48 protein-coding genes, 1 tRNA gene and 1 pseudogene (2 of these 50 cut by a window edge) are annotated in these 57,671 nt (G+C 69.4%); 22 read left to right on the forward strand and 28 right to left on the reverse strand.

The features are described from left to right. Together JOD54_RS33435 and JOD54_RS33440 are read right to left on the reverse strand one after the other, a co-directional pair. Positions 1-371 carry the 5' portion of an L-threonylcarbamoyladenylate synthase gene (locus JOD54_RS33435; RefSeq protein ID WP_204455910.1) on the reverse strand. Its footprint begins 277 nt before the window's first position, so the window shows 371 of its 648 coding nt (coding positions 1-371); its start codon is at positions 369-371; its stop codon lies beyond the left edge, outside the window. 67 nt (positions 372-438) lie between these two features. Beyond that, positions 439-1,260 (reverse strand): tetratricopeptide repeat protein, encoded by an 822-nt coding sequence (locus tag JOD54_RS33440; RefSeq protein ID WP_204455911.1) that lies wholly within the window; start codon positions 1,258-1,260, stop codon positions 439-441. A 157-nt stretch (positions 1,261-1,417) separates the two neighbouring features. Here JOD54_RS33440 and JOD54_RS33445 point away from each other — a divergent pair, with 157 nt between their 5' ends. Together JOD54_RS33445 and JOD54_RS33450 are read left to right on the forward strand one after the other, a co-directional pair. Further along, the gene (locus JOD54_RS33445; RefSeq protein ID WP_204455912.1) at positions 1,418-2,017 is read left to right on the forward strand and encodes a serine/threonine kinase C-terminal domain-containing protein; all 600 of its coding nucleotides are present in this window, start codon (positions 1,418-1,420) and stop codon (positions 2,015-2,017) included. A gap of 107 nt (positions 2,018-2,124) precedes the next feature. Next, positions 2,125-2,553, forward strand: a complete 429-nt coding sequence (locus tag JOD54_RS33450; protein WP_204455913.1) for a hypothetical protein — start codon at positions 2,125-2,127, stop codon at positions 2,551-2,553. Here the strand turns inward: JOD54_RS33450 and prmC are convergent. The 3 genes from prmC to rpmE form a co-directional block, all read right to left on the reverse strand. After that, positions 2,531-3,394 (reverse strand): peptide chain release factor N(5)-glutamine methyltransferase, encoded by an 864-nt coding sequence (gene prmC, locus JOD54_RS33455; protein WP_204455914.1) that lies wholly within the window; start codon positions 3,392-3,394, stop codon positions 2,531-2,533. The two genes, JOD54_RS33450 and prmC, sit on opposite strands and share 23 nt — an antisense overlap. A 1-nt stretch (position 3,395) precedes the next feature. Beyond that, positions 3,396-4,472, reverse strand: coding sequence for a peptide chain release factor 1 (gene prfA, locus JOD54_RS33460; protein ID WP_204455915.1), 1,077 nt, complete (start codon positions 4,470-4,472; stop codon positions 3,396-3,398). Between the two features lie 82 nt (positions 4,473-4,554). Continuing rightward, entirely contained in the window at positions 4,555-4,776 is a 222-nt protein-coding gene (gene rpmE, locus JOD54_RS33465) for a 50S ribosomal protein L31 (protein WP_204455916.1), read from the reverse strand. Positions 4,777-5,002: 226 nt separating this feature from the next. Here rpmE and JOD54_RS33470 point away from each other — a divergent pair, with 226 nt between their 5' ends. Beyond that, entirely contained in the window at positions 5,003-5,377 is a 375-nt protein-coding gene (locus tag JOD54_RS33470) for a hypothetical protein (protein ID WP_204455917.1), read from the forward strand. Between the two features lie 63 nt (positions 5,378-5,440). On the opposite strand, the gene rho is transcribed toward JOD54_RS33470, so the two are convergent. The 6 genes from rho to JOD54_RS33500 all read right to left on the reverse strand — a co-directional run bounded on the left by rho (position 5,441) and on the right by JOD54_RS33500 (position 13,485). Next, positions 5,441-7,462, reverse strand: a complete 2,022-nt coding sequence (gene rho, locus JOD54_RS33475; RefSeq protein WP_204455918.1) for a transcription termination factor Rho — start codon at positions 7,460-7,462, stop codon at positions 5,441-5,443. 438 nt (positions 7,463-7,900) lie between these two features. Beyond that, a complete protein-coding gene (thrB, locus tag JOD54_RS33480; protein ID WP_204455919.1) occupies positions 7,901-8,800 on the reverse strand; it encodes a homoserine kinase in 900 nt (299 codons plus the stop codon). Further along, complete coding sequence (thrC, locus tag JOD54_RS33485) at positions 8,797-9,873, reverse strand: threonine synthase (RefSeq protein ID WP_204455920.1); 1,077 nt, start codon at positions 9,871-9,873, stop codon at positions 8,797-8,799. The genes thrB and thrC overlap by 4 nt, the downstream gene beginning before the upstream one ends. After that, positions 9,870-11,168 carry a homoserine dehydrogenase gene (locus tag JOD54_RS33490; protein ID WP_204455921.1) on the reverse strand — a complete coding sequence of 433 codons (1,299 nt, stop codon included), beginning with the start codon at positions 11,166-11,168 and terminating at the stop codon, positions 9,870-9,872. Before JOD54_RS33490 ends, thrC begins: the two co-directional genes overlap by 4 nt. A gap of 14 nt (positions 11,169-11,182) precedes the next feature. Beyond that, positions 11,183-12,619, reverse strand: coding sequence for a diaminopimelate decarboxylase (lysA, locus tag JOD54_RS33495; RefSeq protein ID WP_204455922.1), 1,437 nt, complete (start codon positions 12,617-12,619; stop codon positions 11,183-11,185). A gap of 5 nt (positions 12,620-12,624) precedes the next feature. Next, entirely contained in the window at positions 12,625-13,485 is an 861-nt protein-coding gene (locus tag JOD54_RS33500; protein WP_204455923.1) for a DALR anticodon-binding domain-containing protein, read from the reverse strand. A gap of 58 nt (positions 13,486-13,543) precedes the next feature. Between JOD54_RS33500 and JOD54_RS33505 the strand changes: the two genes are divergently transcribed. The 5 genes from JOD54_RS33505 (at position 13,544) to JOD54_RS33525 (ending at position 17,470) form a co-directional block, all read left to right on the forward strand. After that, positions 13,544-14,242, forward strand: coding sequence for a thioredoxin-like domain-containing protein (locus tag JOD54_RS33505; RefSeq protein ID WP_204455924.1), 699 nt, complete (start codon positions 13,544-13,546; stop codon positions 14,240-14,242). A 119-nt stretch (positions 14,243-14,361) separates the two neighbouring features. Further along, complete coding sequence (locus JOD54_RS33510) at positions 14,362-15,216, forward strand: thioredoxin-like domain-containing protein (RefSeq protein ID WP_204455925.1); 855 nt, start codon at positions 14,362-14,364, stop codon at positions 15,214-15,216. Positions 15,217-15,278: 62 nt separating this feature from the next. After that, a complete protein-coding gene (locus tag JOD54_RS33515) occupies positions 15,279-15,896 on the forward strand; it encodes a DUF305 domain-containing protein (RefSeq protein ID WP_307860486.1) in 618 nt (205 codons plus the stop codon). A 119-nt stretch (positions 15,897-16,015) separates the two neighbouring features. Continuing rightward, positions 16,016-16,915 (forward strand): endonuclease/exonuclease/phosphatase family protein, encoded by a 900-nt coding sequence (locus JOD54_RS33520; RefSeq protein WP_204455926.1) that lies wholly within the window; start codon positions 16,016-16,018, stop codon positions 16,913-16,915. Positions 16,916-16,927: 12 nt separating this feature from the next. Next, a complete protein-coding gene (locus JOD54_RS33525; RefSeq protein ID WP_204455927.1) occupies positions 16,928-17,470 on the forward strand; it encodes an RICIN domain-containing protein in 543 nt (180 codons plus the stop codon). A 1-nt stretch (position 17,471) separates the two neighbouring features. Here the strand turns inward: JOD54_RS33525 and JOD54_RS33530 are convergent, their stop codons facing one another. After that, complete coding sequence (locus JOD54_RS33530; RefSeq protein WP_204455928.1) at positions 17,472-18,389, reverse strand: cation diffusion facilitator family transporter; 918 nt, start codon at positions 18,387-18,389, stop codon at positions 17,472-17,474. Between the two features lie 154 nt (positions 18,390-18,543). On the opposite strand from JOD54_RS33530, the gene JOD54_RS33535 reads away from it, so the two are divergent. Continuing rightward, positions 18,544-19,683 carry a lytic transglycosylase domain-containing protein gene (locus tag JOD54_RS33535; protein WP_307860487.1) on the forward strand — a complete coding sequence of 380 codons (1,140 nt, stop codon included), beginning with the start codon at positions 18,544-18,546 and terminating at the stop codon, positions 19,681-19,683. A 158-nt stretch (positions 19,684-19,841) separates the two neighbouring features. On the opposite strand, the gene JOD54_RS33540 is transcribed toward JOD54_RS33535, so the two are convergent. Next, the gene (locus JOD54_RS33540; RefSeq protein ID WP_204455929.1) at positions 19,842-20,942 is read right to left on the reverse strand and encodes an ABC transporter ATP-binding protein; all 1,101 of its coding nucleotides are present in this window, start codon (positions 20,940-20,942) and stop codon (positions 19,842-19,844) included. Between the two features lie 166 nt (positions 20,943-21,108). Here JOD54_RS33540 and JOD54_RS33545 point away from each other — a divergent pair. Together JOD54_RS33545 and JOD54_RS33550 are read left to right on the forward strand one after the other, a co-directional pair. Next, a tRNA-Arg gene (locus tag JOD54_RS33545) sits at positions 21,109-21,180 on the forward strand. A gap of 371 nt (positions 21,181-21,551) precedes the next feature. Further along, on the forward strand, positions 21,552-24,743 hold the full coding sequence (locus JOD54_RS33550; protein WP_204455930.1) for a P-loop domain-containing protein: 3,192 nt from the start codon (positions 21,552-21,554) through the stop codon (positions 24,741-24,743). Positions 24,744-24,759: 16 nt separating this feature from the next. Here JOD54_RS33550 and JOD54_RS33555 read toward each other — a convergent pair whose 3' ends face one another. The 3 genes from JOD54_RS33555 to JOD54_RS33565 are packed head-to-tail and all read right to left on the reverse strand — an operon-like array spanning position 24,760 to position 26,961. Next, positions 24,760-25,248: a hypothetical protein gene (locus JOD54_RS33555; protein ID WP_239573593.1), complete on the reverse strand. Its 489-nt coding sequence runs from the start codon at positions 25,246-25,248 to the stop codon at positions 24,760-24,762. Positions 25,249-25,285: 37 nt separating this feature from the next. Continuing rightward, on the reverse strand, positions 25,286-26,677 hold the full coding sequence (locus JOD54_RS33560; protein WP_204455932.1) for a hypothetical protein: 1,392 nt from the start codon (positions 26,675-26,677) through the stop codon (positions 25,286-25,288). Then, positions 26,674-26,961 (reverse strand): hypothetical protein, encoded by a 288-nt coding sequence (locus JOD54_RS33565; RefSeq protein WP_204455933.1) that lies wholly within the window; start codon positions 26,959-26,961, stop codon positions 26,674-26,676. The genes JOD54_RS33560 and JOD54_RS33565 overlap by 4 nt, the downstream gene beginning before the upstream one ends. Positions 26,962-27,105: 144 nt before the next feature. Between JOD54_RS33565 and JOD54_RS33570 the strand changes: the two genes are divergently transcribed. Then, positions 27,106-27,939, forward strand: a complete 834-nt coding sequence (locus JOD54_RS33570; RefSeq protein ID WP_204455934.1) for an alpha/beta fold hydrolase — start codon at positions 27,106-27,108, stop codon at positions 27,937-27,939. Here JOD54_RS33570 and JOD54_RS33575 read toward each other — a convergent pair. Together JOD54_RS33575 and JOD54_RS33580 are read right to left on the reverse strand one after the other, a co-directional pair. Continuing rightward, the gene (locus JOD54_RS33575; protein WP_307860490.1) at positions 27,896-28,888 is read right to left on the reverse strand and encodes a TIGR01777 family oxidoreductase; all 993 of its coding nucleotides are present in this window, start codon (positions 28,886-28,888) and stop codon (positions 27,896-27,898) included. The genes JOD54_RS33570 and JOD54_RS33575 overlap by 44 nt on opposite strands. A gap of 118 nt (positions 28,889-29,006) precedes the next feature. Continuing rightward, positions 29,007-29,819, reverse strand: a complete 813-nt coding sequence (locus JOD54_RS33580) for an NAD(P)H-binding protein (RefSeq protein WP_204455935.1) — start codon at positions 29,817-29,819, stop codon at positions 29,007-29,009. Between the two features lie 89 nt (positions 29,820-29,908). Here JOD54_RS33580 and JOD54_RS33585 point away from each other — a divergent pair, with 89 nt between their 5' ends. Further along, entirely contained in the window at positions 29,909-30,727 is an 819-nt protein-coding gene (locus JOD54_RS33585) for an AraC family transcriptional regulator (RefSeq protein WP_239573594.1), read from the forward strand. A gap of 184 nt (positions 30,728-30,911) precedes the next feature. On the opposite strand, the gene JOD54_RS33590 is transcribed toward JOD54_RS33585, so the two are convergent. Beyond that, the gene (locus tag JOD54_RS33590; RefSeq protein WP_204455937.1) at positions 30,912-31,556 is read right to left on the reverse strand and encodes a TetR/AcrR family transcriptional regulator; all 645 of its coding nucleotides are present in this window, start codon (positions 31,554-31,556) and stop codon (positions 30,912-30,914) included. Between the two features lie 115 nt (positions 31,557-31,671). Here JOD54_RS33590 and JOD54_RS35880 point away from each other — a divergent pair. The 3 genes and pseudogenes from JOD54_RS35880 to JOD54_RS33600 form a co-directional block, all read left to right on the forward strand. Further along, positions 31,672-32,475, forward strand: a pseudogene (locus tag JOD54_RS35880) (ABC transporter permease); the annotation flags it as partial. 157 nt (positions 32,476-32,632) lie between these two features. Then, positions 32,633-33,061: an ATP-binding cassette domain-containing protein gene (locus JOD54_RS35885; RefSeq protein WP_307860491.1), complete on the forward strand. Its 429-nt coding sequence runs from the start codon at positions 32,633-32,635 to the stop codon at positions 33,059-33,061. Between the two features lie 398 nt (positions 33,062-33,459). After that, positions 33,460-34,965, forward strand: coding sequence for an ABC transporter ATP-binding protein (locus JOD54_RS33600; RefSeq protein WP_204455938.1), 1,506 nt, complete (start codon positions 33,460-33,462; stop codon positions 34,963-34,965). 2 nt (positions 34,966-34,967) lie between these two features. Here the strand turns inward: JOD54_RS33600 and JOD54_RS33605 are convergent, their stop codons facing one another. Together JOD54_RS33605 and JOD54_RS33610 are read right to left on the reverse strand one after the other, a co-directional pair. After that, a complete protein-coding gene (locus JOD54_RS33605; protein ID WP_204455939.1) occupies positions 34,968-35,825 on the reverse strand; it encodes a class I SAM-dependent methyltransferase in 858 nt (285 codons plus the stop codon). A gap of 12 nt (positions 35,826-35,837) precedes the next feature. Continuing rightward, positions 35,838-36,857 (reverse strand): tRNA-guanine transglycosylase, encoded by a 1,020-nt coding sequence (locus tag JOD54_RS33610; protein ID WP_204455940.1) that lies wholly within the window; start codon positions 36,855-36,857, stop codon positions 35,838-35,840. A 131-nt stretch (positions 36,858-36,988) separates the two neighbouring features. Here JOD54_RS33610 and queC point away from each other — a divergent pair, with 131 nt between their 5' ends. Genes queC through queD form a run of 3 tightly spaced genes read left to right on the forward strand, consistent with a single transcriptional unit; the run spans position 36,989 to position 38,678 of the window. After that, complete coding sequence (gene queC / locus JOD54_RS33615; RefSeq protein WP_204455941.1) at positions 36,989-37,681, forward strand: 7-cyano-7-deazaguanine synthase QueC; 693 nt, start codon at positions 36,989-36,991, stop codon at positions 37,679-37,681. Then, positions 37,681-38,319: a 7-carboxy-7-deazaguanine synthase gene (queE, locus tag JOD54_RS33620; RefSeq protein ID WP_239573595.1), complete on the forward strand. Its 639-nt coding sequence runs from the start codon at positions 37,681-37,683 to the stop codon at positions 38,317-38,319. Before queC ends, queE begins: the two co-directional genes overlap by 1 nt. After that, positions 38,319-38,678, forward strand: coding sequence for a 6-carboxytetrahydropterin synthase QueD (gene queD, locus JOD54_RS33625; protein ID WP_204455942.1), 360 nt, complete (start codon positions 38,319-38,321; stop codon positions 38,676-38,678). The genes queE and queD overlap by 1 nt, the downstream gene beginning before the upstream one ends. Here the strand turns inward: queD and JOD54_RS33630 are convergent. The 3 genes from JOD54_RS33630 to JOD54_RS33640 all read right to left on the reverse strand — a co-directional run bounded on the left by JOD54_RS33630 (position 38,675) and on the right by JOD54_RS33640 (position 42,897). Then, positions 38,675-40,006: an ATP-grasp domain-containing protein gene (locus JOD54_RS33630; RefSeq protein ID WP_204455943.1), complete on the reverse strand. Its 1,332-nt coding sequence runs from the start codon at positions 40,004-40,006 to the stop codon at positions 38,675-38,677. The genes queD and JOD54_RS33630 overlap by 4 nt on opposite strands. A gap of 84 nt (positions 40,007-40,090) precedes the next feature. Next, positions 40,091-41,431: a GNAT family N-acetyltransferase gene (locus tag JOD54_RS33635; RefSeq protein ID WP_204455944.1), complete on the reverse strand. Its 1,341-nt coding sequence runs from the start codon at positions 41,429-41,431 to the stop codon at positions 40,091-40,093. Beyond that, positions 41,428-42,897 carry a hypothetical protein gene (locus JOD54_RS33640; RefSeq protein WP_204455945.1) on the reverse strand — a complete coding sequence of 490 codons (1,470 nt, stop codon included), beginning with the start codon at positions 42,895-42,897 and terminating at the stop codon, positions 41,428-41,430. Before JOD54_RS33640 ends, JOD54_RS33635 begins: the two co-directional genes overlap by 4 nt. Positions 42,898-43,175: 278 nt before the next feature. Between JOD54_RS33640 and JOD54_RS33645 the strand changes: the two genes are divergently transcribed. Then, complete coding sequence (locus JOD54_RS33645; RefSeq protein ID WP_204455946.1) at positions 43,176-45,086, forward strand: ABC transporter ATP-binding protein; 1,911 nt, start codon at positions 43,176-43,178, stop codon at positions 45,084-45,086. Between the two features lie 517 nt (positions 45,087-45,603). Here the strand turns inward: JOD54_RS33645 and JOD54_RS33650 are convergent. From JOD54_RS33650 to JOD54_RS33665, 4 genes are read right to left on the reverse strand one after another with little or no spacing between them, the layout of a single operon-like run. Next, a complete protein-coding gene (locus tag JOD54_RS33650) occupies positions 45,604-46,737 on the reverse strand; it encodes an acyl-CoA dehydrogenase family protein (RefSeq protein ID WP_204455947.1) in 1,134 nt (377 codons plus the stop codon). Next, positions 46,715-47,920 carry a class-II aminoacyl-tRNA synthetase family protein gene (locus tag JOD54_RS33655; RefSeq protein ID WP_204455948.1) on the reverse strand — a complete coding sequence of 402 codons (1,206 nt, stop codon included), beginning with the start codon at positions 47,918-47,920 and terminating at the stop codon, positions 46,715-46,717. Before JOD54_RS33655 ends, JOD54_RS33650 begins: the two co-directional genes overlap by 23 nt. Next, the gene (locus tag JOD54_RS33660; RefSeq protein ID WP_204455949.1) at positions 47,920-48,165 is read right to left on the reverse strand and encodes an acyl carrier protein; all 246 of its coding nucleotides are present in this window, start codon (positions 48,163-48,165) and stop codon (positions 47,920-47,922) included. The genes JOD54_RS33655 and JOD54_RS33660 overlap by 1 nt, the downstream gene beginning before the upstream one ends. Further along, entirely contained in the window at positions 48,166-49,050 is an 885-nt protein-coding gene (locus JOD54_RS33665) for a 3-hydroxyacyl-CoA dehydrogenase family protein (protein ID WP_307860492.1), read from the reverse strand. It lies immediately after the preceding gene. Between the two features lie 451 nt (positions 49,051-49,501). Here JOD54_RS33665 and JOD54_RS33670 point away from each other — a divergent pair, with 451 nt between their 5' ends. Next, positions 49,502-56,320 (forward strand): type I polyketide synthase, encoded by a 6,819-nt coding sequence (locus JOD54_RS33670; RefSeq protein WP_204455951.1) that lies wholly within the window; start codon positions 49,502-49,504, stop codon positions 56,318-56,320. Beyond that, positions 56,317-57,671, forward strand: the start of a protein-coding gene (locus tag JOD54_RS33675; protein ID WP_204455952.1) for a type I polyketide synthase. It continues 2,767 nt past the right edge of the window; 1,355 of the gene's 4,122 nt are visible here — the first part of the coding sequence; it begins with the start codon at positions 56,317-56,319; its stop codon lies off the right edge, out of view. Before JOD54_RS33670 ends, JOD54_RS33675 begins: the two co-directional genes overlap by 4 nt.

Consider the following 57,671-nt stretch of genomic DNA (forward strand, 5'->3'; position numbering starts at 1 on the left):
AGCGGCATCCGCAGCATCACGGTACCCCCGGTGTTGCCGAGGTCCCAGTTCAGCGACGGCGCGTGCGGCAGCACGATCGACAGGTCACCCGGCCAGAACGCCTCGACCAGGGTGCGCGCGGTGTGCGGCACCGACAGCACCAGGCCGTCGATGGTGGTCCACGAGCCGACGAGCACCCCGACCGGCATGTCCGGGCCGCGGTTCTTGGCCGCGAGCAGACCGGCCACCGCGGTCGAGGAGAAGGCGTCGCACCCGATGCCGTACACGGTGTCGGTCGGGATCACCACGAGCCTGCCGGAGCGGACCGCGCTGGCGGCGGCACCGAGGCCGTCCTCGCGCTGACCGCGTTCACCACAGTCGAAGACCGTCACCCGCGCGAGCCTAGCGGTGTCCGACTCCGCCGCGTCAGGCAGATCCACCGGTGGATCACCCCGGCGCTCAGGTGCCGGGGCGGGTGATCCGGTCGGCCAGGCCCGCCGCGCGCTCCTGCCACGCCTGCCGTCGGAAGTGGACGACGATCAGGTAGAGCAACCCGCTCCCGGCCACGATGCCCGCGATGACGACCAGGACGCTGCCGATGACCCCGCCCACGGCGACGAGCGTGATGCCCAGCGACACCGCCAGCACGGCCAGGCTGACCGCGATGCCCTCCGGGCGCCACTGCCACTTCCGTCCGGATCGGACCTCGGCGAGCAGGCGTTCGGCTCCCCTGCGCAGTTCGTGGTCCTCGACGTCGAGTTCGAGGATGCGCATCGCGGCGTGTTCGCACTGGTGCAACTGGACTTCGCTGGTGATGACGAGCACCTCGTCGTCGGTGGCCGAGCGGACCTGGTCGCCGACGGAGGCCCAGGTGCTGGCGAGGTAGTAGCGCAGCACCGGGTTCGCGCTGTCGCCGAAGCGGCGCTCCAACTCCTGGGCCGCACCCTCGGCGGCGCGCCCGGCGACCATCGCCTGCGAGAGGCCGAGCACGGCGAGCACGTTGTCCGGTTCGAGCGCCGCGGCGGCCTGGTAGTGCTGCGCCGCGGTGCGCCATCGGCCCCTGGCGAGCAGCACGTCGCCGATGCCCACCTGGTCCATCGGGTGCGCGCGCAGAGCGGCCGCCTGCTCGAAACCCGCGACGGCCTCGTCGAGCCGTCCGGCGAGCAGCGCGGTGCGCGCCGCGGCGGCGAACTGCCGGGCGGCGAGCGACTCGGTGGCACCGTCGTCGCTGTCGGTCACCAGCCGCCACTTGGCGGTGATGTCCTGCCATGTGCGAAGCATTGGATCACCCAGGTGCGCACGCTACCCTCAGTACGCCATACCGGGGGTCCGCCCTACCGAACGCGCCAGGGGAGCGATCACGACCAGTCATCGGCATCGGGGACACCGGGCTCGGCGGGGGTACCAGCTGAGCTCGCGCTGGCTGGCGTCCTCACTCGTGGTGGCCTACGCGGCGGTGAGCGCGGCGGTCGGCGCGGTGCTGCTGGTCAGCCCCAAGGAACCGCAGGTCCAGGCCTATCCGGTGTACATATACACCGAGGCGCCCACGCCGCCCGCGGCCTCGTCCACCACCGGCCCGCCCTCGCCGGTCGCGATGCCGATCCCGGAGGGCTACCAGCGGGTCGCCGGGCCCGGCGGCCTGATCACCACGGTCCCCAACGGCTGGAACATCACCCGGTCGACCGGTCCCGGCGCGATGCAGGCCACCGACCCGGCCGACCCCACCCGCTACGTCCGCTACGGCGGTGCCCCCGCGTCCGCGCAGGACCTGGTCGACGCGCACGTGGACTACGAACTCCGCTTCGCCGAGGCGCACAGCGGCTTCAAGCGCCTGAGCCTCGGCACCACCACGTACCACGACGTGCAGGCCCTGGACTGGGAGTTCGAGCACGACTCCGCGGTGGGCAGGCGCCGGGCGCACTCGATGTACTGGCGGGTCGGCGGCACCGAGTACTTCCTCTACGCCAGCGCCCCCGCCGCGCGCTGGTCGGAGACCTCGCCGATCTACAACACCATGGTCGACAACACCAGTCCGTGAGCCTCCCCCGGAATTCACCCGTCGGCGGTCGATCTCCACTGACCGTGAACACACCGCCCCGCGATCGCCCGGTCGAGTGGGCATCGCTTGCGCGGGAGGACAACTCGGTGAAAGCGGTTCGGATCTGCGTCGCGGCGGCTTTGCTCGGTGCGGTGGTCTGGCTCGGTTTGGTCGGCGCACCCGCGGTGGATGAGGCGCGGTTCCGGGCCGAGTTGCGCGAGGAGGGCACCCGGTACACCGCGCGGGTGGTGGAGGCCGGGTTCGTCCGCGCTGACGGCGCGTTGCGGGAGGTGGTCGTCACCGGCCCGTTCGGCGACCTGGTTGGGATCGATCTGGCGGAGAGTTCGACCGCTGTCCACTCCGTCGGTGACGAGCTGCGGGTGGTGGTCCCGGCGGTGCGCTACCACCGCGGGTTGCCCGAGGACGTGGTCGACCGGTCGGCTGTGTCCTACGTGCTGGCTCGGATCGCGTTCCCCGGCACGACCACCGTGGTCCTGGTCGGCGCGCTGCTGTTCACCCGACGCGCGCGGCCGTAGCGAAGCGGGGGCGGCCTGCCAGGTCCACATGGGACTCCACTGTGGACAGTACGCGCCTGGCGCCGAGCAGGGCCGGGACAGACTCGCCGTGGGTGTCGTCGTGCTCGATCGCCAGGTGGCCGCCAGGGCGCAGGAGGCGGGCGGCGAGGGACACGACGGAGCGGATCACGGTGAGACCGTCCGGTCCGGAGAAGACCGCGTGCGCGGGGTCGTGCGCGGCGACCTCGGGCGGGACCTCGGTGCCGTCGGGGACGTAGGGCGGGTTGCACAGCACCAGGTCCACCTGTCCGTCCAATTCGGACAGAAGGCCCGGCTCGGTGACATCCCCGTGGTGGAGCCGGATCCCGGTGTCGCCCGCGGTCACCCTGGCATCGGCGTTGCGCCGGGCCCAGGCCAGAGCGGACAGGTCCACGTCCACCGCGTGCACCACGGCGTCCGGCCTTGCCTGCGCGACCGCGAGGGCCAGCACCCCGGAACCCGTGCACAGGTCCACGACCACCGGCGAGTGCACGCCCTCCAACGCCGCCAGCGCCCAGGCGAACAACAACTCCGTCTCCGGGCGGGGAACGAACACGCCCGGTCCGACCGAGACCTCGATCGCCCCCATCGCGACCGTGCCCGTCAAGTGCTGCAACGGTTCCCGCGCCGCGCGGCGGCGGACCAGACCGGCCAGCTCGTCGACCTGCTCGGACGACACCAGCGGCACCAGCACCAGTCGACCCCGCTCGACCCCCAGCACGTGCGACGCCAAGAGCTCGGCGTCGGTGCGCGGCGAGTCGACACCCGCGGCGGTCAGGATGCGTTCGGCGTCGCGGATGGCGAGGCGGAGGGGGTGGCGCACGTCAGCCCGCCGAACTCGCCAGGCGCTCGGTGCGGTCGGCCTCGGCCAAGGCGTCGAGCACCCCGTCGAGGTCGCCGTCGAGGACGGCCTCGAGGTTGTGCGCCTTGTAGCCGACGCGGTGGTCGGAGATGCGGTTCTCCGGGAAGTTGTAGGTGCGCACCCGCTCCGACCGGTCGACCGTGCGGATCTGGCTGCGGCGCGCGTCGGAGGCCTGCTTGGCAGCCTCCTCCTCGGCGGCGGCGAGCAGGCGGGCGCGCAGGACCTGCATCGCGCGGGCCTTGTTCTGCAGCTGCGAGCGCTCGTTCTGGCAGGACACCACGATCCCGGTCGGCAGGTGCGTGATGCGCACCGCCGAGTCGGTCGTGTTGACGCTCTGGCCGCCCTTGCCCGACGAGCGGTACACGTCCACCCGCAGGTCCTTGTCCGGGATCTCGGCGAAGTCCTCGGCGTCCTCGATCTCGGGCACGACCAGCACGCCCGCGGCCGAGGTGTGGATGCGGCCCTGCGACTCCGTGACCGGCACCCGCTGCACCCGGTGCACGCCGCCCTCGAACTTCAGCCTGGCCCACACGCCGTCGGGGTCGGTGCCCTTGCTCTTGATGGCGACCGTGACGTCCTTGTAGCCGCCCAGGTCCGACTCGGTGCCGTCGAGGACCTCGGCCTTCCAGCCGTGCCGCTCGGCGTAGCGCAGGTACATCCGCAGCAGGTCGCCCGCGAACAGCGCGGACTCCTCGCCGCCCTCGCCGGACTTGACCTCCAGCAGCACGTCGGCGCTGTCGTGCGGGTCGCGCGGCAGCAGCAGCTCGGTGAGCTTGGTCTCCAGCACGGGGATCCGCGCGGCCAACTCCTCGGCCTCGGCGGCGAACGCGGCGTCCTCGTCGGCCAGCTCCCTGGCCGCCTCGAGGTCGGCGCGCGCGGTGTCGAGCTCGCGGGCGGCCTTGACCACCGCGGACAGCTCGGCGTAGCGGCGGCCCAGCTTGCGGGCCCGGTCCTGGTCGGCGTGCACCGCCGGGTCGGCGAGCGCGGTCTCCAACTCGGCGTACTCGGTGCGCAGCTGGCTCAGCGATCCGGCGTCCACTCCGGCGTCTCCTGTCGTGCGGTGGGACGGGCCACATGCGAACGGCGCCCACCCGAGTCCCGGGCGGGCGCCGTGAGCGTGGCTACTTGGCGGTCTTGGTCCGCTTGCCGTAGCGGGCCTCGAACCGCGCGACCCGGCCGCCGGTGTCGAGGATCTTCTGCTTGCCGGTGTAGAACGGGTGGCAGGCGGAGCAGACCTCGACGAAGATGCTGCCGGTGGTCTTGGTGCTGCGGGTGGTGAAGCTGTTCCCGCAACCGCACGTCACGTCGGTGCTGACGTACTCGGGGTGGATGCCGTTCTTCACGGTGGTCGCCTCTCGGTGGAAATGGCCGCCGGGTCCCCTGAGCTGGGGTGAACCGGAGCCGGACTCGACCTGACAGTCTGCCAGACGCGCTGACGACCCGTACAACGCGGGCCACGGTCGGGCTATTCCACCGCTCGTCGCGCCACACCGCCCACCCGTCGCGGCCCCGGGCCCGCTCGCCGATGGCCACCTGGGGGAATCGCCAGGTCGGACGGAGAATCGACGGGTGCTCCGGGCCCTGGGCAGACCGCTGTCGCCGGTGGCGTGGCTGGCGGTCCCCGTGCTGTTCACCCTGGCCGTGCTCGGTCTGACCGCGCTCGGCGGGCTCCTGCTGGGCGCCTCCTGGACGGTCAGCCTCTCCAGCGGCCTCCTCGGCGCCGCCGCGGGCCTGACCGTGGTCCTGGCCCCCTCGGTGACGTGGTGGTCCAACACGCAGCGGACGCTGCTGGCGCTGCCCTACCCCGCCGCCGTCTTCTGCGCGGGCCTGGCCCTCCACGGCATCACCGTCCCCACCGGCCTCGCCGTCAGCATCGGCGTCCCCGCGGCCGTCGTCCTCATCGCCACGGCGACCGAGTCACCGCGAGCCTCGGGAACCCGCTGAACGCACCGAGTCCCCGCGCGCCACAGGCGCACGGGGACTCGGGGTCACCTGGAGCGGGGACGACTAGTCGTCGTTGCCGCCGGGGGTGGTTTTGGCCACCTGCATGAGGAACTCGATGTTGGTGCGGGACTTGCGCAGCCGGTCGAGCAGGAGCTCGATGGCGGCTTGGCTGTCGAGGGCGTGCAGCACCCGGCGCAGCTTCACCGTGACCGCCAGCTCGTCCGGCGAGAGCAGCAGCTCCTCCTTGCGGGTGCCGGACGGGTCGACGTCGACCGCGGGGAAGATGCGCTTGTCGGCGATCTTGCGGTCGAGCTTGAGCTCGGCGTTGCCGGTGCCCTTGAACTCCTCGAAGATCACCGTGTCACCGGCGGAACCGGTCTCCACCAGCGCGGTGGCGAAGATGGTCAGCGACCCGCCACCCTCGATGTTGCGGGCGGCGCCGAGGAAGCGCTTGGGCGGGAACAGCGCCGTCGAGTCGACACCACCGGAGAGGATCCGGCCGGACGCCGGGGCCGCGAGGTTGTACGCGCGGCCGAGGCGGGTGATCGAGTCGAGCAGCACCACCACGTCGTGGCCCATCTCCACCAGGCGCTTGGCGCGCTCGATGGACAGCTCCGCGACGGTGGTGTGGTCGCCGGGCGGCCGGTCGAAGGTGGAGGCGATGACCTCACCCTTGACCGAGCGCTGCATGTCGGTGACCTCTTCCGGGCGCTCGTCGACGAGCACCACCATGAGGTAGACCTCGGGGTTGTTGGTGGTGATCGCGTTGGCGATCGCCTGCAGCACCGAGGTCTTGCCCGCCTTGGGCGGGGACACGATGAGCGCGCGCTGCCCCTTGCCCACCGGCATCACCAGGTCGATGACGCGGGTGGTGAGGATGTGCGACTCGGTCTCCAGGCGCAACCGCTCGTTCGGGTAGAGCGGGGTGAGCTTGGTGAACTCGGGCCGGTTGCGCGCGGCGTCCGGCTCGAGACCGTTGATCGACTCCACCCGGACCAGCGGGTTGAACTTCTGCCGCTGCTGCTCGCCCTCACGCGGCTGGCGGACCAGGCCGGTGATCGCGTCACCCCGGCGCAGCCCGTACTTGCGCACCAGCGACAGCGAGACGTAGACGTCGTTGGAGCCAGCGAGGTAGCCGGAGGTGCGCACGAAGGCGTAGTTCTCCAGCACGTCGAGCACGCCCGCGACCGGGAGCAGGACGTCGTCGTCGCGGACCTCGGTGTCGTTCTGGCCGCCACCGCCGGTCGTGCCCTCGGCGCGGCCGCCGCGGCGGCGGCGGTCGCGGAAGCGGCGACCGCGGCGACCGCCGCGCTCGTCGTCGTCCTCGTCGTCGCCGATCGGGCGGTTGTCCTGCCGGTCGGACTGGCGGCCCTCGGACTGCCGGTCCTGCCGGTCTTGGCGGTCCTGCCGATCGGGCCGGTCCTGCCGGTCGGGCCGGTCCTGCCGGTCGCCGCGCTCACCGCGGTCGGAGCGCTCACCGCGGTCGGACCGGTCGGACCGGTTGCGGTCGCGGCGGTCTCCCCGCTCACCCCGCTCACCGCGGTCGCGGCGGTCCTGCCTGGTGTCGTCGCGGGATTCGGTCCGCCTCGGCTGCTCGGCCTGCACCGGGGCGGCCGCCTGCTCGGCGGGCGCCTGGGTCGCGGGGGCGGTGCTCGGCGCGGCCGCTGCGGCCTGCTCCGGGCTGCCCGCGGCGCGGCTGGAACCGCGGCGGCGGCGGTTGTCCCGGCCCCCTTCGCCCTGGCGGGGTGCCTCCGGCGCGGCGGTCTCGACCGCGGCGGCCGGTGCGGGCGCCACCTCGGTGCGCTCCGCCTTGGCCGCCCGCTTGGGCTTGACCTCGGCGGTGTCGGTGCCGTTGAGCGGCAGCTGCTGGGCGGTTCCGCCCGAACCGCCGCCCTGCCGCTCCTTGATGGCAGCGATGAGGTCGCCCTTGCGCATCCCCGTCGTTCCGGTGATCCCCAGTTGACCCGCGAGCTCACGCAGTTCGGCGAGGACCATGCCGGACAGCCCCGCCCTGCGCCGGGGCGCGGCCCCGTTGGCCTGCGCCTTGGCGGCCGGGTCGCTGCTCAGTAGATCGGTATTGCTCACACATGTCCTTCCTGACCGGTCCCCGCCTCCTACGTGGACCAGCGGACCGCCGTGTCGTCGGAACGCGAGACGGCGTATCTCCCCTGCGCCGAACTCCCGCGCCAAAAGTGGCCACGGGTCCGGGCCAACCGCGCGAACGCGGTCGCCGAAACAGGGAGCTGTTGGCCACCGCGGCCATCGGGTATCTGCGAGCCCGACTCGGACCTTGAACTCAGGACAGAGCCGATACCCCGGCAGATGATGCGACCCGGGGAAAGAACTCCCCGAGAACTGCACCGGCGCCCGTGCGCGCGGTGACTGAACGCCCCCGAGGGTAGACGGCAGTCACTCAAGGTGCAACAACCGGCTCACAGCGCGTCGCCCCGGAAGCCGGCCGGGGGACGGTGATCTGAGTCACGTCACCGTCCCCCGTTGACGCAGTGGCACCGTCACACGCCGTTACGCCAGTCGGCCGAGCGGGGTCACCACGACCCCCGATCGGTCCACCGGCACGGGAAGCACGGTGAACCCGGTGAGATCGGCCCCCGGCGGCAGGGCGCCGTCGGTGGTGAGCGCCAGAACCGTCGGCCCGGCACCGGAGACGGCCGCGGCGACCCCGCTGGCGCGCAGCGCGCGGACCACCCGCAGGGTGTCGGGCCACGCCTTCTCGCGGTAGTCCTGGTGCAGCGTGTCCTCGGTGGCGGGCAGCAGCAGGTCGGGCCGATCGGCGATGGCGTGCACGGCGAGCGCGGCGCGGCCCGCGGCGAACGCGGCGTCGGTGTGCGGGACGACCTCGGGCAGCAAGCCCCTGGTCACGTGGGTCGCCGACTGCTCGGCGGGCACGATGGCCACCGGGCGCAGGTCCTCGTGCGGCTCGACCCGCGCGGCGTGGAAGCGGCGCCCGTCGCCCCAGGCCACCACGAGACCGCCGAGCAGGCTCGCCGCGACGTTGTCGGCGTGCCCCTCGAACTCCGCGGCCAGGTGCAGCGCGTCCTCGCGGGCGGTCCCGGTCAGCTCCACGCCCGCGAGCCCGTAGCCCGCCGCGATGCCCGCGACGATCGCCGCGGCGGAGGAACCGAGACCGCGCGCGTGCGGGATCGCGTTGGCACAGGTCAGTTCCAGGCCACCGGGGTCGTACCCGAGGTGGTCGCAGGCGGCCCGCAGCGCGCGCACAACCAGGTGGGTGCCGTCGAGCGGGACGTCGGCGGCACCCTCGCCGCTGACCAGCACGGTCAGCGGCGCGGCGTGCGGGCGGACCTCGACCACGTCGTGGAGCCCGAGGGCCAGACCGAGCGCGTCGAACCCCGCACCGAGGTTCGCCGAGGAGGCGGGGACCCGGACCCGGACCCCCGCGCTCACCTCAGTTCCAGCGCTGCGGCGACCGCGGATGCGTCCACCGGGACCGGCTCGACCTCGACCAGGCCGTCCAGCGCGGTGTCCGGGTCCTTGAGGCCGTGCCCGGTGACCGTGCAGACCACCACGGACCCCTCCGGGAGCCGACCGTCGGCGGCGGTGGCGAGCAGGCCCGCGACGCTGGCCGCCGAACCCGGCTCCACGAACACGCCCTCGCGCAACGGCAGCAGCCGGTACGCCTCGAGGATCTGCTTGTCGCTCACCGCATCGATGAGCCCGTTGGACTCGTCGCGGGCCGACACCGCGCCCGCCCAGGACGCCGGGCTGCCGACGCGGATCGCGGTCGCCACGGTCTCCGGGTTGGGCACCGGCTCACCGCGCACGATCGGCGCGGCGCCCTCGGCCTGGAAGCCGAACATGCGCGGCGCGTGCCCGGTGATGCCGTCGTCGACGTAGTCGCGGTACCCGCGCCAGTACGCGGTGATGTTGCCCGCGTTGCCCACCGGCAGGCAGTGGATGTCCGGGGCCTGGCCGAGGGCGTCGCAGATCTCCCACGCGGCGGTCTTCTGCCCGATCAACCGGACCGGGTTCACCGAGTTGACCAGCCCGACCGGGTACTCCGCGGCGGTCTTGCGGGCCAGTTCGAGGCAGTCGTCGAAGTTGCCGTCGATCTGCAGGACCCTGGCGCCGTAGGCGACGGCCTGGGCGAGCTTGCCCTGGGCGATCTTGCCGCGGGGCACCAGGACCGCGGAGGTGAGGCCCGCGCGGGCGGCGTAGGCGCTGGCCGAGGCCGAGGTGTTGCCGGTGGAGGCGCAGATGACCGCCTCAAGCCCCTGGGCGAGCGCGTAGGTGATCGCCACGGTCATGCCGCGGTCCTTGAAGGACCCGGTCGGGTTGTGGCCCTCGACCTTGAGGTAGACGGTGCTGCCGGTGAGCTCCGACAGGTGGGGGGCGGGCAGCAACGGGGTGTTGCCCTCGCCCAGTGAGACGATCTTGGCGCCGTCCGGCACCGCGATCCGGTCCCGGTAGGCCTCGATGATGCCCGGCCAACCTGGCCGCGCACCGGTGGGGATGGTCATGACTCCTCGCCTTCGACCCGCATCACGCTGACCACCTCGTGCACGAACGGCAACCCGGCCACCTTGTCCACAGTGGAGCGCAGGGCGGCGTCCGGCGCCGAGTGGGTGACGATCACCAGGCTCGCGTCGTTCGCCCGGCCCTCCTGGCGGACCGCGGCGATGCTCACCTCGTGCTGGGCGAACTCGGCGGCGACAGCCGCGAGCACGCCCGCGCGGTCCGCGACGTCCAGGCTGATGTGGTACCTGGTCGAGGCCTGCGCGATCGGGCGCACCGGCAGGTCGGCGTAGGCCGACTCGCGCGGTCCGCGCCCGCTGACGACCCGGTTGCGGGCGACCGCGACCAGGTCGCCGAGCACGGCGCTGGCGGTGGGTGCACCACCGGCTCCCTGCCCGTAGAACATGAGCTGCCCAGCGGCCTCCGCCTCGACGAACACGGCGTTGAACGCGCCGCTGACCCCGGCCAGCGGGTGGCTGCGCGGGATCATCGCCGGGTGCACCCGCACCGCGACGCTCTCGCCGTCGGGGGTCGACACGCGCTCGCAGATGGCCAGCAGCTTGATCGTGCGGCCGAGGGCGCGGGCGGCGGCGAAGTCGGCTGAGGTGACCGCCGAGATGCCCTCGCGGTAGACGTCACCGGCGGTGACGCGGGTGTGGAAGGCCAGCGAGGCCAGGATCGCGGCCTTGGAGGCGGCGTCGTAGCCGTCCACGTCGGCGGTGGGGTCGGCCTCGGCGTAACCCAGCCGCGACGCCTCGTCGAGGGTCTCGGCGTAGCCCGCGCCGGTCTCGTCCATCGCCGAGAGGATGAAGTTGGTGGTGCCGTTGACGATGCCCATCACCCGGGTGATCCGGTCACCGGCCAGCGACTCGCGCAGCGGCCTCAGCAGCGGGATCGCCCCGGCGACGGCGGCCTCGAAGTACAGGTCGGCCCCGGTGCGGTCGGCGGCTTCGAACAGCTCACCGGCGTGCTCGGCCAGCAGGGCCTTGTTCGCGGTGACCACCGACTTGCCCGCGTTGAGCGCGGCAAGCAGCCAGCCCCTGGTCGGCTCGATGCCGCCGATGACCTCGACCACCACGTCCACGTCCGGCCGGGTGACCAGGGCGGCCGCGTCGGTGGTGAGCAGCTCGGCAGGCACGTCGCGGTGCTTGTTCGGCCTGCGCACCGCGATGCCGACCAGCTCGATCCCGGCGCCGACCCGGGGGGCTAGGTCGTCGGCCTGCTCGGTGAGCAGCCGCACGATCTGGGTCCCCACGGTGCCGCAGCCGAGCAGGGCCACCCGGATCGGTTTCGCTGTCACGCTCGTCGCCGAGGTCAAGAGGTCTCCAGTCGCAGCAGGTCGTCCACGGTCTCGCGGCGCAGCAGCAGCCGCGCCCCGCCTTCGCGCACTGCCACCACGGCGGGCCGGGGCAGCCGGTTGTAGTTGCTCGCCATCGAATAGCAGTACGCGCCCGTCGCCGCCACTGCCAGCAGGTCGCCGGGTGCCAGGTTGTCGGGCAGCCAGCAGTCTCGCACCACAACGTCACCGGACTCACAGTGTTTGCCCACCACTCGGGACAGCACGGCGCGCGCGCCGCGTTCGCCCTCGTCGCTCGAGCGCGACACCAGGCGGGTGTCGTAGAGGGCGTCGTAGAGCGCGGTGCGGATGTTGTCGCTCATCCCGCCGTCGACGCTGACGTAGCGGCGGCCGGTGCCGTGGCCGAGCGAGACGTCCTTGGTGGTGCCGACCTCGTAGAGGGTGATCATGCCGGGACCGACGATGGCCCTGCCCGGCTCGACGGCGATCTTGGGCAGCGGCAGACCGGCCTGCTCGCACTCCTTGGTGACGATGGTGCGCAGCTGATCGGCCAGCCAGGCGGGCGGCGGCGGGTCGTCCAGGGCGGTGTAGGCGATGCCCAGGCCGCCGCCCAGGTCCACGGTGGTGACCTCGGCCAGCGCCTCGGCGCCGTGCTCTGTGTGCAGTTCGGCGAGCAGGCCGATCACCCGGTGCGCGGCGACCTCGAAACCGTCGGCGTCGAAGATCTGCGACCCGATGTGGCTGTGCAGGCCGACCAGCCGCAGCCCGCCCGCCTTGAGCACCCGCCGCGCCGCCTCGGCCGCGTCACCGCCCGCAAGGGAGAAGCCGAACTTCTGGTCTTCGTGCGCGGTCGCGATGAACTCGTGGGTGTGCGCCTCAACGCCGACGGTCACCCGGATGAGGACGTCGGCGACCACGTCGCGCTCGCGGGCGAGGTGGTCGAGCCTGGCGATCTCGAAGAACGAGTCGACCACGATCGTGCCGACGCCCGCGTCCAGCGCCTGCGCCAACTCCGCGGTGGACTTGTTGTTGCCGTGCAGGGTGATCCGCGCGGGCGGGAACTGCGCGCGCAGCGCCACGGCCAGTTCGCCGCCGCTGCAGACGTCGATGCTCAGGCCCTCGTCGGCGACCCAGCGGGCGATCTCGACCGACAGGAACGCCTTGGACGCGTAGTGCACCAGCGCCGGGTCGCCGAAGGCCTCGGCGTGCTCGCGGCAGCGCGCGCGGAAGTCGTCCTCGTCGACGACGAACAGCGGGGTGCCGTAGGTCTCGGCGAGTTCGCGCACGTCCACGCCCGCGACCCGCACGGCACCGTCCTCGCCGCGGGCGGTGTTGCGCGGCCAAACCGACGCGACGAGCTCGTCGAGCGCGGCGGCGCTGGTCGGCCGCTCGCTGGCGGTGGTGCTCGGCGGCAGGACCTCCGCGTGCCGCGGACCTGCCGGGTGTGCCCTCATGTTCCCTACAATCGTTGCGGTGCGGTGATTCCGAGCTGCAGGAGCCCGGTTGCCAGTACCCGGCGGGCGGCCGCGCACAGCGCCAGCAGCGCGTCGTGCTCGCGGCGCGGCGGCGCGTCGCCCTGGGGCAGCACGCGGTGCTGCTCGGTGAACTCCCACGCCTGGTCGGCGAGCCTGCGCAGGTAGCGGACGGTCCGCGCGGGCGGCCCGGTCACCGCGTCGGGGAACTCGGCGATGGTGCGCGCCAGGTCGACCTCGTCGGGGTGGTCGAGCAGGTGCACGTCCACTGTGGTCGGTACGACGCCGAGCGCGTCCCCGTTGCGCAGCAAGGCGGAGAGCATGGCGTGCACGTAGACGACGACGTGGAACGGGTTCTCGTCGGTCGGCGCGCGCAGCACATCGACGTCCACTGTGGACCCGCTCAGCGCGGCGAACCTGGCGGCGTCGGCACCGACGGCGGCGGTCAGGTCGGTCAGCGGCAGCTCGCCGGTGGTGGTGGGGACGGTGGCCGGGAGGGTGATCTCCGGCGCGGCGATCGGGCGGGCCTCGAGGGCGCGGCGGATGGCGTCGGCCCGGGTCTCGGCGGTCAACTCGACGTTGACGTACCCGGCACCGGCGACCTCGGCGGCGGCCACCGCGGGGTGGTGGGCGAGCTCGTCGGCCAGCCAGTGCGCCAGCAGCCGGGCCGGGACCCCGGCCGGGCCTGCGGCACGCAGCGCGACGGCGGTGGCGTAATCACCCCGACCACGGTCGCGCGGACGGGTGACGGCGACCTCGTTCGGCACGGCCCCGGTGTCGAGCCCGCGCGCGCCCAGCACCCGCACGGCGGCGGAACGAACCAGGTCAGCGAGCACGGCGGGGGTCACCGCTCAAGTCTAGGTATCGGGGTACTGGCGGCCGCCTGGGGTCCATAGACTCACCCGCATGATCCGGTACCCGCGCCACCTCGCCGTCGCCGCCGCCTGCCTCGCGCTCGTCGGCTGCGAGAGCCAGCAGCAGGGCAGCCCGGTCGCCTCGGGGTCGAGCAGCGGTACCAGCACCAGTACCAGCGCCGACCCCGGGTTCACCCCCACGGAGGACAACCAGGACCCGACCAAGAAGATCGACGGTGTCCTGGCCATCGAGTACGAGGGCGCCCAGCACGTGAAGCCGACCGAGCGGGTCGCCTACGACCACAAGCCCCCGCTGGGCGGCGCGCACGACGCGGTGTGGGCGCCGTGCAACGGCGTGGTCTACAAGAAGGCGGTGCGCACCGAGAACCTGGTGCACTCGCTCGAGCACGGCGCCGTGTGGCTGACCTACGACCCGGACAAGCTCGACGGGGACGGTGTCGCGGCGCTGGAGAAGAGGGTCAACGGCAAGCCGTACACCGTCCTGTCGCCGTTCCCCGGCCAGGCCGAGGCCGTGTCGGTCCAGTCCTGGGGGCGGCAGCTGCAGGTGGCGAAGGCCGACGACAAGCGCATCGACCAGTTCATCCAGGCGACCAGGGCCAACCAGTACCTGACGCCGGAGCCGGGTGCCTCGTGCGACCAGATCGATCCCGACCGCTTCGACCAGGACAACCCGCCGCCGTTCGACCCGTCGGACCCCGGACCTGGCGCTATCCCGGTGACCGGCCGGTGACCACCGCCAGTACCTCGGTTGACACCGACCAGACACCTGTTCCCTAGACTTGGCCTCCGCACCCACCAGGTGCGGGTTTCCCGGTCGGGAACCGACGCGCTCGAGGTCCGAGGGACGGCATGGCCAGCGGAACGCAGAAGAAGGGCCCACAGGGCGGCAAGGGTGGCGGCAAGAACGCGGTCAAGGCCGCGCGCTCGACCGTCGTCACCAAGAAGGGCCCGCCCTGGGCTCTGATCGCGGGCATCAGCGCGATCGTGCTGCTGGCGGGCGGCGTGTTCACCTACGCCTTCGTGCAGGTGTCGGACGCGCAGAAGTTCATCGCCTCCGAGGACAACAAGGACCCGTCGGAGTCCATCCAGGGCGTGGTGAAGGTCCAGTACGCCTCCGGCCAGCACGTCCAGTCCACCCAGCGCGTCGCCTACGACCAGAGCCCGCCCTTCGGCGGCCCGCACGACGGCGTCTGGGCCGACTGCACCGGCATCGTCTACCCGAGCGCGGTGCGCAACGAGAACATGGTGCACGCGCTCGAGCACGGCTCGGTGTGGATCGCCTACAACCCGGACAAGGTGCAGGGCGCCGCGCTGGACAAGCTGAAGTCCAAGGTCGAGGGCACCGCCTACATGCTGATGTCGCCCTACCCCGGTCTCGACCGGCCGATCTCGCTGCAGTCGTGGGGCCACCAGCTCAAGCTCGACAGCGCCGACGACGAGCGGCTGGACCAGTTCATCAAGTCGTTGCGCACCAACAACTACCAGAACCCCGAGCCCGGCGGCCGCTGCGACAGCAACCAGACCGGGTTCGACCCGGCCACCCCGCCGCCGTTCGTGGCCGAGAAGCCCGGCGCGGACGCGGTCGGCATGGACGGCAAGGCCCCCGGCGCCAGCACCGACCCCTCGGCCCCGGCGTCCACCCCTGCCCCCGCCGCCTCGACCCCGGCCGCTCCGACCACCTCGGCCGCCCAGCCCTCCCAGTGACCGACCAGGACACCCCGTCGACCGCCCCCAGCCACACCGGGGGGCGGTCGACGCTGGTTTACGTGGCCGCCGCCGTCGTCGTCCTGCTGGTCGGCGCCGCGGCGGGCATGCTGATCACCCTCGCCTCCGTCGGCAGCCCGGAAGAGGCCCCCGGCCAGGACTCCATCGACGTCGGGTTCGCCCAGGACATGCGGGTGCACCACCTGCAGGCGATCACCATGGCGGGCATGGCCCGCGACCGCAGCGAGGACACCGAGGTCCGCCAACTGGCGTTCGACATCGAGTCCACCCAGCTCGACCAGAGCGGCCAACTCAGCGGCTGGCTAACCGTGTGGGGCCAACCGACCCTCTCGCCGCCGGACCAGCCGCACATGCGCTGGATGGCGGGCGCCCACACCCACGCGGACACCTCGGGCGTCGACCTGATGCCCGGCATGGCCACCAGCGAGGAACTGATGAAACTCCGCGCCCTCAAAGGCACCGAGTTCACCGTCTACTTCCTCCAGCTCATGCTCCGCCACCACGAGGGCGGCCTGTCCATGGCCACCTACGCCGCCGACCACGCGCGGCTGGGGTACGTGCGCAACCTGGCCCAGAAGATCGCCTCCGGGCAGCAGGCCGAGGTCACCCTGCTCACCACCATGATCAAAGCCAGGGGCGCCCAGCCACTGCCCGGCTAGAACCCGCGCCGCCGGGTGATACCCGCGCCCGGTCGGGTGGCCAACGGAGTGCTCCGATTGACGACCGATCAGTCCCGGTGGGACGGTCCGTGGCCAGTCGGATTCCGCGTGAGGTGGCCATGGCGAAGCGAAGATTCCCGCACCTGGTGTTGGCGGCGGCCGTCGCGCTGGGGGCCCCGGTCGTGGGTGCGGCGCCCGCCGCGGCGCAGCACGTGACCCGGTACACGATCGCGAGTTGGAACATGCAGGGGGCCACCTACCAGGGGCGCAGCGTGTGGGTGTCGTCGAACCTGCAGCGGGGGGTGACCAACCTGGTGCCCGCGCACGACATCGTCGCGCTGCAGGAGGCCGGGTCGCTCAAGGCGGTTGACGACGCGGCGGGCAGGTGGAAGTGCACTGAGTCGGTGAAATCGTTGCGGCGGGCGCGGCAATGCGCGTGGACCGTCAAAGTGGGGACGAGCAGGTACAGCAGGCAGCTCTATTTCGTGGAAACGGACGACCGGCCGGTGGGAACCGGGGACCAGAACAGCAAGAACAACCTCGCATTCGTCGTGGACACCACCGAGGCGCCGGTGAAGTCGTGGAATTACATCCCACCGATCCGCGGCGAGGACTACTACGACGGTGACCGCGGCCTGCTGCAATTGGTGCTCGCGGACAACAACGTCATCTACACCGCGCACGCGAATGCCAACGCCCCCGCCGGGATCAACATCGGCGCGCTGATCCGCAAAGCGGAGAACGCCAACGATGACGTGCCCGGCGCCACCGGCTGGGTGCTGCTCGGCGACTTCAACGCCGAACCCAAGTACATCCGCCCCGCGCTCGACCCCTGGCAGCGCCTCGCCGCGCCGACGAGGGCCACGACGCGCAAGGGGGGCCTCACGCTGGACTACCTGATCTGGTCGGATAGCGACCAGGCGAAGGGGTTCGACGCCGTCGTCTTCGAGCGGGTCGCGCCGGGGCCGGGCCAGCAGTACGGCTCGGACCACCGCCCGGTGTCGTTCACCGAGTCCTGAGAGGACCCAGCCATGAGAGGCCACATCGCGCTTGTCGCCGCCGCTCTGGTCGTGGGTGCGGCGCCCGCGTCGGCGGCACCCTCGGTGTACCGGTACGGGCCGTTCTCGGTGGAGTCGGGCAAGTCCTGCCTGCGGGCGACCCTCGGCACCCCGGTGCTGCACACGGGGACCACGGGCGGGACCGTCCCGTGCGGCAACACCTTCAGCTACTGGTTCTTCATCGAGACCACCGACGGCAGGGCGGTCCTCATCCAGAACCACCACACGGGGTCCTGCCTGAGCCCCCACGTCGAGTCCGACTCGGACTCCGGCGACCTCGACGGCGACGACGTCGAAGCGGTGCGCTGCGACGACGACGACGCGGACCAGCGCTGGTACATCGGCACCAGGGACGGCGGGGCGACCACGACGCTGCGGACCGAGGACGACCGGTACATCACCATCTCCAGCACCGGCGACACGGTCGCGCTCGACGAGCAGACGACCGCGGCCAAGCCCCAGTCGTGGACCCTGCGGAGCGTGACCTCCTCCAGGCCGCCGCCGGACCTGCCCTGACCTACCAGGACAGCTGCCTGCACTTCGAGGCCGCGTCTCGGTGCTCGACCTGCAGGGTGGCGTGCTCCAGGCCGTACTCGTCGTGCAGCAGCTCGCGAGCGGCGGCCAGGACCTGCCCCTGATCGGCGTCCTCGGCCATGGTCAGGTGCGCGGAGGCGACCTCCATGCCCGAGGTCAGCGTCCACACGTGCAGGTCGTGCACCTCGGCGACACCGGTGACCGCGCCGAGGCGGGTCGCCACCTCGTCGACGTCGACCCGCTCGGGGGCGTGCTGGAACAGGATCCGCAGCGCGCGGCGGGCCAGCGACCAGGTGCGCGGCAGGACCCAGAGGCCGATCGCCACGCCGATGATCGGGTCAGCCCATCGCCAGCCGGTCGTCAGCGTGATCAAGGCGCTGACCAGGACGCCGACCGAACCGATGAGGTCGGCGACGACCTCCAGGTACGCGCCGCGCACGTTCAGGCTCTCCTCGGCGCCGTCGCGCAGCAGGAAGAACGACACGACGTTGGCGGCCAGGCCCGCGAGCGCGGCGACCAGGACGGGGAAACCGGGTACCGCGGGCGGGTCGCTGAAGCGCTCGACGGCCTCGTAGACCACGTACCCGGCGACGCCGAACAGCAGCAGCGCGTTGGCGAGGGCGGCGAGGACCTCGGCCCGGTAGAGGCCGAAGGTGCGGCTCGGCTTGGCGACCGCGCGGCGCGCGGCGACGATGGCCGCCAGCGCCAGGCCGACCCCGACCACGTCGGTCAGCATGTGCGCGGCGTCGGAGATCAGCGCCAGCGAGCCGGTGACGACACCGACCGCGAACTCGACGCCCATGATCGCCGCGGCGATGCCGAACGCGGCCCAGAGCCTGCCGACCAGCCGCCCGGAGGCGCTGGTCGCCACCCCGTGCCCATGTCCGTGTCCATGTCCCACCGCGCACCCCTTCCCCGCCTGCCGGACCAACATATAGTCGCATGCGCATACATACAACCGACTGTGACCCGATCGGCGCGGATAGCCACTCGAACGAGGGATCATGCTGGCGGACTCCCCGAGGTGCTGTCAGCGCTCTGGTAAACGGGAAGGCGTGGTTACCCCATCGCAGCCGGGGGGCGCGCGCCCGGTCACCGCCCTCGCCCTGGTCCTGTTGTCGCTGGCCACCGCCGCCGCCCAAGCCTCGGGACCCGCCCAACCCCCGGCCTCCGCGGCCCCCATCGCGATGACGCCGGTGCGCGAACCGCAAGTCGCGCCCGCCGATCAAGCGGGGGCCACCGTGGACGGCGTCGTGGCCGGTTTCCCCGCGGTCGGCCCGGTCACCCAACTCCCCGCGCCAACGCCGGTCGAGCGGGTCGAACCACAGGCCCCGGTCACCTCCACGGGAGTGCCGAGCAACATGCTCGACGCGTACCGCAAGGCCGAGCGGCTGGCGCCGAAGGACTGCGGGCTGCGCTGGTACCACCTGGCGGCGATCGGCCGGGTCGAATCCGGCCACGCGGGCGGCGGGCGCGCCGACGACAACGGCGACACCGCACCGAAGATCCTGGGCCCGGTGCTCTCCGGCGGCCCCGGCATCGCGGCCATCGCCGACACCGACGGCGGCGAGCTCGACGGGGACACGACCTGGGACCGCGCGGTCGGCCCGATGCAGTTCATCCCGTCGACCTGGCGCAAGTACGCCGCGGACGGCAACGGCGACGGGGTACGCAGCCCGCACAACATCTACGACTCGGCCCTGGCCGCGGGGCGCTACCTGTGCTCAGGCGGGCTGGACCTCAACAACGTCGACGACCTCGGCGCCGCGATCTTCCGCTACAACCACTCCGGCGACTACGTGGTCGCGGTGACGACCTGGCTGACCGCGTACTCCGGCGGGGTCACCCCGATCCCGCCCGCGCCGCCGGTCGAGGAGGCGCCGGTGGTCGCGGTGCCCGAGCAGCCGCCGTCACCGTCGCCGGAACCGGCCCCCACGACCACGGTGCCGCCCTCGGAGACCTCGGCGCCCACGGAATCGTCGGTGCCCAGCGATCCGCCGTCCACGACGCCGTCAGAGCCGCCGGTGGAGGTGGCGGAGGATCCCTCGGAGGTCACTCCTACCGAGACGACGCGGCCGACGCAGCGACCGGCCCGCCCGCACCGGCCCCGACCGGGGCACCAGGACTGCGGGTCGGTGGAAAACACCTCCGGCGCGGCTGCGGCAGCCGCGCCGGAGGGAGACTGCGGGGGCTAGCGGCTCGACCCAGATGGTTGGTGGGGTATCGGCCTGTCCACGGCGTTCCTGGCAAGGCGCCGGAACGGCCTCGTACTGGGCGTACTCGGTCGTTTCGGCAACGCAGCCAGGGACGTCGTGGGCAGGTCGAGACCCTGTCAACCTCCTGGGTCGGGCCGCTATATCAGCCGGTCGCCGCTCTCGGGGTGGAACAGGTGGATCTCGGTCGGGTCGCGCAGCACGACGCGCACGGTCTGGCCCAGGCTCGGCGGGGTCCGGCCGTCGACGCGCAGCACCAGCCGCGGGCTCTCCGGGTCACCGGCGACCGAGCCGTGCACCAGCGCGTCCGCGCCCAACTCCTCCACCAACTCGACCACCAGGTCGAAGGCGTTCGGCGTGCCCTGGGGCACCAGGCCGAGCGACTCGGGCCGGATGCCCACGGTCACCGAGGTCAGGCTGTCCTGCGCGATGGCGGCCACGGTGTCGCGGGTCAGCGGGACGTTGAGCTCCCCGACCCGCAGCGTGCCGTTGCCGACCACGGCGTCCCGCAGGTTCATCGACGGCGAGCCGATGAACCCGGCGACGAAGGCGTTCGCGGGCCGGTCGTAGAGGGCGCGCGGGGTGTCGCACTGCTGCAGCAGCCCGTCCTTGAGCACCGCGACCCGGTGGCCCATGGTCATGGCCTCGACCTGGTCGTGGGTGACGTAGATGGTGGTCGTGCCCAGGCGGCGCTGCAGCGCGGCGATGTTGGCCCGGGTCTCCACCCGCAGCTTCGCGTCGAGGTTCGACAGCGGCTCGTCCATGAGGAACACAGCCGGGTCGCGCACGATGGCCCGACCCATGGCCACGCGCTGGCGCTGGCCGCCGGAGAGCGCCTTGGGCTTGCGGGCCAGGTACTTCTCCAGGTCGAGCAGCTTGGCGGCCTCGGTCACCTTCTCGGCGATGACCTGCTTGGACAGCCCCTGCAGCTTGAGCGCGAAGCCCATGTTCTGCGCGACGGTCATGTGCGGGTAGAGCGCGTACGACTGGAACACCATCGCGATGTCGCGCCCCTTAGGCGGCACCGAGGTGACGTCGCGGTCGCCGATGCGGATCGCACCCTCGTCCACGTCCTCCAGCCCCGCCAACATCCGCAGCGCCGTCGACTTGCCGGACCCGGAGGGCCCCACCAGCACCAGGAACTCCCCGTCCTCGATCGACAGGTCCAGCCCATCCACCGCCCGAACCGGCGGCGAACCCGGGTACACCCTCGACGCAGCTTCGTACCGGACCTCGGCCACAACACCCTCCTAGCCGTCGCGCCCGCAGACGCCCCACCGATCGCCCAGAGGCTAGTGCCAGAACGTCAAAAGGTCCAGACCACTTCGCGGCTCCCTCGTGCGCGTGGTCAACCCCCGCCGAACACCCCCTCCCCCACGTGCGCTACTCTTCACCCCGTTGACAGCCGCCCCCGTAGCTCAGGGGATAGAGCACCGCCCTCCGGAGGCGGGAGCGCAGGTTCGAATCCTGCCGGGGGCACTCGCTTTGGGCGAACCGTGTTCGCGGAATACGCGAACCGGGGCGCTCGTCATTTCTTCTGGGGTGCAACCCCCAGACCCGCCCGGTGGGCTTCGCCCCCGGACCCCCGAGTGCGGCACGTGTGGATGCTGTACGAGCCAGCCCGGGGGCACTCACTCTGGGCGATCTGTGTTCGCGGAAAGCGCGAACTGGGTCGCTCGTCGTTTTTCTGGGGTGCAACCCCAGGCCCGCCCGGGAGGCTTCGCCCCCGGACCCCCAATTGGCGGCCGTGTGAATGCTGTGCGAGCTTGGCCTTGGGGACAAGGCTCTGGCGGCCTGTATTCGCGCAAGGCGTGAGATCCCCTGGTTGTGGGCGCCTGGATGATTGACGGATGGCGCTGGGTAATGAGGTGTCGGGCCGCGTCGAGGGCACCGTGGTGCAGATCGGCATCGCGGGTGGGGACGTCTACGTGGAGGCGGGGGCGCCGGTTCGGTCTGCCTATCTGTCCCAGGTTCAGGCGCTCGCACCCGGAAGTCTGCGCGACAGAAGCACCGAGTTGGCGATGTTGGCGGAGTTCTGCACGTCAGAGTCGACCGCACAGGGGTACCTGTGGTGGCGCGCCAGCGCGTGGTCCGGCAAGTCGGCCTTGTTGTCGTGGTTTGTCCTGCACCCGCCCGCAGGCGTCCGCACGGTGTCGTTCTTCGTCACGTCCCGCCTGCCGGGCCAGAACGACAGGCGCGGCTTCGTGGACAGTGCGTTGGAGCAACTCCACGACCTTGCCGGGCGGCGGGCCCGCACAGATCTCACCGACGCGACGCGGGAGCCATACCTGCGGCAGCAGTTGGCCGACGTGGCGAGACAGGTCCACGAGCGGGGTGAGCACTTTGTCCTCGTGGTGGACGGGCTGGACGAAGATCGTGGAGTCGATGGTTCAGCGGATGCCCACAGCATCGCCGCGCTGCTCCCGCGCAGGGGTGTCCGAGTGATCGTTGCGAGTCGTCCGGACCCCGAGTTGCCTGATGACGTGCCAGAAGACCATCCACTGCGCGGATCCGCGCAGGTCGAACACCTGTCCCCGTCACCGGAGGCACACGCCGTGCGCGACGCGATGATCAGAGATCTCAAGAGGTTGCTCAGTGGCAGTCAACTCCAGCAAGACCTCCTCGGCTTCCTGACGGCGTCGGGTGGAGGTCTAACCGTGCGGGACTTGGCGGAACTCATCGAAGTCTCGCCGTGGCAGGTCGAGGACGACCTAAGCACAGCCGCAGGTCGCAGCTTCAGCCGTCGTCCAGGCGATCCGCCGGTTTACCTGCTGGCCCACGAACAGTTGCGAGTTCGAGCCGAGAAGATGCTTGGCCCCCAATTGCGTACTTACCAGGAGAGGATCAGCAGGTGGGCCGCCAGGTACCTGTCGGAGGGGTGGCCGCGAAACACTCCGCCGTACCTGCTGCAGGGGTATGCCTCCCTGCTGTCGGCCACCGGCGACCAAGAGCGCCTCCTGCACCACGTCACCGACCCCCAGCGACGTGAACTCGCGTTCGCCGTCACAGGCAGCCACCGCGCCCTCCTGGGGGAGATCGAACTCGCCCAAGCGGCGTTCCTCAGTGCGCGAGAGCCGGATCTCACCGCGCTGTCCCGGTTGTCGGTGCACCGGACCAGCTTGCAGGCGGACGGGAACTGGATTCCGGGAGCACTTCCGGCGATGTGGGCAAGGCTCGGACGCGTTGACCACGCCGAGGCTCTTATCCAGTTGATCAGCAGTCCCGGGTTTCGCGCTCGGGCGCTCATGCGCACCGCGAAAGAACTGCACCACCTTGGCCACCAGGGCCAGGTCACCGCCATGCTCGATGCGGCCGAGGCCATCACATTCGCGTTCAACCAGTTTATCAGACCATTCCTACATCACGAACTCACCGACCTGGCTGCACACATTGGCGACTTCGATAGGGCCCAACGCGTAGTCGACGATATTCGCAACGCTGGCGAAAAGGTCGTCGCATGCGCGTCGGTAACCCTCATCGCACTATCCACATCGAACCGGGAACACGCCAACCTGTGGCATCAGAAGACCGAAGGCATGTTCTCCGCAATTAGCGATCATCGGCACAATGAAGGGCATGCTCTGGCTTTTGCGTTGATGGCGGCCGTCACAGCACAACTCGGCGACACGAAGAAGTCTGCGGAACTCGCGGCCACCGCCGCCGATCTACAATCCGCACACGACCCCTGGTCGACGGGGGAGCTCACCAGGGTGGTCACGACGCTCACGAGGAGCGGCTACACCGAAGTGGCCCTGTCTGTCGCGGACGCACAGACCAGCGTCGACGACCGAGAACACGCTGTTCGGCAGATACTGATGGCGACAGCGATCCCCCGCGACCTCGACGGCGCGGAGGCGATCGCTCGGGCTGTCGATGAGATCCAGTACAGGTCCGCCCGACTCGCGGCGGTCGCGCTCGCAGCCAGCAGGGGTGGCGAGCACTCCCGAGCGGATAGTCTCCGGGTCGAGGCCGAGGCGGCGCTCGATGACATCGCCGTTGGCGACGTGCGGCAGTTCATCATTGCGGTAGCCGCAGTAACCGCTGCGGAGACAGGGCAGTGCGAGATTGCCGAGCAGGCCGTCCACGCACATCTGCTCCCCAGCGGAGTTTTCCACGAGTCACTTCTCGTAGCCGCGGAGCTGCTGCACCATTCGGAGCTTGATCGGGCACAGCGCATGCTCGAGGAGATTGAGCACGCTGTCCGCTCGGCTTCGCCGACGAGAGACGAAAACAGACTCTCTGCCTGGATCGGCATCATGGCAGATTTCGGGGATCTCGACCGCGCCGAGCCAGTGGCTCATTCGCTGCGAGATTCCGAGATCCGCGCAGCCGCCTGGGAAAGGCTCGCCGAGGCGATCGCCACCACCGGGAATCTCCACCGGTTCGAATCCGCCCTGACTGAGATCACGCGGCCGTCTCGGCAGCGGCGGCCACGCATGGAGATGATCCGTGTTCTCCTCGCCCGCGGCGATGAAGACGACGCCCTCAGACTGGCACGATCAGCCAGCGTCACCACCCAGCAGGCGACAGCACTCGACTTCATCGCAAGGGTTACCCGTAGACGTGAACTGCTCGACGAGGTGATCGCTCTGGCCACAAGCCCGGATCTTGCGGAGCAGAGGTTCATCCTTCTTCACGCGCTACGCACCGCAGCGGAATTCGGCGATCGAACTGCAGCCGATCTTCTGTTCCGACGACTGCACACCATTCATGATCAGCTGAAGTCGATCGCGAAGCAAACAGATGGCCATGCGGGCTACTTGCCCCTCCCCAAACACATGAGAACGCTGACCGAACTTGCAGAGATGATCGAAAGTAGCCTCAAACCAGAGGTGAAGGACGAAACGGCCCCGATACTGTGGGGTGGCGCCCCACCACTGTTCTCCGGTTCGGAGTACAATGTCCCGTTCCGCACGCGGCTTGCGCAAGCTCTTGCCATCGGAAGTTGGCTGGATGTGGTCGACAGGGTTGTCGATGAGGACCCAGATGCCTACGCGGCCATCGTGACCGAGTTGGATCGGCTGGGCATCGGTGAGCTGTAAAGCGCCGCGAGTGCGGTTACTTCGGGTCTGGCGTGCAGATGGTGAGAAATGTCTTCTGATTCTCCCGGGTCACGTCCGCCGGAGTCAGCCAGCCCTGCGCGCCAAAGAGGTAGGCGTCTGGTGGGTGTTGGGGGGATTCGCGGAGGAGTTGGGGGATATCTGCGCGGGCGGCGTGGGTGTTGGGGGCTGTTAGGTAGAGGGTGAGGGTTGTGGCCTTGGTCCAGTCGTAGGTGGTGGGGAGGGGGGTGCGGACTTCTAGGGGGGTTGAGGGAGTGGGGGCGCCTAGGAGGGGCATGTGTTCTAGGGAGACGCCGGGGTGGGGGGTGGACCAGGTTTGGTCGGTGCTCTGGGGGGTGCCGGAGTCCAGGGTGAGGGTTATGCCTGTGACGTTGTTGCAGGGGGTTCCGGTCCAGAGTTTGAGGATTCCGTTGTCTACGCGAAAGCCTGCTGCCGTGGGGAGGGAGGGGGCGAAGGGGGCCTTGGTGTCGCAGGATGAGATCAGCAAGGCTAGAAGGGTTGTCGCGCGGGCTAGGCGCGTTGGTTTAGCGGTAGCCGCCATCGGAGAGTCCTGCGTCTTCTTCGGTTTCGTTGCCGCCGGTTGCTTGTTCCCAGAGGTATGAGGCGAGGAAGCCTGTGTAGCCCTCGCGCGCCCATTGCTGTGAGTGGCGTTCTTCGTGGTGTAGCAACCGATCCATGTCCAGGCTGCCGGGGTACGGGCCGTCGTCGCCTTCGTACCAGGCTCGGCCCGATCGGGCCACTTCGCGCAGTTGCTGCGCGGGGTCCGAGGGGTCGTCGATGTTGAGCATGAACGTGTCGCCCCAGGTGGTTCCGCCGCGTTGGCTGAACTGGTCTTGGATGAGGTTGCCGCCCAGGCCCATCATCATGCCGTTCGGGGTGGTCACCAACCGGCCGCCGTTTCCGTGCACGAACGCGACGTCGTCGTTGTAGCTCCAGGAGTTCTGCTGCTGCCGTTCGGTGATCCGGCGCAACTCTTCCGACCCGTACGGGGTCGGCGCGAAGTCGCCACCGGTGCCGTAATCGGTGCCCGCGTTCATGATGTAAGTCATCCGCACGGCCTTGGCGGCGTCGTCACCGCTGACGTTGGTGGGCATCAGGAAGTACGACTTGTACGTCCCGTCGCCGTCCTGGTCCTCGCGGATCTCCTCCATCCCGTCGAGGACCGCGAAGTCCTCTGGCGTGATGTGGTGCTCCGTGATCATCGACTTGATCGTCTCGACCGACACGCCCCGCCGCACCGCGTTCTCCAGCCACTGCCGGTAGTGGCCCGACGCGGGCGGCCCGGTCAGCAGCCCGGCGTCGCGCAGCGACTGCTCCATCGCGACCACCTTGGCGTCGAGTTCGCCGCCCTGCACGGCACCCGCCAGCGTGGTGGCGTCGTGGTCGCTGATCTGGCGGTCCTGCGCGAGCCGTATCACCCGCGCCAGAGCGGTGTCGATGTTGTTCGCCGCGGTCAGGATCGCCTTGGACTCCTGCTCGAGTTGCCGCCTGATCGTCTCGCGGTGCCGCTGCGCCTCGGCGCGGTCCTCCGCCTCCATCCGCGACCTCGGCGGCGGGTCGGCGGGCTTGTTGTCGACGATCGTGCCGTCGGCTGCGATGCCGAACTCGTAGCTGGCAGCGAGGGAGTCATTGTTGGCGACCCGGGTCCGCAGCGTCCTGACGTCGTCAGAGGCGGTTTGCAGTGCGCGCTCGACCGCCGACAGTTCCGCGGTCATGATCTCGGCCTTGTTCCGCGTGTCCCCGAGGGAGCTGCGGGCGCGCTCACCGGCCGGGCCGTGCCAGTCGGGCAAACGCCTGGCGGCGTCGAGTTCGTCTTGCAGGCCAATGACTTTGTCCCGCCGCCCACGCAGGTTGGTGGCCGCCGCGTCCAGTGCTTCAGCGTCCCACGTGCGGACGTCGTCGTATCCGATGGTCATCCCCCGAACGCCCCCGCCGCAGCCGCCTCGTTCTCGGCGTACGCCGTCGCCGCCGAGGTCACCGAGTCGCCCCACTGGCCGATCTCGCCCGCCCACGCCTTCGCGCGCTCGTTGAATGCCGACGCCAGCGCGGGCGCACCCTTGGCCGCCTCCCCGCCCGGCAACGCCGCCGCGATGGCACCCAGGCCCGTACCCGGCTCCACGACTCTGGCCTGGTCAGCGGCTGATTCCGCTGCCTGGGCCGCGGCGCGCAGTTGACCGATCTCGACCTCGTACCCGCTCACAGGCCCCGCTCCCTCACTCGACCACCAGCCGGGACTGTACTGCCGCCCGCATGCGGACACAGCCGATTCACGCCAGCCGCTGGACTACTCAACCTTCCCTAAATGCATGTGACAGCACCACTATAAGGTTGATAGCGTCATTATATGAACAAGATCTACACGAGCGAAGAGGGCAGGCTGGCGATCCTGGGGCAGTACCAGCGAGCACTGGCGAGGTGGCCGGTGCCCGCGCGGCAGATGCGGGTGCCGACGCGGGAGGGGGAGACGTTCGTCGTCGTGAGTGGGCCTGAGGGTGCGCCGCCGGTGGTGTTGTTGCACGGGTCGGGAGCGAACGCGGCGATGTGGGCGGGGGACGTGGCCGCGTGGGCGGCGGACTTTCGCGTGTACGCCGTCGACGTGATCGGGGAGCCCGGGTTGTCGGCGCCGTCACGGCCGGAGTTGGCGGCTTACGCCGGTTGGCTCGATGACGTGTTTGACCACTTCGGACTCAGCAGTGCCGCCGTCGTCGGCGCGTCACTCGGTGGGTGGCTGGCGTTGGACTACGCGACACGACGGGCGGAGCGGATCGACCGGTTGGTGTTGCTGTGCCCGGCCGGGATCGGCAGGCAGAAGGTCGCGGTTCTGCTGAAAGCCCTGCTGTACAAGCCGTTCGGCCGGTGGGGCATGCGCCGATCCATCAAGGCGGTGGCCGGGGTCGACGCCAGGGAGATGCCGGAGGTCTCGGACTACCTCGTGCTGACGTTCACCCACTTCCGGCCACGCCGAGAGCAGCTCCCCGTCTTCTCCGACGACGCCCTCCGCGCGCTCACCATGCCGGTGTTGGCCATCGTCGGCGAGAAGGACGCGATGCTCGACTCCCAAGGAACGGCCAGGCGCCTGACAAGTACCGTTCCGCACGCCCAGGTTTCGGTGCTGCCTGGAGTCGGCCACTCCATCATCGGTCAAACGCGACGGGTGCTTGTGTTCTTGCGCGCTTGACAAGGTCGGTGGCGGCGTCGGGCCAGGTCGGGTAGTCGAAGGTGAAGCCCGCTTCCAGGAGGCGGGTCGGGACCACGCGGCGACTCTTGAGGAGTAGCTCGGTGTCGGAGCGCAGGGCGAAGGCACCGATCTCCGCCATCCACTTGGTGGCGGGGAGTCCGACGGGCATTCGCCATGTTCGGCGGAGGGCGCGGATGAAGTCGCGCTGGGGAAGGGGATTGGGCGCGGCCAGGTTGACCGGACCGTCGAGGTGGTCATGATCGAGGAGGAAGGTCACCGCGCGGAGAAAATCCCGGGCGTGGATCCACGAGACGTACTGCCTGCCGCCCGCTACCGGGCCGCCGAGGGCGAGGCGGGCCATCCAGGAGAGGACGTCGAACACGCTGCCGGGGTCGGGGCTCATGACCATGGCGGTTCGGAGCGCGACTTTGCGGGTGGACGGTGTGTCGGCTTGTTGTTGGGCGAGTTCCCACTGCTTGGCGATCTCGACGCTGAAGGCCCAGTAGGCGGGAACGTCGGGTTCGTCGCCTCCGATGATGCCGGTCGGTTCGTCGTTGGGGGCGTCGTAGCGGTGGGCGTAGATGGTGGCGGTGCTCATCTGCAGCCACACCCGTGGCGGCGCGGAAGCGGCAGCGATCGCTTCGCCCACCACCGCCGTTGAGTCCACACGGGACTCCATCATCTCCCGCAGGTTCTCTTCGGTGTACCGGCAACTGACGCTGCGCCCGGCCAGGTTGATCACCGCGTCGCACCCGTCGATCTCCGACGACCACGACCCGAGCGCGCGACCGTCCCACGCCACCGACCGAATCCCGCCGCCCACGTCGGCGGCCCGCCTGCTCAACACGACCACCTCGTGCCCGGCGGCGGCGAGCGCGCGGCTGAGGAATCCCCCGACATTCCCGGTCCCGCCGGGCAGCACGATCTTCATGACCAACCCTAGCTCCACCGGGGAACCGCGACTGCGCGGATGCGCAGCAGGTCACGTGTGAGGAGACCGACGCCGTTGTTGCCTGGCGAGGCACAACCCGAGCCGAGCACCCGAAGGTGCTCGGCTCGGGTGTGGTCTAGGACCAGGCTCCCGCTGCCCGAGCCGCGTAGTCGGCGAACGTGCGTGCTGGACGGCCCAGCAAGTCCTCGACATTGCTTGTGGGCGCGGAGTTCTGGCCCGTGCGGAGGTAGGCGAAGAGCCCATCGAGCACGGCGACGCTCTCGGCGGGGACGCCCGCGGCGAGCAACTCCGCCGTGTACTCGGCGGGGGTGAGCTCCACGAACTCGACCGGCTGGTTGGCGGCGCGGGAGATGACCTCCACGGCGTCGGCGAAGGTCAGCGCCTCGGGGCCGGACAGGTCGTAGGCCTTGCCGTGGTGGCCACCGCGGGTCAGCACGGTCGCGGCCACGTCGGCGATGTCCTGGGCGTCGATGAACGGCTCCGGGATCCCACCGGTCGGCAGCCCCAGCCTGCCCGACACGATCGGGCCGTGCCACAGGTCCTCGTCGAAGTTCTGGTTGAAGTTGTTGGGGCGCAAGATGGTCCACTCGACGTCGAGCGCGCTGACGGCCCGGTCCGCCGCGGCCATGCCGGGGAAGGCGTCCCCGGCCGAGCTGTCGAGGCCCCGGCCGGAGAGGACCACGAAGCGGCCGACACCGGCCGACACGGCCTGCTCGACGAACGCCTCGACCGGCGCCGGGTCGTCCGGTGCGACGAAGTAGATCGCCGAGGCGCCGGACAGCGCGCCCGCCCAGGTGTCCGGAATGGACCAGTCGAACCGGGTGGGGCTGGTGCGGGAGGCGGCCCGGACGGACTCGCCTGCGTCGTGCAGGGTGCGGTAGAGGCGGCGGCCGGTCTTGCCGGTCGCGCCGAGGACCAGGATCGTCATGCCGATCAGTCAACCGAGCCGCCCGCCGGTGGACCATGGCCCGGCGTACGCACCGCATGCGTCATCGTCCGGCGGCTATCGTGGACGGCATGGACCCGTTCGACGAGCTGCTGCGCGGTGTCCGCGCGAGCGGTGCGGACCTGCGGCAGGTGGAGGTGTCCGGCGGCGTGCGCGTCGGCGCCGTGGGGTCGCTGGTGCTGTGCGCGCCGCTGGAGGGCGACGTCACCGCCGACGGGCGGGCCGTGCCGGTGGGCGAGACGATGATCGCGCGCGAGCCGGTGTCGATCGTCGCCGAGGGGCACCGCGCGGTGCTGTTCGTCGGCACGTACCAGGTGCGGGGCAAGGTGGGCCAGCGCCTGCTGGACGTCCTGCCGCCGCTGCTGGTGGTGCCCGACGGCGCCGGGTGCGAGTCGGTCCGCTCGTTCGTCGACTCGCAGACCCGCGGCGGCGCCCAGATCGCGCAGGACCGCCTGCTGGACTGGCTGGTCGTGTGCACCCTGCGCAGCTGGTTCGACCGGGAAGCCGCCGCCGCACCCGGCTGGCTGCTGGCCATGGCCGACGACGCCATCGGCCCGGTGCTGCGGGCGATGCACACCAAGCCCGACCACCCGTGGACCCTCGCCGCCCTGGCCGACCAGGCGGGCGTGTCCCGCACCACCCTGGCGACCCGGTTCACCAAACTGGTCGGCGACCCCCCGCTGACCTACCTCACCGACTGGCGCATGACCCTCGCCGCCGACCTCCTCACCGACTCCACCACCACCGTCGCCGCAATAGCCCGCCAGGTCGGCTACGCCGACGCGTTCGGCTTCAGCACGGCCTTCAAGCGCTTCCACGGCACCAGCCCGAGCGACTACCGCGCGTCCTGCCGCCCGGACGCCGAGTGCGTGGACCAGGTCTGCTCGTGAGCTGACCGCGGGGGAAGAGGGCGCAACGGCGCAGGCAACGTCGCCGGGAGGATGGCTCATGGCGATCAGCCACCGCCGTTGAGTGACACGCCGACTGGCCGGACGCCCGTCCGCCGGGACGTCTTCTAGCGGAACACAGGTCGCCGGGAGCGGAACCTGGCTCCAGCCGGTACCGAAGAGCTCATCATCCCGGGCGGCGGAGCAGGTCGCCAAGGCCTTGGGTGAGGAGGGTGAAGGCTTCCTCGGTGGCGGCTACCGCGTCCGGGTAGATCTGGTCCGGGGGGTCGCCGGTCATGGTTCGGCGGGTGTTCTCGGCTATGAGGACTTCGAGGGTGCCGTGGAGTTGGGTGGCGACCAGGCGGGCCGTCAGGACCGGGGTGCCTTCTTCGATCAGCGCGCCCACCAGCAGCCGCCTGCTTTCCTCGCGGTACTGCGCCGCCCGGTCGGCCAGGGGCGGGTTGTCGCGGATTACCCGGTTGAGCCGGAGGACTTCTGGGTCGTCGCTGAGGCCGGTGGACGGGTGGCGGGCGGCTAGGCCTGCGAGCAGGTGGGCGCGCAGCGCGCCGTGCGGGGTCTCCCCCGGTTCGCGCGCGCGGACGACCGCCGCGGGTTCGTGGACGTGCGGTTTTCTGGGGAGTTCGAGGACGAGGTCGGCTTTGAGCGCGAAGTAGTTGAACAGCGTCTTCTTGGACACGTTGGCCGCGGCGGCGATGGCAGCGCAGGAGGCGTCGTCGAAGCCGTGGGCCTCGATGAGGTCGAGGGCGGCGGCCGACAGTTGCCGTCGGGTGGCCTCTTTCTTGCGTTCGCGCAGGCCCGGCTGATCGTCCACGCCTCGACCCTACATCAGGACTACTTGTCATCCCGGTAGAAAATTATACTGGGTGCACTTTCCTGCTAGGGTCGGCCGGGTGACGACCCAGCTGCTGCGGCCGCACGCCGCGACGGTGGCGTTGATCCTGGTTCTGCAGCTGGTGCAGGCGCTCTGCCTGCTCGCCGTGCCCACGCTCAACGCCGATGTGATCGACAACGGGGTGCTGGCCCGGGACACCGGCCACATCCTCGGCCGCGGCGGCGTCATGCTCGCGGTGACCGTGCTCCAGGCGGCCTGCGCGGCGTGCGTGGTCTACCTCGGCGCGCGGGTCGGACTCGGGATGGGCGCTGACCTGCGCGCGGCGGTCTTCGCGAAGGTCCAGCGGTTCTCCGCGCGGGACTTCACCCGGTTCGGGACGCCGACGCTGATCACCCGCACGACCAACGACGTCCGGCAGCTGCAGGTGATGGTGTTCACCACCCTGTCCACCCTGCTCAGCGCCCCTTTCCTGGCCATCGGCGGCGTGGTACTCGCCCTCGGGCAGGACGTGCCGCTCTCGGGGGTGTTGCTGGTGGCCGTCCCGGTGGCGATGGCGGTGATCGGCCTGCTGCTGCGCCGGATGTCCGGCCCCTCGCGGACCATGCAGACCCGCACCGACGCGGTGAACCGGGTGTTGCGCGAGCAGATCACCGGGATCCAGGTGATCAGGGCGTTCGTCCGGGAGCGGCATGAACAGGCCCGGTTCGCCGACGCCAACGCCGACCTGATGGCCGTTGCGCTGCGGTTGGGCCGGTTGCAGGCGTACTTCGCAGGCTCGGCGCTGCTGGTGATCAACCTGTCCGGGATCGCCGTGGTCGCGCTCGGCGGGACGCGGATCGCCGACGGCGACATGCGGCTGGGTCCGCTGGTGGCGTTCTTGGGCTATCTGACCCAGGTCCTGATGTCGGTGATGACCGCGATGAACGTGGTGGAGATGCTGCCCCGCGCGAAGATCAGCGCGGAGCGTATCAACGAGATCTTATCGACCGAGGTCCCAGAGCCCGCGACAGGACTACGCCCTCCCGTCGGGCCTATAGAGCACGTTGGTCAACCTCATGGCGAAGCTCTTAGACGCAGACAGCGGCTCGATCACAGTGGGCGGTACCGACGTCCGCGAGCTAGACCGGGATGCTTTGTCGAGCGCCATTGGCCTTGTGCCACAACGGACGTACCTGTTCTCCGGCACCATCGCGTCGAACCTGAGGTACGGGTGTCCATCAGCCACTGACAGACAACTGTGGCATGCCCTAGAGGTCGCCCAAGCGCGCGAGTTCGTGGAAGCCATGCCCGGTGGGCTGGACGCACCGGTTGGGCAGGGAGGCAGCACCGTCTCCGGCGGGCAGCGCCAACGGCTCGCCATAGCGCGAGCACTTGTTGCCCAGCCCCGGATCTACCTGTTCGACGATGCGTTCTCCGCTTTGGACAACGCGACCGACGAAGCACTACGCGCAGCACTTGCCGGGAGATCAGCGACGCGACGCTAGTCATCGTCGCGCAGCGCGTGTCCACCATCCGTTCGGCCGACCGGATCGTCGTGCTGGACGCGGGACGGGTCGAAGCCGTTGGCACTCATGCGGAGCTAGTGCGGTCCAGCCCGACCTATAGAGAGATCGTCCAATCACAACTGGATTCTGGGGAGAATGAGTGACTACGTCAGGAACCGTAGTGCGGCTACTACGGACCACGGGACCGGACCGAGGGCGAGTAGTAGCGGTCGTAGTGACTGGGACCCTCGGCCTAGGGATGTTGATCGCCCTACCCGCGCTGCTCGGCGCCGCCACCGACACAGTCGTACGCGGAATCAGCGACGGGAGCGTCGATTTCGCCGCAGTGACCAGGATCCTGGCTTTGGCCGGACTGTTGGCGGCAGCGGCGTGGGTGCATGATCGTCCAGGGTCGGTTCATCGCCACAGTCGCGCAGCGGCTCGCGTACCGGCTCCGCGAGCAGGCCAACACGAAGCTGAGCCGGTTGCCGCTGCGCTACTTCGACAGCCGGCCGCGCGGCGAACTGCTGTCGCGGGCCACCAATGACATCGACAACGTCGGGCAAACCGTGCAGCAGATCTCGTTCCGGGTGCTGGCGTCGTTCATCAACTTCGTCGGCGCGCTGACGATGATGCTGGTGATCTCATCGCCGCTGACCGCGGTCCTGCTGGTGACGATGCCCGCGGCGGTGCTGCTGACCAGGGCCATCGGCAAGCGCGCGCAGCCGGGGTTCGACCGCGAGTGGACGGCGACAGGCAGGCTCAACGGGCACGTCGAGGAGGTGTACTCCGGCCACGAAGTGGTCACCGCGTTCGGCCGCCACGCCGAAGCCGAGCGGGTGTTCGCCGAGCACAACGCCGACGTGCGCGCCTCTGGCGTCAAGGCCGAGTTCACCTCGGGGCTGATCGCGCCCGCGATGACGTTCCTCGGCAACGTCACCTACCTGCTTGTCGCAGTGCTCGGCGCGGTCCTGGTGACCACGGGTGCGCTGTCGATCGGCGGGATCCAGGCCTACCTGCAGTACGCCGTGCAGGTCAACCAGCCGATCACGACGCTGGGCTTCCTCGCGGGTCGCATCCAGTCGGCTGTCGCGTCGGCGGAGCGGGTGTTCGCGCTGCTCGACGCCGAGGAGCAAGCCCCGGAGGTCGCGCGGGGGCGGCGGGAGCCGGGACCCGGCGCGGTCGAGTTCCGGGACGTGTCGTTCGGCTACGCGCGGGACCAGCCACTGATCGAGCACCTGTCGCTGTCCGTCCGACCAGGACAGACCGTGGCCATCGTCGGGCCGACCGGCGCGGGCAAGTCCACCCTGGTGAACCTGCTGCCGAGGTTCTACGACCTCGACGGCGGCACGATCACCCTGGACGGCGTCGACATCGCCACGATGACCCGTGACGACCTGCGCGCCGAGATCGCCCTGGTGCCGCAGGACACGTGGCTGTTCCACGGGACCATCGCCGAGAACATCGGCTACGGCCGCCCGGGCGCGACCACCGGTGAGATCCTCGCCGCCGCCCGCGCCGTGCACCTGGACCCGCTCATCCGCGCCCTGCCGCAGGGCTACCAGACCCGGCTCGACGAAGACGGCGGTGGCCTGTCCGCGGGCGAACGGCAACTGATCACGCTGGCCCGGGCGTTCCTGGCCCGTGCCACCGTCCTGGTCCTCGACGAGGCGACGAGTTCGGTGGACACCCGCACCGAGGTGCTCGTCCAGCGCGCCATGGCCACCCTGCGCCACGGCAGGACCAGCATCATCATCGCCCACCGCCTCACCACCATCCGGGACGCCGACGTGATCGTGGTCCTGGCGAATGGCCGGATCGTGGAACAGGGCGATCACCAGCACCTCTTAGCGGCCCGAGGTACCTACGCCCGCTTGCACGCCGCGCAGTTCACCGCAGCCTAGGGTCACCCTCGGCGGACTACTAGGCAGATCTCGTCCTCAGTGCGGAACTCGCCTACCTCGGTGAACCCGAACTCGGCGAAGAACCGGCGAAGTACCCCGGCCTCCCGGCGCTCGATGTCCTGCCGCTTGGCCATTGCGGTGCGGGAACCGCTGAACACCAGTAGGTCCGCAGGTGTGCGCGCGAGCACCTCCAGCGCCTTTGGTGCTCGTCGTGCCACCACGGGAAGAACCTTCAACACCAGCGCGACATCTACCCGCGCGGGAAGGCCTTGGGCGCTAAGAGCGGCCCAGTCCTCGTTCAGGTCCCACTGCACGGGGTGGATGCGGGGCTCGGTCCGGGCATAGGCCCGCACCGCCCGGATGGCCTCCGGATCGGTGTCGACCGCCCACAGCTCCTTCACGGGTGGGTTGTCGAGCGGAAAGAGCAACGGGAGCACGCCACAGCCGACGTCGAGAACGCTGTCAGGGCTACCGATGTGCTCGAAGAGCTGACCGAAGAACCCATCGAGGTCGCCCAACCGCTCCGCAGTGGAGATGTGCCCCGCGACCACGGCCCGCACGGCATCGGCGACAGGTGCCCCCGGCGGGAGGTCCACCAGCCGGTCAACGGCCTCGGTGGCGGAGGACTCGGCTGGCCGGTACCGCCGCAAGTGGTGGTAGATCTCCTTCTTGGCGGCGGTCGCGGCGTCGCGGTAGACCCTGAGCCGCTTGACCTTGTCGACGGAGTCGGCGTCCGCGATGGCGCTCACCAGGGCGCGGTTGCGGCCGAACGACTCGACCACCATGTCGACCGCCTGGTCGTGCTCGATGCGGTAGCGCCGGACGATGTCACCGGCCAGGTCGGCGGCGACGGAGCGCATCAGGTCGATGGCTCAGCCCTCCAGTTCGCGCCAGGACCGCTCGAGGGCGCTGGTGGGAAACCAGGCGCCGTGCACCTCGAGGATCTCCTCGAGGTAGTCGTTGAGGGTGTCCGTGTCGAGCCGGGTGTTGATCTCTTCCATGGTGGCGCAGATCGTCCACAGGTTGTGCAGGAACAGGTCCTCACCCTCCGGGAACACCGTCGGGTCCTCGGCGCACGCCGGACACGCGCAGCGGTACTCCCCTGCCTGCAACGGCCCAGGGTCCCGGATGGCGCCATATGGCGTCATGTACCAACCGTCACGCGCGAAGTGGCCGTAAGAGGCTGAGTCGAAGATGTTGACGCCGCAAGCCGTGAGGAACGGCAGCTCGCACGGGTCACCCGCGCCATAGAGGTGCATGGGCACGTCTGGGCCGATGACCTCGCGGGCGTCCTTGGCGACAGCGCCGACGAACCCCATGTCGTGGTTGCGGTTGAAGAACGGCACCAGGCTGCCCAGGGCCAGGTAGCGGACCCCCATGTCGCGCAGGGTCCGCACGCTCCGGTGGCGCAGGTCCATGTACCGGCCGCCCTGGGTGACCCCGGCGAGGATGCCGCGCTCGACGATCCCCAGCGCTTGCTTGATCCGCTTCTCGGTGGCGGTCAGCTTGGCCTCGGCGGTCGAGCGGGAGTCGCCGGGCGGGGTCACCAGGTCCAGCGGGGCGAGGATGTCGCTGCCGATGCGGTCCTGGAACCGGACGATGTCGCGGTTGTCCAGGTAGAGCTTGCGGGTGAACCCCTGGAAAGCACCGGAATCGGTGGTGACCAACCCGTCGAATCCGAGGTAATCGTGTAAGCCCTGTTCCAGGACCTGTTCGCGCAGGTCGCGCTGCTTGTAGAGGAAATAGGAGTTGACGATGCACCCGTCGACCCGGGGACCGTCCTCCCAGCTCTCCAACAGGCCGTGCTGGCGGTGCGGCTGGTACACCGGGAGGAACAGGGGGAGCCGGTGTTTGCTCTCCCGATTGGTCACGAATACCCGCGAAGCCCGCATCGACCCAGTCTAACCAGCGTGAACACCGGTCACCGAGGCAGGCGCGGCGGCACCGGGTGAGCCGTGCCACTGACCCGACCGGAGTAGGCTCACCCCCGGACGACGAGGGCGGACGAGAGGGTCGGACGAGCGTGACAGCGACGAAGCGCAAGGCGGTTGTGCTGCTCAGCGGGGGGTTGGACTCGGCGACGGTCCTGGCCATCGCCGCAGCGGACGGCTTCGAGACCTACGCGCTGAGCTTCCGCTATGGCCAACGGCACTCGGTCGAGCTCGCGGCGGCGGGTCGGGTGGCCACCGCCCTGGGCGCGGCCAAGCACGTAGTGGCCGACATCGACCTGCGCGTCTTCGGCGGCTCCGCGCTCACCGACGACTCCCTAGAGGTCCCGCACCACGACAGCGCCGAGGCCGTCAGCCAGGACATCCCGATCACCTACGTGCCCGCGCGCAACACCATCTTCCTGTCCTTCGCCCTCGCCTGGGCCGAAACCCTGGGCGCGCAGGACATCTTCATCGGGGTCAACGCCCTCGATTACAGCGGTTACCCCGATTGCCGCCCGGAATACATCGAGGCGTTCCAGAAAATGGCGAACCTGGCCACCAAGGCCGGGGTCGAGGGCACCCAGGACCTCACCATCCACATGCCGCTGGTGGCGCTGACCAAGGCGCAGACCATCGAGCGCGGACTCGCCCTCGGCGTGGACTACAGCCTCACCCACAGCTGCTACGACCCGCTCGGCGACCAGGCCTGCGGCACCTGCGACTCGTGCCTGCTGCGCGGCCGCGGCTTCGCCGAACTCGGGCTCACCGACCCGGCGCTTGCCTGATGTACCTGATCAAGGAGATCTTCTACACCCTGCAAGGCGAGGGCTCACACGCCGGGCGGCCCTCGGTGTTCTGCCGCTTCAGCCGCTGCAACCTGTGGACCGGCCGGGAGAAGGACCGCCACCGGGCCACCTGCACGTTCTGCGACACCGACTTCGTCGGCACCGACGGTCCGGGTGGCGGCAAGTTCGCCACCGCTGAGGCACTCGCCGCGGCGATCACCGCGGCCTGGGCGGGCGCCGCGCACCCGCGCAGCAGGCCGTACGTCGTCTGCACCGGCGGCGAACCCCTGCTGCAGCTGGACAAGCCCGCGGTCGACGCATTGCACGCGGCCGGTTTCGAGGTCGCGGTCGAGACCAACGGCACCCGCCCCGCCCCGCCCGGTCTGGACTGGATCTGCGTCTCCCCCAAGTCCACCGCGCCAGTGGTGCTGACCAGCGGCGACGACCTCAAGCTGGTCTTCCCCCAGCCCGACGCGATGCCGGAGCTGTTCGAGCACCTCGACTTCGCCCACTTCCTGCTCCAGCCCATGGACGGCCCGGACATCGAGGCCAACACCCGCGCCGCGGTCGAGTACTGCCTGGAGCACCCGCAGTGGCACCTGAGCCTGCAGACCCACAAGTACCTGGGAATCGCCTGATGGAGATCTTCCGCGAGTTCACCTTCGAGGCCGCCCACCGGCTGCCCAACGTCCCGGAGGGCCACAAGTGCGCGCGGCTGCACGGGCACTCTTACCGCGTTGTGGTGACTGTGTCCGGGCCCGTCGACCCCACCGCGGGTTGGGTGATGGACTTCGGCGACCTCAAGGCCGCTGTGAAGCCCGTAGTCGCCGAGCTCGACCACTACTACCTCAACGAGATCCCCGGCTTGGAGAACCCGACGAGCGAGGTGCTGGCGGAGTGGCTGTGGACCCGCCTCGCCAGCGACCTCCCGCTCTCGGAGATCACCGTGCGCGAGACGTGCACCTCCGGCTGCACCTACCGCGGACCGTCGAGCTAGACCTCGGCGAACTTCAGCTGCACCCTCTTACGGGTTTCGGCATAGAGGCGGTCGATCTGGTCGACGTCGTGGCAGTCGTAGAAGGCGTCATAGCAGTACAGCCAGTGGACGCGGTTGGCCTTGGAACCGTCGCGCGGTGGGATGTGCTGCCCCTCTTGCAGGTACTTCTGTTCGAAGCTGAACTCGGGCTGGGCGTGCACCCACGACAGACCCTCTAGCTCCTGGAACGTCCCTGACTCTTGGGCGTTGACGAACACGCCTAGAGTGAAGCCTTCCCGGCCTTCGAACTTCTCCGGCAGCGCTTCGCCTACGAGCAACTGGAAGCGCATCTGGCGCGTGTCGATACCGAACCAGTTGTCCAGTGTCTGGGGAACGGCACCGCCGCCAAGGCGCGGGTTCAGCTCGATCATGTGGACACGGCTGCCGTCCCACTTGAACTCGATATGCACGAAGGTGTCGTCCACGCCAAGCGCGGTCACGGCCTCTTGCATCGCCGAGTGGATGACAGCGTGCTCGGACTCGCTGAGGAACGGCGTTGGGCACAGGTTCGCCGTCTCGAAGCGATAGGCGCCGTCGCTGTCCCAGAAGTACTTCTCTTGCGTAAGGAGGCCGGTGAGCTTGCCGTGCTGCACGAACGCCTCTAGGGACAACTCGCGTCCGGTCACGAACGCCTCCACGAGGAGCTGGGTGCGCGGGTCCCACTGCCTGCCGTCGTCGGTGCGGAAGGTGTGGATGTCCTTGTCCTCGGCCAGTTCCGCGAAGACGGTGCTGATCAGGTCGTAGCCCTGCTCGGCGTTGTCGATGATCTCGACGTAAGAGCCGCCCGTGCCCCAGATGGGCTTGACGATGAACGGGTAACCCAACCGCTGCCCGATCTCGGCCACCCGCGCCTCGGTCACCTCATCACGACCAAGCACGAAAGCCTGCGTAGGCATGATGTCGGACAACACTTCACGCAACAGCGGCTTGATGCGGCAATTGAGCTGGCCACGCTTACCGGGGAACGAGATGCCCAGCCGGTCCGACACGCCCAGCTGCATGTGCCAGATCTTGTCGTTGAGGGTGACCCAGTTGGCCAGGCGCCCCCTATAGGGCGCCAAGAGCTCAGCGACGACGTCGGTCGAGTACACGTCCGCGCAGGCGAGCACGACGTCAGCACAGTCCACGTACCGTTCCACGGACTCCGGGGCGGCCAGCACGAGCGACCGCAGCCCCATCTTGCGCAGCAGGTCGCAGCGGATCTCAACCTCCCCGAACCGCTCCAGGCCGGGAAGCGCGACGTCCACGTGAAACCCGCCACCGTCGTTGTGCGTGTCGCTGTCCTGCATCCGGTGTGCCAACTCCTCGCTTCCTTGTCCTACGACCGATGCTAGTGCGGACCGACGACAATTGCGAACAGTTCCAACGAATCCTCAGCGGAACCTGGCGAACTCCAACCCATCCAGCGATCCCAGCACCTCGGGTGCCAACGGTGCGTGGTAGACGACGTCCATGATCTCCGCCAGCGTCACCCGCAGCTCGCTGACCGGCAGCGACACCGGGCCGTATCTACGACCGAACGGCTTGAACAGCAAGCGCACCAGCTCATCAACCCCGGGCTGCCGGTAGTCCACGTCGAGCTCTTCGAACCCCACGGCCAGGAACGGCCCCGGGTCGGTGTGCAGCCCTACTTCCACGTACCAGCCACGCGCGGTGGGGCGGTCGCGCAGGAGAGCGCATTCGATCCGGCCTACAAGCGCGCGAAAGCGCCCACGCAGTCGTCCTTCCAACGCCACGTAGCCGCACAGCCCGGCCGTCTCGAAGCCGAACAACGACACCATTCCCTCGACGTCGTCGTCCTCGCTGCCCCGCAACGTCCACAGGTGGTAGCCGCCGACGTCCGTCAGTGCGCGTTCGAACTCGGACTCAGGTACCGCCAGCGGGCTCTTACCGAACGCCCTGCGGTAGCACGACCGCAGAGCAGCTAGATCTGGGTCGTTCGCGTCAGTGAGCCGATGCACGTGCAGGGGCTGGCTGGGGTCAACCCCAACGTACGCCGCGAGCGACAGGGTGCGCATCTCGGACAACCCGCGCAGGTAGTCGACCATCCGCCGGTAGTCAGCGCTACTGTCCGGTTCGCTGATCCGCATCGCCCATCTTAGGTACTCGTGGACGACAAGCTGTATGGCACCGGGATCAAGCCGGTCTGGCAGGAACGACTTCACTATGAGCAGTAGGTTCGCAACCGACTCTTGCCCTGAAGACAACGGCGGTTGCGTGTAAGGGAAGTCCAGCCCCTGGTAACCCCAACGGTCCCAGATCAGCGCTCGCGTCACCGGGTCGAGGTTGTCGGGCACGTCGGACGGCGCGCGCGGGTCGTTTATCTCGGCGACCACGTGCGCCAGAGGTCCGTTTCCACTCGTCTTAGCGTCGTTGTCGAGCAGCCGCTCCGTCTTGGCCACTAGTGAACGCCCGGTACCACCTCGCCGGGCTTGGGGTGTCACTAAGAGGAACTCGATGACACCAGCGTTCGGCTCCGCCAGGTAGTCCGATACCGAGCAGCCGACAGTGACGCCATCGCGGATCGCAAGCACTATGTGGTAGTTGTTGCGGCCATACCACCCCACTGGCTTGCGGCGCAGGTAGTCGACCATGTTCGCCATGGACTCGCGCTCGTCCGGGTCGGGGAACTCCACCACGTAGTGGCGGTAGAAGTCCGCCAGCAGCGCTAGGTCGGCCGGATCGGCGGTGAGGTCACGGAACTCGAGCGTCACGCGGCCACCTTGGTCAGGTAGGAGGTGAGGATCTGCGACAACTGGCACGCAGCGTACGTCTCGCGGTGCGTTGGTGGCAGTGACTGACGCACCCGACCAGCCCAACCTTGTGTAGTCAGGTGGCTGACCCAGGCATCGCCGAACAAGGTCTCCTTGACCGACTGCCCTAGCGGCGCCGGGAACTCTATAGGCTTGCCGCACCCACATTCGTCTATGGCGCAAGCGAAGCTGAGCACCACGTCGGGCTTAGAGGCGAGGATCGTCTCCACCGATGTACGGATCTTCGTGGCCAACTGGGCCTTGAGCATGCGGTAGGTGACGTCATCGGCGACGTTGCCGTGCTCGAAGAAAGTCAGCATGTTCTGCCACGGCTCCAGCCGCGACTCCGGCTTGCCGTCTGGGCCGCAGATGACCAGGATCGCCCAGATGTAGGCGGAGTAGTACCGCCGTGGGGCATTGCCCGCCCTACCGCCCGCACGCTGGATCTGCCCGGTCACCTCCAAGACGAGATTGCCTTGCCCAGGACTGGTTTCCGGCTGTTGGGCCGCGCAGAGGTCATCAGGGTCGATGGTAGTGGCGTTTTTAAGCACACCGACAACGACCGAGCGCACAGCGAGCGAGCTGAAGCCGCCTTCCTGCGACCGCGGTAAGGGCATCTCGCTCGCTTCACCGGACCGGGTCACCAACGCGATCGAGTTGTTCTCGTCCCCATAGCCGAACTGCAGGACCTTACGGCCGATCCAGCGGTCACATGTGCCGAACGGCGCGCTAGGGCCCCACGCCGACCAACAGGTGAAGAGGTTCGCCTGGAACGAGCGCAGGTCTTCTAGGCCGTTGTCGGCCCCGGTCATGATCTGGCTGTAGCCGTCGATCGACTTCTTCCAGTCCTCGTCGAACCGCGACAGCAAACCCGCGAGCAGGTGCAGCGGCGCCACGAAGCCCTCCTCCACCCGGATCGTCGACTGGAACTCCTCCGGCTTGGCGTCGACCATGGAGTTGCCCGCCACGCGCACCCGGAAGTAGCGCACGATGTCGGGCTCGGCCTTGGCCAGGTCGAAGCAAGTGGGCACCGTGATCAGTGCACCGTTCTCGTTCTTCATGAGGTGTGCCAGTTGCGCCTTTAGGTCCGAGAACCAGTCCCTGCGGTCGACTCGATACTCGCGCACAGCGTCGCGGTACTCGTGGCGGTGGCGGTACTCGTACTTGTCCGGCTTGACCGGCCGCGGGTTGAGGAGCTCCGACTCCGCCCGCATGCACGCGGCCCGGTAGAGCTCCTTACGCGTGAGACCGAACCCTAGGGACTTGGCCACTGCGTAGACCGCGCGGAAGATCCTGGTCAGCTTGAACCGCCGGTACACGGTCCGGTTCAGCAGCCGCACCGCGGGCCGAACGTACATGAAGATGAACAGAAGACCGGCGATCACGGGAAGGCCGATCTGGAAGAAGCTGTTCAGGAACTCGACCATGGCGGCCTCCTGCACCTCGGATGGCCCCACGACGGTAGCGATCTCGTTGCCCGGCTTTCGCCGCACAACCGAGCCACACTCACGACATTTCCACGACAGGGTCGGATTCCCGCTGACCGGCACTGGCCAGATGTTCACCTGATGGTGTGGGATCGGCTGGTCAGCACGGATTCCGACGCCAGCGAGCCGATCTTGGGAGCGGAAACTGTCATACCCCGTCCGGATCCTCGGTGGTGCACGGTGACGACGAAACGTTGACGACCAAGGGGGACCACGAGATGACGACGGCGAAGAGCAAACCCGGGGCACCGCTGGCGGAGTTGTCCGCCCCGGTGTGGTTCGGCCACGCGGACCAGGTGATCCGCGCCAGCCTGTGGCAACTGGTGCGGGCGCTGCCCGCGGCGATGGGGCTCGTGGCGCGCACGGCCTGGCGGGCCGACCGCGCGGCGGTCTCGCTCGGGTTCGGCGCGCAGGTGGTGTCCGGGGTGGTGACCGCGATGGGCCTGCTCGCGGTCACCGGGGTGCTGACGTCGCTGTTCGTCGCCGGGCCGACGCCGGATCGGTTGGTCGCGGCGGCGCCGTCGCTGGTCGTGCTCGCGGTGGCGTACGCGCTGCGCGGAGTGGCGGACACGGTGGTCTCCGGCGCCACGCTGCGGTTGCGGCCCAAGGTGCGCCACCGCGTCGAACGGGACCTGGCCGAGACGATGTCGCGGATCGACCTGGTCACCTTCGACGAACCCGACTTCCACGACGGCCTGGAGCGCTCGAGGCACGCGGGCATGGACGCCGTCGACTCCGCCACCCACCAGGCCATCGTCGTGGTCGGCGGGGTGATCTCGCTGGTGGCCACGGCGGCCACCGCCGCCCTGCTGCACCCGCTGCTGCTGCCCATCCTGCTGCTGTCGGTCGCGCCGGAGACCTGGGCGACCCTGCGGACCGCCCGGCTGGAGTACGAGTTCGTCGCGACCACGATCGAGACCAGGCGCAGGCGGTCGCTGACCACGGACCTGCTGGCACACAAGGAATCCGCCGCCGAGGTGCGCGTGTTCGGCGCGCAGCCGTTCCTGCTCGCCGAGCACGACCGGCACTCCCGCGTGATGGAAGACGCCCAGATCGCGCTGGGGGCCAGGCAAACCAGGGTGGCGCTACTCGGCCGGGCCCTGTCCGGTGTCGGCATCACGCTCGCGTACGTCACCCTGGGTTGGCTGCTCTACATCGGGGCCACACCACTGGCTGTCGCGGGTGCCGCACTCCTGGCGATCCGCACCGTGCGCGCCTCCCTGACGCAGGTGGTGCTCGCCGCAAACCGGATGTTCGAGAAGTCGCTCTACATCAACGACCTCATCACCTTCTTCGACCACACCGAACGCCGGACCAAGCGGCCCACCGGCCGAATCGCGCCCGTCGACCCGGAGGTGATCGCTGTGCGCGGGGTGTCGTTCAGCTACCCGGGGGCGACCAGGCCCGCCCTCGACGACATCGACCTGACCATCCGGCGGGGGCAGGTCGTGGCCCTCGTCGGCGAGAACGGCTCAGGCAAGTCGACCCTGGCCAAGCTGCTCGCCGGGCTCTACCAACCCGCCACGGGCAGCATCGCCTGGGACGGGGTGGACCTGGCCACCGTCGACGCCCCCTCGGTGGCCGCCAACGTGGCCGTCGTGATGCAGGAGCCCACCCGCTGGCCGCTCACCGCCCGGCACGCCGTCACATTAGGCAGGCCCCACCGCATGGACCCCGGCGATCGCCACCTCGCCCAGGTCGCCCGTGACTCCGGCGCCGACGCCGTGGTCACCACCCTCACCCACGGCTGGGACTCCCTGCTCACCACCAGGTTCCGCGACGGCCACGACCTCTCCGGCGGCCAGTGGCAACGCCTCAGCGTAGCCAGAGCCCTCTACCGCGACGCCCCCATCCTCATCTGCGACGAACCCACCGCCGCCCTGGACGCCCGCGCCGAAGCCGCCGTCTACGAGTCCCTCCGCACCCTGCAATCCGGCCGCACCGTAGTCCTCATCACCCACCGCCTAGCCTCCGCCCGCCAAGCCGACCTCATCGTCGTCATGCACCAAGGCCGCATCCTCCAAACCGGCACCCACCCCCACCTCTTAGCCACCAACCCCCACTACGCCGACCTCTACACCCTCCAAGCCAACTCCTACCGCGACACCCCCACCAGCCAACCCACCTAGCACCACCGCTCCCCGAAGGCCCGCTCGGGGAAACAGAGAGGAGGCCGTGCGACACCTAGACCCCCAGTGGCGGTGGCCAACCAGCCGGGCGAAAGGTGCCACCCCAGCCCACCGAGCCAGCCCCGCCAACCCAGCCACTGGACACTCGGAGCTCAGGTGCCAGGGCAACCACCCGACTCCGACCACCGAACTCAGCCACTGGACACTCGGAAGCCGCCGGTGCCACCCCAACCCACCGAGTCAGCCCCGCCAACTCAGCCACCCGACTCCGACAGCATTGCCAGCCACTGGACACTCGGAGCCGCTGGTGCCATCTGCTCGATGGGGTGGACCTGTTTTGTGTGGGGGAGCGGCAGTCGTAGCGTTCCTGCGCGGACAGGGCCACGCTTTTCGGCCCCAGCTTTGCGGTCCTGCCACGGCTGTCGTAGGGGCCCCACGCAAAACAGGTCCACCACATCGAGCCCGCACTAAAATCGCGGATCCGATGCAAGGCGCGAAGCGACGAGCCGGCAAGGACTCAGCTCCGCGCCAACGTCAGCTCCGCGATCTGAACCTGCTGGATCTCCGAGGTCCCCTCAATGATCTCCTGGATCTTCGCGTCCCGCAGATACCTCTGCACCGGATAATCCGACGAAACCCCACTAGCCCCATGCGCCTGCACCGCCGCAGCAGCCGCAGCGAACGCAGCCCGCGAAGCGAAGTACTTCGCGATCAACGTCTGGCGGATCGCGTCGCGGTGGGCCGCGGCGCGCATCTGGCCCGTTTGGCGGCAGAGCAGGCGGGCGGCTTCCACCGAGGTGATCATCTCTGTGAGCGAGCGCTGGACCAGTTGGTGTTCGGCCAGCGGCGCGTCGAACTGGGTTCGGGTGCGGGTGTAGTCGAGGCTCGCGTCCAGGCAGCCTTGGGCCAGTCCCACCGAACCGCAGGCGGTGCTGTAGCGGCCGTAGTCCAGCGATGACGTGGCCACCAGGTCGAAGGTCAGTCTGCCGTGGCTGAGGAGGTTCGACTCGGGGACCACCACGGAGTCCAGGTGGACCTCCCCCAGTTCCGACGCGCGCAGGCCGAGGAGGCCGGTGATCGGGGACACCGACAGGCCGGGGGAGTCCCGCTCGACGATGAAGGCGGCCGGGTCGTCGTCGAGGCGGGCGAAGACCAGGAAGACGCCTGCGCGTTGGGCGAAGCTGATCCACTTCTTGCGGCCGGTGATCTCGTACCCGTCGAGCACCTTGCGGGCGGTGGTGGTGCCGTTTCGGGCGTCGCTGCCGACTTCGGGTTCGGTCAGGGCGAAGGAGCCGATGACCGAGCCGGTGCCGATGGCGGGGGCCCAGCGGTCGGCGAGGTCCTTGCTCCCCCACCGCAGGATGGCGTGGGCGACCATGCCCTGGACGGCGACCAGGTTCCGGACCGAGCCGCAGCCGCGACCGAGTTCTTCGCTCAGCAGGCCGTAGGTCACCGCGTCCATGCCGGTCCCGCCCGCCTCGGTGGGCAGCGTCGGCACGAGCAGGTGCGCGGCGGCCAGGTCGGTGATGATCGAGTCGTCGAGGTGTTCCTGGTGGTCCCAGGTGCCCGCGCGCGGGATGAGGCGCTCGTCGACGAAGCGGGCGAAGGCGAGGAGGCTGTCGCGCTGGTCAGTGGTGAGACCGTGCAGCACCTGGGTCCCCAATCCGGTCGGTGACGGCGGTGGGCCAACCGGCCGGGTCGGCGCCGTGCTGGCAGAGGAAGGCGTAGGCGAGGCGCTCGAGGCCGAAGCCGACGCAGCCGCTGGCGGTGGGGCCGCCCGCGGGCCCGGTGATGTCGAAGGACTCGCCGAAGAACTGGCCGTGCAGGTTGAACGAACCCACGGCGATGTCGCGGTCCGCGGCCACCGGGACGCGGAGCTCGAACTTCAACTCCATCATCCGCTGGGACAGGATCTTGCCCGCGGTGTCGGCGTTGCCGAAGAAGTGGTCGTTGGCCACCTCGCAGTGCCCCGCCAGCTCCAACTCCTCCAGCAGCGCGTACGCCCGCGCCATGACCGCGTTGCGGCACCCGGTCGCGAAGTCCTCCCCGCCGAGGAACACGATCTCGCGGATGGTGAAGTCCCACAACCGTTCCATGCTGGTGTGGTAGCGCGACTCGTAGCGGAAGGACTTCCCCCGCGAGGTGACGACCATCTCCGACGGCAACCGGCGGCCGGTGTACTGGTGGTAGGTGTGGTAGCACATCGTCGGCGGCAGGCAGTAGGTCTTGTCCTCGCACTGGGCGAACAGGTCGTCCGGGAGCCGCCCGCCGTCGCGGTAGCGGTCGACGAAACCGTTGTAGACGTCGATGTCGTTGTGCAGCCGGGTGACGAACATGGCGAACTGGGGGAACGAGCCGAAGTACCCGAACCGGTCCAGCACGCTGGTCGGCAGCAGCGTCGGGTACCGGAACTCGCGCGAGCCGGGCAACTCGAGCGCGATCGCCAGCAACCTGGCATCCAGGTAGTCCACAAGGGACAGCAGTGGTTCGCCGAAGCCCACCTGACCCTCGCCAGCGACGAAGGCGGCGTCACCGGCCAGCAATTCGGGGAACGGGTCGACGAAGGTCGCCTCGACCGGGCAGCGCCACACCTGCTTCGGCGGCAGCGGGCGCTGGGTGAGCACTTCGGCGGCCACGACTTTCCCGATTTTCACCGCGATGGCCGATTCCTCGGCATCACCGGAAATCACCAGGTCGACCGCGCTGATATCCCCGCCTTCGGCCACCAGGTCGAACTCGGTGATCGCACTGGAGACGAAGAACAGCCGTTTCGCCAGTTCGGGCGCCAGGTCACCGGGAACGGGTTGTGCCAACGGCACCCGCAGCGCGCGCATCACACCGCGGCGAGTTTGCGGGTGACCAGTTCGTCCACCCGGTCGACGCTGCGGAAATGGTCGAACCGCAGGTCGTCCCCGGTGACCTGGACGCCGAACTCCTGCTCGACGAACACCACCAGTTGCATCACGAACATCGACCGCACCAGGCCGCGTTCGAAGATGTCGTCGTCATCGGCGAGTTCGGTTTCGGTGATGTTGTCCAGGACGAACTCCCGGATCCTCGCCTTGCTGTCCGCGCCCATCTACCTCGCCCCTCCCGACCCGCTCGCGCCGGATCCGTAGTCGAAGAACCCCCGCCCGGTCTTGCGACCGTGCAGCCCGGCGTCGACCATGCCGGTCAGCAGCGGGCAGGGCCGGTACTTGCCGTCCTTGAACTCGTCGTAGAGCACCTCGATCGACAGCAGCACGGTGTCGAGGCCGATCAGGTCCGCGGTCTCCAGCGGGCCCATGGTGTGCCCGAAGCACTCGACGAACAGCCGGTCGATGTCGGCGGCGGTGCCCACGCCCTCGTGCAGCAGGAACACCGCCTCGTTGACCGTCAGCATCATCACCCGGTTGGTGACGAACCCCGGCGAGTCGTTGACCACCACGCTCTTCTTGCCCAGGGCCGTGATGAACCCGCGCATCCGCTCCAGCGTGTCCGCTGACGTGCGGCGACCCCGGATGACCTCGACGGTGGGCTTGAGCGGCACCGGGTTCATGAAGTGGGTGCCGACCACGTCTTCGGGTCGCCCGGTCAACGCCCCCAACCGGGTGATCGGGATGGCCGAGGTGTTGACCCCGACCGGGGTGCCCGGGGCGAGCAGCTCGCCGAGCCGCCGGTAGATGGGCGCCTTGACCTCGAAGCGCTCGGTGGCGTTCTCCACCACCAAGTCGGCGGCAGCGAGGTCGGCGAGGTCGGTGCTGAACACCGTCCCGGCGACGACCTCGGCCGCGGTGATCGCCGAGGCGGGCGCCAGGAGCGCGTACAGCCGCACGTCATCGGCTATCGTGCGTTGTACGCTTTTCAGGATTTCCGGCTCGCGGTCGAGGAGAATGACCTGGAATCCGGCCTGGCGCAGGGCGATCGTGACGCCCCTTCCCATTACCCCCGCGCCGACGACACCCACTGTGTGAACGCTGGCCACTGCCGATTCGACCCCCTCGCCGCACCGCCCGCCACCAGGGCGGAAATCCGTTGAGTTGGAACTGGCTGCCACGCCAAGGTCTCGGCACGGACCCGACACCGGTATTACCGGATTAGTCGGTCGAGTCCACTGTGCACGATCCTCTCCGCGCCGAACAACGGGCCCCATCCGGCGGCCCCTTCCCGACACTACCCCAACGGGGCGCCCGTGCGGCAGGGGTGCGAGAGCGATCCGGTCAATCCACTCGCGAGGGAGTAGAACTGGGGGCGCGGCTGGGTATAGTCGAAAGCCGGGGCCGTTGTTCGCCACCATTGGTGCGCCCCGGGTGGACGGTGTCGACCGATGTCGCACCCACTGGATAACCCGTATGACGTTGTACGCACGCTGTTGTCGGACCGACCGCCGAGGCGTCCACGCGAGGTGTCGGGCGCATGTCGTTGGGGGCACGCAGATGACCGAGAACGCCGCTGTGCCAGTGATCACAGTGCACGGACTCGTGGACCGGGTGCTCACCCAGCGTTCGGCTGAATCGGTCGCGGTGGTCGAGGGCAACCGCCAAGTGAGTTACGCCGACCTCGACCGGATGGCGCAACGGGTCTCGTCCTGGTTACTGGCGACGGGTGTCGGGTCGGGTTCCTTGGTGGCACTGCACTTGCGCCGCGGTCCTGAGCTGTTCGCCGCGATGCTCGGGGTCATGCGGGTGGGCGCGTGCTACGTCCCGATGGACACCGCCGACCCGGCGGCCCGGCTGCGCGCGATCGCCGACGACGCTGCCATCACCGTGTTGATCACCGAACCCGGCCTGGACGCGCCATTCCCCGCGCGCACCCTGCTCGTGGACGACGCGCTCATGGACAGTGTGCCGCCGGACGGTCCCAGCCGCGCGGCCACCGACGTCGACGCCCCGGTCTACACGATCTTCACCTCCGGCTCGACCGGGCGCCCCAAGGGTGTCCCGATGACACACCGGTCGCTGGTCAACCTGCTGTGGTGGCACGAACGCGAACGGCCGGGCAGCAACCAGGCGCGTACCGCGCAGGTGTGCGCGGCGAGCTTCGACTTCTCCTTCCACGAGGTGTTCTCCACGCTGTGCTTCGGCGGAACGCTCGTCGTCGCCGACGAGCAGACCCGCCGGGACCCGCACGCGCTCGCGGATTTCCTTGAACGGCAGGGAATCGAGCGGCTGTTCGCCCCGGTGTCCACGCTGACCCAGTTGGCCGAGGCCGCACGTGGGCGCACTACCGCACTGCCCGTCCGCGACGTGGTGACCACCGGGGAGCGGTTGCGCACGACCCCGGCGCTGCGGGCGTTCTTCCAGCGCACGGACGGCGGCAGGCTGCACAACCACTACGGCGCCACGGAATTCCAGGACGCCACGACGCACACCCTCGACGGCGACCCCGCCGGGTGGCCGGACGCGGTACCGATCGGCAAGCCCATCGCCGGGGTCGAGGTGCACGTCCTCGACGACGACCTCACCCCGGTGCCCGAGGGCGAGCTCTACATCGGCGGTGTGGGTGTCGCAGGCGGCTACCTCAACCGCCCGGACCTGACCACAGAGCGCTTTCTGGACAACCCCTTCGGGGCAGGGCGGCTCTACCGCACGGGTGATATCGGCCGGATCTCCCCTGACGGAACGGTGGAACACCTGGGGCGTGCCGACGACCAGGTGAAGGTCGGCGGCGTCCGGGTCGAGCCGGGTGAGGTGGAGGCCGTCCTCGAGTCGCACGCCGACGTCCGGGAAGCGGTCGTGGTGGCTCAGCGGGTCGCCGGGCGGGAGCGGCTGGTCGCGCACGTGCTGGCCCCGAGCGCGGTCGACGGGACCTTGCCGCGGCGACTGCACCGGTACCTCTCCGACCGGCTGCCCCGGTACCTGGTCCCGGAGGCGTACGAGGTGCTCGACGCGATGCCGCGCACCGCGAGCGGTAAGACCGACCGCCGCGCCCTGCTGCCCCCGGAGGTGCTCGAGCGACTCTCCGACGATCCCGTCGTGGCCGCCCGCACGGGCACCGAACGCCTGCTCAGCGAGGTGTGGCAGGAGCTGCTGGGGCTCGACGAGGTCAGCACGACGGACAACTTCTTCGACATCGGCGGAACCTCGCTGCACCTGGTCGCGCTGCGGGACGCGCTCGCCGAGCGGACCGGGGGCGCGTTCTCCCTGGTCGACCTGTTCAGCCATCCCACCATCAGGGGGTTGGCTGCCCACTTGGACCGGGAAGCGCCCGCGCTCGCACCGCGCGAGCGGTCCGCGGCAGGCGGGGACATCGCGATCATCGGCATGGCGGGCAGGTTTCCCGGCGCGGGCGACACAGCAGCGTTCTGGCGGGATCTGGTCGCGGGCGTGGAATCCGTGAGTGCCCTCGACGAACTCGACCAAGTGGACCCGGCTCTGCTGGACAACCCCGACTACGTGCGAGCAGCCGCGGCGCTGCCCGACATCGACCGGTTCGACGCGGCGTTCTTCGACATCAACGCCAAAGAGGCGGCCGCGATCGACCCGCAGCACCGGCTGTTCCTGGAATGCGCGTGGGAGGCCTTCGAAGACGCCGGGTACCGACCGGGCGCAGAGCACGGCGCTGTGGGGGTCTTCGCCGGGTCGAGCATGAGCACGTACCTGGTGAACAACCTCACCCGAGGCGCGAGCGGCCCCTTCATAGAGGCGGATATGGCCCAGTTCCAGGCGAAGCTGGGCAACGACCGCAACTACTTGCCGACTCGGGTCTCTTACAAGCTCGACCTGCGCGGGCCGAGCGTTGCGGTGCAGACAGCGTGCTCGACATCGTTGGTGGCGGTGCACCTCGCGTGCCAGAGCCTGCGGTCGGGCGAGAGCGACATGGCGCTCGCGGGCGGTGTTTCGGTGATTGTGCCGCAGCGCGGCGGGTACCTCTATGAAGAGGGCATGGTCCGGTCCCGCGACGGGCATTGCCGTGCCTTTGACGCGGAGGCCGACGGGACGCTGTTCGGCAACGGGTGCGGCGTGGTGTTGCTTAAGCCGTTGGCGAAGGCTCTATCAGACGGTGACCGGGTGATCGCGGTGGTCAAGGGGTCCGCAGTCAACAACGACGGGTCGGTGAAGGTCGGGTTCACCGCGCCTAGTGTGCGGCGCCAGGCCGAGGTGGTGGCCGACGCCCTGGCCGACGCCGGGGTACCCGCCGGATCGGTCGGGTACGTGGAGGCGCACGGCACGGGGACGGCGATCGGGGATCCCATCGAGGTGGCGGCGCTGAACGCGGCGTTCCAACTCGATGGTCCACTTCCGGCGGGGAGTTGTGTGCTGGGGTCGGTGAAGACCAACATCGGGCACCTCGACGAGGCCGCCGGGATCGCCGGGCTGGTCAAGGCGGCGCTGGCGGTCGAGCACGGCACGGTGCCGCCGACAGTGCACTTCACCAGGCCCAACCCGGAGATCGACTTCGCGGCGGGTCCGTTCTTCGTCTCCGCCGAGCCGACACCGTGGCCGGAGTGGGCGACGACCCGGCGGGCCGGGGTGAGTTCGTTCGGCATGGGCGGGACGAACTGCCACGTCGTGCTGGAGCAGGCGCCGCCGCAGCAAGAGGTCACCACCGCGCCAGGCCCGCACGTGCTGACCGTGAGCGCTAAGTCCGCGCAGGCACTGCGAGAGCTCATCGCCCGGTACACCGAGCACCTCACTACGCATCCCGACCTCGCGATGTCCGATGTGTGCGCGACGGCCGCGGCGGGCAGGCAGGTGTTCAGCCACAGGTTCGCGGCTGTGGTCTCAACAACCGCAGACGCACTGCAGGCTCTGGAGTCCTCTATAGAGGAGCCACGTCGGTCGAAGGTCGCGTTCCTGTTCAGCGGGCAGGGATCGCAGTACGCGGGTATGGGACTGGCTCTCTACGAAGAGCATCCGGTGTTCCGCGCGGCTATAGAAGAGTGCGCGGCACTTCTGTCCGGACTGTTCGACCTGCACGCGGTTCTCGCGGACGAGACGGCGATCAACGACACCGCGCACGCGCAGCCCGCGTTGTTCGCCATTGAGTACGCCTTGGCGAAGCTGTGGCTGTCATGGGGCGTGCGACCGGAGGCGCTGCTCGGTCACAGCGTGGGCGAGTTCGTTGCCGCGCATCTGGCCGGGGTGTTCTCGTTGACCGGCGCGATCACGCTGGTGGCCCATCGGGGTCGGCTCATGCAGGCCTTGGACGAGCCGGGCCGGATGGTGTCGGTGGCCGCTGCGGAATCGGCAGTGGTCGAACTCGTCGAGCAGCACACCGAGGTAGCGATCGCGGCGGTGAACTCGCCGGGATCGACCGTGATATCAGGTCGCGCCGAACAGGTCGAGCAGGTCCAGGCGGAGCTGGAGCGTCGTGGTGTGCGGTGTAAGGAGCTCATCGTCTCGCATGCGTTCCACTCGCCTCTTATGCGACCCATGCTGGCGGAGTTCGCGACGATCGCGGGCGGGGTGACCTATCACGAGCCAACGATTCCGGTCATCTCCAACGCGACCGGCGCTGTCGCGGGGCCGGAGATCGCGACTGCTGAGTACTGGGTCGACCACGTGCTCAACACGGTCCGGTTCGGTGATGGTGTCCGCACTCTCATCGAGTCTGGCGTAGACGTGTTCATAGAGGTGTCACCTCGACCTACGCTGCTGTCCCACATAGAGGCTGATGCCCTGCTTGTGCCATCGCTCCGACAGGGCCAAGGGGCAGAGCAGTTGCTGCGCGGCGCAAGAGATCTGTTCGCGGCTGGGGTCGATATCGACCTTGCAGCGCTCTATGAGCGCAAGGGGCACCACAAGGTTGCGTTGCCTACGTACCCGTGGCAGCGGGAGCGGCACTGGATCGACGCGCCAACCACGCACCAACCCACAGCTGGCGGTCCTCTCATCGGTCAGCGCTTGGACATCGCCGACAGCGATGACATCCGGTTCCAGGCCACGCTCGGTCCGAAGACACTGTCGTGGTTGGGTGACCACCGGGTGTTCCAGTCGATTGTCATGCCCGGCGTGGCGTTCCTGGAGACCGCTCTGGCCGCCCACCACGAGGCGTTCGGCGGTGCGGGCGCGGTGGTGCGCGACTTCTTCGTGCACCGCGCGATGAGCTTCGCCGACGCGGGTGCCCTGCGCGAGGTGCAGATCGCACTGCTACCTGACGGTCTGCGGATCCACTCGCGTGTTCCCGGCGATCGCCAGTGGACGTTGCACGCCTCCGGCGCGACCGGTTCACCTGACTCACCGCTGGCTGCGGAGCCTCTCGCTGCGTTGCGCGAGCGGTTCACCAACGAGGTCCCGGTCGAGGAGATCTACCAGGGTGAGCGGGAACGGGAAATCGACCTGGGTGAGCTGTTCTGGGCGACCGAACGGCTGTGGCGGGACGGCACCGCCTGCCTGTCGGAGATAGCGCTGCCAGCCGCTCTGCGCGGCGAGACCAAGCACCGAATCCATCCGGTGCTGCTAGAGGCCTGTTTCCTCGCTCTTACAGTCACCTACCCAGAGAAGTACGGCAGGCGCACCTATGTGCCGGTGGGTGTCGAGAAGTTGACTCTGCACGCCAAGGTCGGCACTCACGCTTGGTGTCACGCCCGGCTTCGGCCTAGTGACAGCGAAACCCCGGAGACCTTGCACGGCGACGTAGACCTCTTCGACGCCGATGGCTCTCTAGTGCTCACCATGGAGGGCATCCTCCTGAAACTGGCCACTAGGCAAGCGATGCTCGGCACAGAGGCCTGGCGTGACTGGCTCTACACCACGCAGTGGGAGGAGGCGCCCGCAGCAAAAGTGTCAACCGACCGACCGCTGGTGGTGACAGGGGGCGCCTTCGCCCACCTCGGCGATGCCGCTAAGAGCGCAACCCCGGGGCGGGCGGTCCTCTATTGCCTTCCGGCCGAGTCTTCGAGCACCGACGCAGCAGAGCTCGCCACTCCCCTGCTCGACGTCGTCCGCGACTTGGCGGACAGCGGTTCGAAGCTCGTCGTAGTCACCCGTGGCGCGCAACCCGCTGGGACTCGAGCTGTGGCCAGCCCAGCCCAAACGGCTCTATGGGGGCTAGGCAGAGTTATCGCGCTGGAGCACCCAGACCTCGGCCTCACCTTGATCGACCTCGACGAGTCCACCCCGGCCTCTGTCGTGCTCGATGAGCTGTCGAGCGATGAGCCGCAGGTCGCCTACGAGAACGGCACTCGCTATGTCGCCCGCCTGAGCCGCGAGACCGCGCCCGGGACAGGTCCTACCCTCAGTCCGGATGGGATGTACCTCATCACCGGCGGCCTAGGTGGTCTTGGCCTGGAGACCGCTCGGCTGCTGCACCGCCAAGGCGCCAGGCACCTCGTGCTGGTCAGCCGTTCGGCACCTGGTCCAGACGCCGAGAAGGTCATCGCCGAGCTGCGAGCCGCAGGCACCGAGGTCCGCACCGCGGCCGTTGATGTCTCCGACGAGACGGCCCTCAAGGAGCTCCTGGACGGCCTCAGCGATCTCCGAGGTGTGTTCCACCTGGCCGGGGTACTCGACGACGGTGTGCTCGCCCAGCAGACCCCCGAACGGTTCCGGACCGTTCTGGGTGCCAAAGCGGACGCGGCCTGGCACCTGCACCGGTTGACCGACAACCTGGACCTCTTCGTCCTGTTCTCCTCGATCAGCTCGGCGCTGGGCTCGCCCGGCCAGGGCAACTACGCCACCGCAAACGCTTTCCTGGACGGCTTGGCCGAGTACCGACGCGGACTTGGGCTACCCGCGCTGGCTGTGCAGTGGGGTTCGTGGGCCGAGACCGGCATGAGCGCCCGCGCGGGCTTGAACGACAAGCTGACCTCCCTTGGCGAAGGTGTCATCCCGACCGAGGAAGGTGTGGCGGCACTGGCATCCCTGCTCGGAACCAATGGCGTGCGAGCAGTACTACCGATCGACTGGCAGCGGTTCTTGAAGCACCAGCTCACTGTGCCGCCGGTTCTGTCGCGGTTCCAGACCAAGAACGACGACAACACGTTCCGCGATCGCCTAGAGGCCGCGCCACAGGAGCAGCGACGTGACCTGCTGGCAGCGGAGGTACGCGAGCAGGTCGTCCGCAGCATCGGTACCGACAACGGCCTAGGGCCGGATGTGGGCTTCTTCTCGCTAGGGCTGGACTCACTCAGCTCGATCGAACTGCGCAATCGCCTCCAGACAGCGCTAGGGCAGCGCCTGGGGCAGACGGTCGTCTTCGACCACCCGACGCTGTCGAGCCTGACCGACCACCTTGTCTCTGAGCTGGGCCTGACCGACACCGACGACGTTGCCCGGCTCTTGGCGGCCAAGCTCGGACTGGGGGTCTTATGAACAGCCCCAACTACGACGCACTGCTGCGTAAGGCGCTGGCGCGAATAGAGCACCTGGAGTCCGAGCTCCAAGCGGCGAAGGTGACCGCCCCGGAGCCGGTGGCGGTGGTCGGGATCGGCTGCCGCTTCCCCGGCGCGGAGGGCCCGGCGGAGTTCTGGCGGCTGTTGGTCGAGGGTCGGGACGCGATCACCGAGGTGCCGCCGGATCGATGGGACATCAACGCCTACTACGACCCAGACCCGGACAAACCTGGTCGGATGAGTACCCGGTACGGCGGGTTCGTGCCCAACCCGGCCGGGTTCGACACCGCGGCTTTCGGGATCTCCGCCCGTGAGGCCGCCAGCATCGACCCACAGCAACGGATGCTGCTTGAGGTCACCTGGCGCGCGTTCGAGCACGCGGGGATGCCGGTGAAGGACCTACCAGAGCGCACTGGCGTCTATGTAGGCATCAGCAATGTCGACTACCGCGAGGCGATGGTCCTCCATGGTGAAGACAACATCGACGGCTACTTCAGCTCCGGTAGCACGACCAGCACAGCTAGCGGGCGCCTCTCGTACTTTCTCGGCCTAACGGGTCCGTCGCTGTCTATAGACACCGCGTGCTCCTCGTCTGCGGTCGCGCTGCACCTCGCGGTACGCGACCTGCGGGCGGGCACGTGCGATGTGGCCGTGGCCGGTGGGGTCAACCAGATCCTCACCCCACACGAGACCATCAGCCTGTCCAAGGCCCGGATGATGGCCCCTGACGGCCGTTGCAAGCCGTTCTCCGCTGCGGCGAACGGCTATGTGCGGGCCGAGGGCTGCGGCATGGTTGTTCTTAAGAGGCTGTCGGACGCCGAACGCGACGGGGACAACATCCTCGCGGTGGTGCTGGGCAGCGCGACCAACCAAGACGGCAGGCGTAGCGGTCTAACCGTTCCGCACGGCCCCTCCCAACAGGCCGTCATCCGGGAGGCGCTGCGCGACGCGGGTGTCTCGCCTATAGAGGTCGGCTACATAGAAACCCACGGCACGGGTACTGCCCTGGGAGACCCGATCGAGGCTGGAGCACTGGGCGCTGTCTTCGGAGAGCGGGAGCGCCCTCTCGTGCTGGGGGCGGTGAAGTCGAACCTGGGTCACTTGGAGTCCGCAGCGGGCATCGCGGGTGTGATCAAGGCCGTGCTGTCCGTCCAGCACGGCCTGGTCCCGCCGAACCTGCACTTCGACGAGCCCAGCGAGTTCGTGGACTGGTCACTCCCTCTGCGGGTGCCGACGGCCGCCGAGGAGTGGCCGCAGGGTCGCCGGGTGGCAGGGGTCAGCTCGTTCGGCTTCAGCGGCTCCAACTGCCACATCGTGCTGGCGGGCGGGGA

Origin of the sequence: Actinokineospora baliensis (assembly GCF_016907695.1) — a bacterium.
GTDB classification, from domain to species: Bacteria; Actinomycetota; Actinomycetes; order Mycobacteriales; family Pseudonocardiaceae; genus Actinokineospora; species Actinokineospora baliensis.

Excerpts from the sequence above, each read along its gene's own strand:
- JOD54_RS33585 (WP_239573594.1), top strand. The coding sequence starts at position 29,909 with ATGGACCCGTTCGACGAGCTGCTGCGCGGTGTCCGCGCGAGCGGTGCG.
- lysA (WP_204455922.1), bottom strand. The coding sequence starts at position 12,619 with ATGAGGGCACACCCGGCAGGTCCGCGGCACGCGGAGGTCCTGCCGCCG.
- JOD54_RS33505 (WP_204455924.1), top strand. The coding sequence starts at position 13,544 with ATGATCCGGTACCCGCGCCACCTCGCCGTCGCCGCCGCCTGCCTCGCG.
- JOD54_RS33520 (WP_204455926.1), top strand. The coding sequence starts at position 16,016 with ATGGCGAAGCGAAGATTCCCGCACCTGGTGTTGGCGGCGGCCGTCGCG.
- JOD54_RS33640 (WP_204455945.1), bottom strand. The coding sequence starts at position 42,897 with ATGGTCGAGTTCCTGAACAGCTTCTTCCAGATCGGCCTTCCCGTGATC.
- queE (WP_239573595.1), top strand. The coding sequence starts at position 37,681 with ATGTACCTGATCAAGGAGATCTTCTACACCCTGCAAGGCGAGGGCTCA.
- JOD54_RS33560 (WP_204455932.1), bottom strand. The coding sequence starts at position 26,677 with ATGACCATCGGATACGACGACGTCCGCACGTGGGACGCTGAAGCACTG.
- thrC (WP_204455920.1), bottom strand. The coding sequence starts at position 9,873 with ATGACCATCCCCACCGGTGCGCGGCCAGGTTGGCCGGGCATCATCGAG.
- JOD54_RS33630 (WP_204455943.1), bottom strand. The coding sequence starts at position 40,006 with ATGCAGGACAGCGACACGCACAACGACGGTGGCGGGTTTCACGTGGAC.
- JOD54_RS33550 (WP_204455930.1), top strand. The coding sequence starts at position 21,552 with ATGGCGCTGGGTAATGAGGTGTCGGGCCGCGTCGAGGGCACCGTGGTG.
- JOD54_RS33660 (WP_204455949.1), bottom strand. The coding sequence starts at position 48,165 with ATGGGCGCGGACAGCAAGGCGAGGATCCGGGAGTTCGTCCTGGACAAC.
- JOD54_RS33600 (WP_204455938.1), top strand. The coding sequence starts at position 33,460 with ATGATCGTCCAGGGTCGGTTCATCGCCACAGTCGCGCAGCGGCTCGCG.
- JOD54_RS33605 (WP_204455939.1), bottom strand. The coding sequence starts at position 35,825 with ATGCGCTCCGTCGCCGCCGACCTGGCCGGTGACATCGTCCGGCGCTAC.
- JOD54_RS33440 (WP_204455911.1), bottom strand. The coding sequence starts at position 1,260 with ATGCTTCGCACATGGCAGGACATCACCGCCAAGTGGCGGCTGGTGACC.
- JOD54_RS33510 (WP_204455925.1), top strand. The coding sequence starts at position 14,362 with ATGGCCAGCGGAACGCAGAAGAAGGGCCCACAGGGCGGCAAGGGTGGC.
- JOD54_RS33610 (WP_204455940.1), bottom strand. The coding sequence starts at position 36,857 with ATGCGGGCTTCGCGGGTATTCGTGACCAATCGGGAGAGCAAACACCGG.
- JOD54_RS33525 (WP_204455927.1), top strand. The coding sequence starts at position 16,928 with ATGAGAGGCCACATCGCGCTTGTCGCCGCCGCTCTGGTCGTGGGTGCG.
- JOD54_RS33645 (WP_204455946.1), top strand. The coding sequence starts at position 43,176 with ATGACGACGGCGAAGAGCAAACCCGGGGCACCGCTGGCGGAGTTGTCC.
- JOD54_RS33580 (WP_204455935.1), bottom strand. The coding sequence starts at position 29,819 with ATGACGATCCTGGTCCTCGGCGCGACCGGCAAGACCGGCCGCCGCCTC.
- JOD54_RS33570 (WP_204455934.1), top strand. The coding sequence starts at position 27,106 with ATGAACAAGATCTACACGAGCGAAGAGGGCAGGCTGGCGATCCTGGGG.
- queD (WP_204455942.1), top strand. The coding sequence starts at position 38,319 with ATGGAGATCTTCCGCGAGTTCACCTTCGAGGCCGCCCACCGGCTGCCC.
- JOD54_RS33655 (WP_204455948.1), bottom strand. The coding sequence starts at position 47,920 with ATGCGCGCGCTGCGGGTGCCGTTGGCACAACCCGTTCCCGGTGACCTG.
- JOD54_RS33670 (WP_204455951.1), top strand. The coding sequence starts at position 49,502 with ATGACCGAGAACGCCGCTGTGCCAGTGATCACAGTGCACGGACTCGTG.
- JOD54_RS35885 (WP_307860491.1), top strand. The coding sequence starts at position 32,633 with ATGGCGAAGCTCTTAGACGCAGACAGCGGCTCGATCACAGTGGGCGGT.